At 72.7% G+C, this 57213-nt stretch carries 50 protein-coding genes (1 of these 50 only partly in view); 24 read left to right on the top strand and 26 right to left on the bottom strand.

Features of this window, described 5'->3' with window-relative positions:
- The 4 genes from Cba03nite_RS32945 to Cba03nite_RS32930 form a co-directional block, all read right to left on the bottom strand.
- Positions 1-458, bottom strand: the 5' end (the start) of a protein-coding gene (locus Cba03nite_RS32945) for a glycosyltransferase family 4 protein (protein ID WP_203754887.1). 730 nt of this gene lie to the left of the window's left edge; the window shows 458 of its 1188 coding nt (coding positions 1-458); the start codon lies at positions 456-458; its stop codon lies beyond the left edge, outside the window.
- Positions 459-470: 12 nt separating this feature from the next.
- Positions 471-920 (bottom strand): acyltransferase, encoded by a 450-nt coding sequence (locus Cba03nite_RS32940; RefSeq protein WP_239126191.1) that lies wholly within the window; start codon positions 918-920, stop codon positions 471-473.
- Complete coding sequence (locus Cba03nite_RS32935) at positions 917-1849, bottom strand: NAD-dependent epimerase/dehydratase family protein (protein WP_203754885.1); 933 nt, start codon at positions 1847-1849, stop codon at positions 917-919. The genes Cba03nite_RS32940 and Cba03nite_RS32935 overlap by 4 nt, the downstream gene beginning before the upstream one ends.
- An 80-nt stretch (positions 1850-1929) precedes the next feature.
- Entirely contained in the window at positions 1930-3075 is a 1146-nt protein-coding gene (locus Cba03nite_RS32930; RefSeq protein WP_203754882.1) for a DegT/DnrJ/EryC1/StrS family aminotransferase, read from the bottom strand.
- A 121-nt stretch (positions 3076-3196) separates the two neighbouring features.
- On the opposite strand from Cba03nite_RS32930, the gene lhgD reads away from it, so the two are divergent.
- A complete protein-coding gene (gene lhgD / locus Cba03nite_RS32925; protein WP_203754879.1) occupies positions 3197-4393 on the top strand; it encodes an L-2-hydroxyglutarate dehydrogenase in 1197 nt (398 codons plus the stop codon).
- 57 nt (positions 4394-4450) lie between these two features.
- On the opposite strand, the gene arc is transcribed toward lhgD, so the two are convergent.
- On the bottom strand, positions 4451-6217 hold the full coding sequence (gene arc / locus Cba03nite_RS32920; protein ID WP_203754876.1) for a proteasome ATPase: 1767 nt from the start codon (positions 6215-6217) through the stop codon (positions 4451-4453).
- Positions 6218-6412: 195 nt separating this feature from the next.
- Between arc and Cba03nite_RS32915 the strand changes: the two genes are divergently transcribed.
- Positions 6413-6697 carry a ferredoxin gene (locus Cba03nite_RS32915; RefSeq protein WP_203754873.1) on the top strand — a complete coding sequence of 95 codons (285 nt, stop codon included), beginning with the start codon at positions 6413-6415 and terminating at the stop codon, positions 6695-6697.
- 248 nt (positions 6698-6945) lie between these two features.
- On the opposite strand, the gene Cba03nite_RS32910 is transcribed toward Cba03nite_RS32915, so the two are convergent.
- Genes Cba03nite_RS32910 through Cba03nite_RS32900 form a run of 3 tightly spaced genes read right to left on the bottom strand, consistent with a single transcriptional unit; the run spans position 6946 to position 9648 of the window.
- Entirely contained in the window at positions 6946-7500 is a 555-nt protein-coding gene (locus tag Cba03nite_RS32910) for a hypothetical protein (RefSeq protein WP_239126200.1), read from the bottom strand.
- 14 nt (positions 7501-7514) lie between these two features.
- Positions 7515-8462, bottom strand: a complete 948-nt coding sequence (locus Cba03nite_RS32905; protein WP_203754870.1) for a tRNA (adenine-N1)-methyltransferase — start codon at positions 8460-8462, stop codon at positions 7515-7517.
- 25 nt (positions 8463-8487) lie between these two features.
- On the bottom strand, positions 8488-9648 hold the full coding sequence (locus tag Cba03nite_RS32900; RefSeq protein ID WP_239126190.1) for a M50 family metallopeptidase: 1161 nt from the start codon (positions 9646-9648) through the stop codon (positions 8488-8490).
- Between the two features lie 78 nt (positions 9649-9726).
- On the opposite strand from Cba03nite_RS32900, the gene Cba03nite_RS32895 reads away from it, so the two are divergent.
- From Cba03nite_RS32895 to Cba03nite_RS32845, 11 genes are all read left to right on the top strand, one after another.
- Entirely contained in the window at positions 9727-10665 is a 939-nt protein-coding gene (locus Cba03nite_RS32895) for a RecB family exonuclease (protein ID WP_203754868.1), read from the top strand.
- A 22-nt stretch (positions 10666-10687) separates the two neighbouring features.
- A complete protein-coding gene (locus Cba03nite_RS32890; protein WP_239126189.1) occupies positions 10688-11980 on the top strand; it encodes a sensor histidine kinase in 1293 nt (430 codons plus the stop codon).
- A gap of 3 nt (positions 11981-11983) precedes the next feature.
- Positions 11984-12655, top strand: coding sequence for a response regulator (locus Cba03nite_RS32885; RefSeq protein ID WP_275411634.1), 672 nt, complete (start codon positions 11984-11986; stop codon positions 12653-12655).
- A 74-nt stretch (positions 12656-12729) separates the two neighbouring features.
- Positions 12730-13515, top strand: a complete 786-nt coding sequence (locus Cba03nite_RS32880) for an ABC transporter ATP-binding protein (RefSeq protein WP_203754866.1) — start codon at positions 12730-12732, stop codon at positions 13513-13515.
- A complete protein-coding gene (locus Cba03nite_RS32875; RefSeq protein WP_203754864.1) occupies positions 13512-16064 on the top strand; it encodes an ABC transporter permease in 2553 nt (850 codons plus the stop codon). Before Cba03nite_RS32880 ends, Cba03nite_RS32875 begins: the two co-directional genes overlap by 4 nt.
- A 196-nt stretch (positions 16065-16260) precedes the next feature.
- Positions 16261-17052, top strand: a complete 792-nt coding sequence (locus Cba03nite_RS32870; protein WP_203754862.1) for an ABC transporter ATP-binding protein — start codon at positions 16261-16263, stop codon at positions 17050-17052.
- On the top strand, positions 17052-19595 hold the full coding sequence (locus Cba03nite_RS32865; protein WP_203754860.1) for an ABC transporter permease: 2544 nt from the start codon (positions 17052-17054) through the stop codon (positions 19593-19595). The genes Cba03nite_RS32870 and Cba03nite_RS32865 overlap by 1 nt, the downstream gene beginning before the upstream one ends.
- A 211-nt stretch (positions 19596-19806) precedes the next feature.
- Positions 19807-20382: a helix-turn-helix domain-containing protein gene (locus tag Cba03nite_RS32860; RefSeq protein ID WP_203754858.1), complete on the top strand. Its 576-nt coding sequence runs from the start codon at positions 19807-19809 to the stop codon at positions 20380-20382.
- Entirely contained in the window at positions 20379-21653 is a 1275-nt protein-coding gene (locus Cba03nite_RS32855) for an MFS transporter (protein WP_203754855.1), read from the top strand. The genes Cba03nite_RS32860 and Cba03nite_RS32855 overlap by 4 nt, the downstream gene beginning before the upstream one ends.
- Before the next feature lie 156 nt (positions 21654-21809).
- Positions 21810-22985, top strand: coding sequence for a cytochrome P450 (locus Cba03nite_RS32850; RefSeq protein ID WP_203754852.1), 1176 nt, complete (start codon positions 21810-21812; stop codon positions 22983-22985).
- Positions 22986-23165: 180 nt separating this feature from the next.
- Positions 23166-24752 (top strand): FAD-dependent monooxygenase, encoded by a 1587-nt coding sequence (locus Cba03nite_RS32845; RefSeq protein WP_203754849.1) that lies wholly within the window; start codon positions 23166-23168, stop codon positions 24750-24752.
- Positions 24753-24887: 135 nt separating this feature from the next.
- Here Cba03nite_RS32845 and Cba03nite_RS32840 read toward each other — a convergent pair whose 3' ends face one another.
- On the bottom strand, positions 24888-25862 hold the full coding sequence (locus tag Cba03nite_RS32840) for an ABC transporter ATP-binding protein (RefSeq protein WP_203754846.1): 975 nt from the start codon (positions 25860-25862) through the stop codon (positions 24888-24890).
- A 2-nt stretch (positions 25863-25864) separates the two neighbouring features.
- Here Cba03nite_RS32840 and Cba03nite_RS32835 point away from each other — a divergent pair, with 2 nt between their 5' ends.
- The 3 genes from Cba03nite_RS32835 (at position 25865) to Cba03nite_RS32825 (ending at position 28610) form a co-directional block, all read left to right on the top strand.
- Complete coding sequence (locus tag Cba03nite_RS32835; RefSeq protein ID WP_203754836.1) at positions 25865-26575, top strand: ABC transporter permease; 711 nt, start codon at positions 25865-25867, stop codon at positions 26573-26575.
- Between the two features lie 100 nt (positions 26576-26675).
- Entirely contained in the window at positions 26676-27401 is a 726-nt protein-coding gene (locus Cba03nite_RS32830) for an ABC transporter permease (protein WP_203754834.1), read from the top strand.
- Between the two features lie 201 nt (positions 27402-27602).
- On the top strand, positions 27603-28610 hold the full coding sequence (locus Cba03nite_RS32825) for a glycine betaine ABC transporter substrate-binding protein (protein WP_203754832.1): 1008 nt from the start codon (positions 27603-27605) through the stop codon (positions 28608-28610).
- A gap of 120 nt (positions 28611-28730) precedes the next feature.
- Here the strand turns inward: Cba03nite_RS32825 and Cba03nite_RS32820 are convergent, their stop codons facing one another.
- Complete coding sequence (locus tag Cba03nite_RS32820) at positions 28731-29435, bottom strand: SAM-dependent methyltransferase (RefSeq protein WP_239126188.1); 705 nt, start codon at positions 29433-29435, stop codon at positions 28731-28733.
- Positions 29436-29471: 36 nt separating this feature from the next.
- Between Cba03nite_RS32820 and Cba03nite_RS32815 the strand changes: the two genes are divergently transcribed.
- A complete protein-coding gene (locus Cba03nite_RS32815) occupies positions 29472-30179 on the top strand; it encodes a GNAT family N-acetyltransferase (protein ID WP_203754829.1) in 708 nt (235 codons plus the stop codon).
- Positions 30180-30297: 118 nt separating this feature from the next.
- Here the strand turns inward: Cba03nite_RS32815 and Cba03nite_RS32810 are convergent, their stop codons facing one another.
- The gene (locus Cba03nite_RS32810; protein ID WP_203755002.1) at positions 30298-30939 is read right to left on the bottom strand and encodes an HAD family hydrolase; all 642 of its coding nucleotides are present in this window, start codon (positions 30937-30939) and stop codon (positions 30298-30300) included.
- A 129-nt stretch (positions 30940-31068) separates the two neighbouring features.
- Here Cba03nite_RS32810 and Cba03nite_RS32805 point away from each other — a divergent pair, with 129 nt between their 5' ends.
- The 3 genes from Cba03nite_RS32805 (at position 31069) to Cba03nite_RS32795 (ending at position 33820) form a co-directional block, all read left to right on the top strand.
- Positions 31069-31785, top strand: a complete 717-nt coding sequence (locus Cba03nite_RS32805) for a hypothetical protein (protein WP_203754826.1) — start codon at positions 31069-31071, stop codon at positions 31783-31785.
- Between the two features lie 63 nt (positions 31786-31848).
- A complete protein-coding gene (locus tag Cba03nite_RS32800) occupies positions 31849-33270 on the top strand; it encodes a WGR domain-containing protein (RefSeq protein ID WP_203754823.1) in 1422 nt (473 codons plus the stop codon).
- A 130-nt stretch (positions 33271-33400) separates the two neighbouring features.
- A complete protein-coding gene (locus Cba03nite_RS32795; protein WP_203754820.1) occupies positions 33401-33820 on the top strand; it encodes a ribosomal maturation YjgA family protein in 420 nt (139 codons plus the stop codon).
- A gap of 103 nt (positions 33821-33923) precedes the next feature.
- Here Cba03nite_RS32795 and Cba03nite_RS32790 read toward each other — a convergent pair whose 3' ends face one another.
- The 7 genes from Cba03nite_RS32790 to Cba03nite_RS32760 form a co-directional block, all read right to left on the bottom strand.
- Entirely contained in the window at positions 33924-34886 is a 963-nt protein-coding gene (locus tag Cba03nite_RS32790) for a golvesin C-terminal-like domain-containing protein (RefSeq protein ID WP_203754817.1), read from the bottom strand.
- Positions 34886-35038 carry a hypothetical protein gene (locus tag Cba03nite_RS32785; protein WP_203754814.1) on the bottom strand — a complete coding sequence of 51 codons (153 nt, stop codon included), beginning with the start codon at positions 35036-35038 and terminating at the stop codon, positions 34886-34888. Before Cba03nite_RS32785 ends, Cba03nite_RS32790 begins: the two co-directional genes overlap by 1 nt.
- Positions 35039-35501: 463 nt before the next feature.
- Entirely contained in the window at positions 35502-36380 is an 879-nt protein-coding gene (locus Cba03nite_RS32780; RefSeq protein ID WP_203754811.1) for a hypothetical protein, read from the bottom strand.
- A 5-nt stretch (positions 36381-36385) separates the two neighbouring features.
- Positions 36386-36763, bottom strand: coding sequence for a hypothetical protein (locus tag Cba03nite_RS32775; protein WP_203754809.1), 378 nt, complete (start codon positions 36761-36763; stop codon positions 36386-36388).
- Between the two features lie 4 nt (positions 36764-36767).
- A complete protein-coding gene (locus Cba03nite_RS32770) occupies positions 36768-39344 on the bottom strand; it encodes a CHAT domain-containing protein (RefSeq protein ID WP_203754806.1) in 2577 nt (858 codons plus the stop codon).
- The gene (locus Cba03nite_RS32765) at positions 39341-40129 is read right to left on the bottom strand and encodes a tetratricopeptide repeat protein (protein WP_203754803.1); all 789 of its coding nucleotides are present in this window, start codon (positions 40127-40129) and stop codon (positions 39341-39343) included. Before Cba03nite_RS32765 ends, Cba03nite_RS32770 begins: the two co-directional genes overlap by 4 nt.
- A 121-nt stretch (positions 40130-40250) precedes the next feature.
- Positions 40251-41696: an RICIN domain-containing protein gene (locus tag Cba03nite_RS32760; RefSeq protein WP_203754800.1), complete on the bottom strand. Its 1446-nt coding sequence runs from the start codon at positions 41694-41696 to the stop codon at positions 40251-40253.
- A gap of 293 nt (positions 41697-41989) precedes the next feature.
- Here Cba03nite_RS32760 and Cba03nite_RS32755 point away from each other — a divergent pair, with 293 nt between their 5' ends.
- Positions 41990-43075, top strand: coding sequence for an S-(hydroxymethyl)mycothiol dehydrogenase (locus Cba03nite_RS32755; RefSeq protein WP_203754798.1), 1086 nt, complete (start codon positions 41990-41992; stop codon positions 43073-43075).
- Positions 43072-43707, top strand: coding sequence for an MBL fold metallo-hydrolase (locus tag Cba03nite_RS32750; RefSeq protein ID WP_203754796.1), 636 nt, complete (start codon positions 43072-43074; stop codon positions 43705-43707). Before Cba03nite_RS32755 ends, Cba03nite_RS32750 begins: the two co-directional genes overlap by 4 nt.
- A gap of 48 nt (positions 43708-43755) precedes the next feature.
- On the opposite strand, the gene Cba03nite_RS32745 is transcribed toward Cba03nite_RS32750, so the two are convergent.
- From Cba03nite_RS32745 to Cba03nite_RS32730, 4 genes are all read right to left on the bottom strand, one after another.
- Positions 43756-45024, bottom strand: coding sequence for a cellulose-binding domain-containing protein (locus Cba03nite_RS32745; RefSeq protein ID WP_203754794.1), 1269 nt, complete (start codon positions 45022-45024; stop codon positions 43756-43758).
- Between the two features lie 273 nt (positions 45025-45297).
- Positions 45298-46935: an ABC-F family ATP-binding cassette domain-containing protein gene (locus Cba03nite_RS32740; RefSeq protein ID WP_203754792.1), complete on the bottom strand. Its 1638-nt coding sequence runs from the start codon at positions 46933-46935 to the stop codon at positions 45298-45300.
- A 69-nt stretch (positions 46936-47004) separates the two neighbouring features.
- A complete protein-coding gene (locus Cba03nite_RS32735) occupies positions 47005-47259 on the bottom strand; it encodes a UBP-type zinc finger domain-containing protein (RefSeq protein WP_203754790.1) in 255 nt (84 codons plus the stop codon).
- Between the two features lie 2 nt (positions 47260-47261).
- Positions 47262-48827 (bottom strand): Na+/H+ antiporter, encoded by a 1566-nt coding sequence (locus tag Cba03nite_RS32730; protein ID WP_203754788.1) that lies wholly within the window; start codon positions 48825-48827, stop codon positions 47262-47264.
- Positions 48828-49247: 420 nt separating this feature from the next.
- Between Cba03nite_RS32730 and Cba03nite_RS32725 the strand changes: the two genes are divergently transcribed.
- Both Cba03nite_RS32725 and Cba03nite_RS32720 read left to right on the top strand, forming a co-directional pair.
- On the top strand, positions 49248-49589 hold the full coding sequence (locus tag Cba03nite_RS32725) for a hypothetical protein (protein ID WP_203754786.1): 342 nt from the start codon (positions 49248-49250) through the stop codon (positions 49587-49589).
- An 87-nt stretch (positions 49590-49676) separates the two neighbouring features.
- Positions 49677-51059, top strand: coding sequence for a serine hydrolase domain-containing protein (locus Cba03nite_RS32720; protein WP_203754783.1), 1383 nt, complete (start codon positions 49677-49679; stop codon positions 51057-51059).
- Between the two features lie 51 nt (positions 51060-51110).
- On the opposite strand, the gene Cba03nite_RS40440 is transcribed toward Cba03nite_RS32720, so the two are convergent.
- From Cba03nite_RS40440 to Cba03nite_RS32700, 4 genes are all read right to left on the bottom strand, one after another.
- Positions 51111-53915 carry an ATP-binding protein gene (locus Cba03nite_RS40440; protein ID WP_203754780.1) on the bottom strand — a complete coding sequence of 935 codons (2805 nt, stop codon included), beginning with the start codon at positions 53913-53915 and terminating at the stop codon, positions 51111-51113.
- Between the two features lie 38 nt (positions 53916-53953).
- Positions 53954-54754, bottom strand: coding sequence for a DUF8692 domain-containing protein (locus tag Cba03nite_RS32710; RefSeq protein ID WP_203754777.1), 801 nt, complete (start codon positions 54752-54754; stop codon positions 53954-53956).
- A 170-nt stretch (positions 54755-54924) separates the two neighbouring features.
- A complete protein-coding gene (locus Cba03nite_RS32705; RefSeq protein WP_444542259.1) occupies positions 54925-56316 on the bottom strand; it encodes a GH1 family beta-glucosidase in 1392 nt (463 codons plus the stop codon).
- Positions 56317-56318: 2 nt separating this feature from the next.
- Positions 56319-57146 carry a carbohydrate ABC transporter permease gene (locus tag Cba03nite_RS32700; RefSeq protein ID WP_203755000.1) on the bottom strand — a complete coding sequence of 276 codons (828 nt, stop codon included), beginning with the start codon at positions 57144-57146 and terminating at the stop codon, positions 56319-56321.
- Positions 57147-57213: the final 67 nt, after the last annotated feature.

Below are 57213 nucleotides of genomic sequence, written 5' to 3'. Positions count from 1 at the left end.
AACGGCTTGACCATCAGCGCGTCGAGGCCGCGGAACACCTTGGCGTAGCTCGCCGAGGGGTTCTCCAGCCGGGTGTGGATGGACAGCAGCACCGGCACCCGGCGCTTGCGCGCGTAGAGCGCGGTCGCCCAGGTCAGGTCGAAGAACTGGCCGTGCTGGTGGATGGCGTCCGGCTTGAACTCGTCCAGCAGCTTGCGCACGGCGCGCAGCAGGGTGGGCCGGCTGGTGAACGAGATGTCGAAGCTGACCGCGAGCCTGGTCTGCGGGAGCATCCAGGCGGGCAGGCGCACGATGCGCATGCCGTCGCGCTCCTCCACCGCGGGGGCGTTCTGGTACGCCGCCGTGAGGACGAGGACCTCGTGGCCCTGCTCGGCGTAGCCCTTGGCGAGGGACTCCGACAGGTGCGAGCTGCCGCCCGCGCGAGGGGGGAAGAAGTTGTTGACTACCGCGATACGCACCGGCGCTGGCTCCTAGCTGTGTGCCGCGAGGGGGGTGAAGCGTACGTCCGTGCCGTCGACCTCCACCGCGGCCACCGGGCGGGCCGGCACGCCGGCCACCACGGTGCCCGCGGGGACGTCCTTGGTGACCACCGCGCCGGCGCCGATCACGACGCCGTCGCCGATGGTCACGCCCATCATGATCGTCGCGTTCGCGCCGATGAAGACGCGGTCGCCGATGGTCACCGGCGCGCGGTCGACCTGGGGGTAGGCGCGGCCGGACACGCAGCGGCGTGCAGACGAGTGGGTGTAGATCTGCACGCCGCAGCTGATGTCACAGCCGGAGCCGATCGTCAGCCCGCCGGACCCGTCGATCACCGTGAACGCGCCGATCCAGGTGCCCGGCCCGATGACCGGCTCCCCGATGATCCACGCGTGCGGGTTGTACGGGTTCTCCGGCAGGCCGGGATGCGGCTGGGTCACCCGATCTCCGACTTGATCAGGTCGGTCATGCCGTCGCCCACGGTGATCGTCGGCTCCCAGCCGAGGACCTCCTTGGCCCGGGTGATGTCGGCCGCGCGGCGGCTGACCAGCACCTCGCGCGGGTTGAACTGCGGCTCCACGTCCACGCCCACGGCCTTGATCAGGATCTCGGCCAGCGACGCCACCGTGGTGTCGATGCCGGTGCCGATGTTGACCGGCACGTTGCCCTGCTCCGACTCCAGCGCCGCGACGACCGAGCGCGCGATGTCGTGCACGTGGATGAAGTCCATCGACTGCTCGCCCTTGCCGTCGATGATCGGCGGCTGGCCGGTCTTGAGGCGCTTGACGAAGTGGTTGATGACCGAGGTGTAGTACGCGGTCGGCTTCTGGCCGGGGCCGTACACGTTGAAGAAGCGCAGGGCGACCCAGTTCAGGCCCTTGCTGCGCTGGTAGAAGCCGAGCAGGTCCTCGCCGGTGCGCTTGGCGATGCAGTACGGGGTGAGCGGGCTGAGCTCGTCGTCCTCGTGCATCGGCAGCTTCTTCGGGTCGCCGTAGACCGACGCCGAGGAGGCGAACACGATGCGGCGCACGCCGTGGTCGGCGGCGGCGGCGAAGACGTTGTTGTTGCCGACGACGTTGATGTCGATCGACTCGTACGGGTCCGCCTGGCTCTTGTTGATCGACACCGCGGCCAGGTGGATGACCGACTCGCAGCCCTTCATGGCCGCGTGCACGGCGCCGCCGTAGCGCACGTCCTGCTCCACCAGCTCGACGTTGCCGGTCTTGACCAGCTCGTCGATGCGCTCGCGGTCGCCGCGCGACATGTTGTCAAAGATCCGGACCTGGTAGTCCTTCTCCAGCAGCAGCCGGACCACGTGCAGGCCGATGAAACCGGCGCCTCCGGTGATGAAGACGGTCTTCTTTGACATTGCGGACCTTTCTGGGAGGGAGGAGCACGGCCTGCGGCCGCGGTGTTACGAGGGGAACGGCCTGGGCCGCAGAAGTGATCTTAGTTGGCGCGGCCGGCGGCGAGGGAGTCGACGACCTGGATCAGGGTGGCCGCGACCGTCTCGACCTGCGCGTCGGTCAGGTTCGCGTGCATCGGGATGGCCAGGTGCCGGTCGAACAGGTCCGCCGAGACCGGGCAGGGGTTGGTCTCACCGTACAGCGGCTGCAGGTGCGAGGCGTAGGTGCCGAAGGTGCACTGCACGCCGCGCTCGCGCAGCGCCATGGCGACCTCGGCGCGGCTGACCGCCGGGTCCAGCGTCACCACGTACGACTGCCAGGGGTGCTCGCGGTCGGGCGCCTCGAACGGGACGGTGATCAGCTCGTGGTCCTTGAACAGCTCGCCGTAGCGGGCCGCGATGCGGCGCTTGACGGCGAGCAGCTCGGGCAGCCGGTCCAGCTGGGCCAGCATGATCGCGGCCTGGATGTCGGAGAGCCGGTAGTTGTAGCCCAGCTCGTCGAAGGTCGGGATGGGCAGCTTGGACAGCTCGGCGCGGGTCAGCGCGCCCTCGACGCCGTAGGTGTGCAGCTTGCGGGCCTTGGCGGCCAGGTCGGCGCGGTCGGTGACCAGCGCGCCGCCCTCGCCCGAGGTGATGCCCTTGCGGCCGTGGAAGCTGAACGTGGCGATGTCGGCCAGGCTGCCCGCCGGGCGGCCCTTGTACGTCGCACCGGCCGAGCAGGCCGCGTCCTCGATGACGAACAGGCCGTGCTTGTCGGCGATGGCGCGCAGCTCGTCGTAGTCGGCCGGCTGGCCGAACGCGTCGACCGCGATGATGCCCACGGTGCGCGGGGTGATCAGGGACTCGACCACGGCCGGGTCGATGGTCCAGGTGTCGGGGCGCACGTCGGCGAAGACGGGGCGGGCCCCGGTCCACATCACCGAGTGGCCGGTCGCCGGGAAGGTGTAGTCGCCCACGATCACCTCGTCGCCCGGCTTCACGCCCAGCACCAGCTGCGCCAGGTGCAGCGCCGAGCCGCAGTTGCTCGTGGTCAGCGCGTGCTGCACGCCCATCGCGGCGGCGAAGCGCTCCTCGAACTTCTTGCAGGTGGGACCGGCCCCCGACAGCCAGCCTGACGCGAACACCTCGGCGATGGCGGCGAGCTCCGGCTCGCCGACCGTGGGCTGGCCGAGCGCGATGACGTCAGACATGTGGGACCTCCCCTTGTGAGCGACCCGAGAAGTGTAGGCCACCGGACCAGGGCGGTCGCCAGTCGGCCGGAGGTCCGAATGGCCTAAGCTCGACGCCGTTGCGGCCGGGCGGAGGAGTGAAATGACTAGGTTTGTGGTGGTCGGTGGCGGAATCGTGGGTCTTGCCGTCGCGCATCGCCTGCTCACGGACCGTCCTGAGGACTCCGTCACGGTGGTCGAGAAGGAGGCGGGCTGGGCCGCGCACCAGACCGGCCACAACTCCGGCGTGATCCACGCGGGCGTCTACTACAAGCCCGGCAGCCTCAAGGCCACCCTGTGCAAGGCCGGCAGCGCGTCGATGGTCGAGTTCTGCAAGGAGCAGGGCCTGGCGTACGACATCTGCGGCAAGCTGATCGTGGCGACGGACGAGTCCGAGCTGCCCCGCCTGCAGGACCTGCACCAGCGCTCGGTCGCCAACGGGCTGCCCGTGAAGCTCATCGGCCAGGCCGAGGCCGCCGAGTACGAGCCGCACGTGGCCGCCGTCGCCGCGCTGCACGTCGCCTCCACCGGCATCGTTGACTTCGGCGCGGTGTGCCGCCGCATCGCCGAGCTGCTCGCCGAGGGCGGCGCGGACCTGCGTACCGAGACCGAGGTCACCGCGATCCGGCAGCGCGCGGGCGGCGTGGTGGTGACCACCACCAAGGGCGAGATCATCGCCGACGTGCTGATCAACTGCGCGGGCCTGCACGCCGACCGGATCTCCCGGATGGCCGGGGTCGACACCCCGGTGCGCATCGTCCCGTTCCGCGGGGAGTACTACGAGCTGACCCCGCAGCGCCGCGACCTGGTCAAGGGCCTGATCTACCCGGTGCCGGACCCGCAGTTCCCGTTCCTGGGCGTGCACCTGACCAAGATGATCGACGGCACCGTGCACGCGGGCCCGAACGCGGTGCTGGCCACCGCCCGCGAGGGCTACTCGTGGGGGAAGATCAGCCCGCGGGACGTCTGGGACGAGGTGACCTACTCCGGGCTCTGGGCGCTGGCCCGCAAGCACTACCGGTACGGCCTGACCGAGGTGCACCGCTCGCTGTCGCGCAAGAAGTTCGCGGCCAGCCTGGCCCGGCTGGTGCCCGTGCTGACCGGCGAGGACATCGTGCCGGCCGGTGCCGGGGTGCGCGCCCAGGCGATCCGCCCCGACGGCGGCCTGGTCGACGACTTCCTGATCGTGGAGGCGGAGCGGCAGGTGCACGTGCTCAACGCGCCCTCCCCCGCGGCGACCAGCTCGTTCGAGATCGCCAAGCACATCGTGTCGCGGCTGCCCGCCGACCTGGCGGCCTGACCTCACGCAGCGGAAAGGGGCGCCCGGCGGACCGGGCGCCCCTTTCGCGTGCTCGTGTTACAGGTACTGGCCGGTGTTGCTGGCCGTCTCGATGGACCGGCCCGACTCGGTGCCCTTGCCGCCGGAGACGAGCGTGCGGATGTAGACGATCCGCTCGCCCTTCTTGCCGGAGATCCGTGCCCAGTCGTCCGGGTTCGTGGTGTTCGGCAGGTCCTCGTTCTCGCGGAACTCGTCCAGGCAGGCGTCCAGCAGGTGCTGCAGGCGCAGGCCCTTCTTGCCCGAGGACAGGAACTCCTTGATCGCCATCTTCTTGCCGCGGTCCACGATGTTCTGGATCATGGCGCCGGAGTTGAAGTCCTTGAAGTACAGGACCTCCTTGTCACCGTTGGCGTAGGTGACCTCGAGGAAGCGGTTCTCCTCGGTCTCCGAGTACATCCGGAGCACCACCGAATTGATCATCGCGTGCACGCACGCGTCGGTGGAGCCGCCGTGCTCTGCCAGGTCGTCCGGGGACAGCGGCAGGGTCGGCAGGATGTACTTGCTGAAGATGTCCTTGGCCGCCTCGGCGTCCGGGCGCTCGATCTTGATCTTGACGTCGAGCCGCCCCGGGCGCAGGATGGCCGGGTCGATCATGTCCTCGCGGTTCGAGGCGCCGATGATGATGACGTTCTCCAGGCCCTCCACACCGTCGATCTCGCTGAGGAGCTGGGGAACGATGGTGTTCTCCACGTCCGAGGAGACACCCGAGCCGCGGGTCCGGAAGATCGAGTCCATCTCGTCGAAGAACACGATCACCGGGGTGCCTTCCGAGGCCTTCTCACGGGCCCGCTGGAAGATCAGCCGGATGTGCCGCTCCGTCTCGCCGACGTACTTGTTGAGCAGCTCCGGACCCTTGATGTTCAGGAAGTAGCTGGTCTTCTTCTCCTCGCCGCGCTGCTCGGCGATCTTCTTGGCCAGCGAGTTCGCCACCGCCTTGGCGATGAGCGTCTTGCCGCAGCCGGGAGGACCGTAGAGCAGCACGCCCTTCGGCGGGCGCAGGTGGTGCTCGCGGAACAGGTCCGCGTGCAGGAAGGGCAGCTCCACCGCGTCGCGGATCTGCTCGATCTGGTGCACCAGGCCACCGATGTCGTGGTAGTCGACGTCCGGCACCTCTTCGAGGACCAGCTCCTCGACCTCGCTCTTGGGGATGCGCTCGTAGGCGTACGCGGAGCGCGGCTCGATCATGAGGGAGTCGCCGGAACGCAGCGTCCCGCCGATCAGGCCCTCCGCCAGGAACACGATCCGCTCCTCGTCGGCGTGCGAGACCACGAGTGCGCGGTCCCCGCCGTCGAGGATCTCCTTGAGCAGGACCACCTCGCCGGCCCGCTCGAAGCCGAGCGCGTCGACGATGTTGAGGGCGTCGTTGAGCAGGACCTCCTGCCCACGCTGCAGCGCGTCGACGTCCAGCGACGGCGACACCGCCACCCGCAGCTTCCGTCCACCCGTGAAGACGTCCACCGTGCCGTCTTCATGCCGCGCCAGGAAGACGCCGTACCCGCTGGGCGGTTGCGCCAGCCGGTCGATCTCCTCCTTGAGCGTCACGATCTGGGCGCGCGCCTCCTTCAGCGTGGCCACCAGCCGCTCGTTGTTCTCCGTGAGCCGCGACAGCTGGGCCTGAGTGGCGGCGAGCCGCTCCTCAAGCTGCCGTACGTGCCGCGGGCTCTCGCTCAACTTGCGCCGCAACAGGGCGAGCTCCTCTTGCAGGAACGCGACCTGAGTGGAGAGATCGTTGGCTTCCTTCTCCCACCGCGCGGCGCGCGCATCCGCGTCGTCGCTCTTTGCCACGTCCCACCTCCCCGGGGGTGTCCTCCCGTCGGTCCTACCTCGTTCGGCCGACGTTTAGGGTGCTCCTAACACTAGCGGCTGATCGCCTCAGTTGAACCCTCCCGACACCCCCGTACCCAAGAACTGGATCGAGAATCTGGCCGTGCGGCCGACCTCCCCCGCATTCACGCGCGCCGGGGCGCTAGGGTCGAGTCCGTGAGTGAGCTCAGGGTGCGAGTAGATCAGGACCTCTGCACGGGCGACGGCCTGTGCGTGCAGTACGCCCCCGAGGTGTTCGAGTTCGACGTAGACGGCCTCGCCTACGTCAAGGACGACTCCGGCGAACTGCTGATGACCCCGGGTGCGACCGTCGAGATCCCGCCCCACCTCCGACTAGAGGTCATCGACGCCGCCCAGGAATGCCCCGGCGAGTGCATCCACATCCAGCGCACCCACGACGGAGAACCCCTGTCCGAGGAAGAACGCACCGCCCTCCGCTGACCTTCCCGCCCGCCCCCTCCCGCGGCGATCTTGCATGAACTGTGGGGACGACACGCCCAAACCGGGACAGAACACCCCCGCCGAGTGCAAGATCGACGCGATCTTGGCCGTTGGGACCGCGATGATCGGGGTTTCGTGTCACAAGGTGCGGTAGGGCCGCAGATCTTGACACGAAACCGCGATCATGGCGGGGCAGGCGTCGCGGAGCTGGGGCCCCGACCGGGCGGACCGGCCCCAGAGCGCGGGCGTCAGAGCATGGGGCGGCCGGCCAGGGAGGCGACGAGCTGGGCGAACTCCTCCAGCCTGGCGATCTGGCCGGTGCCGCCGTCCTCCAGGGTCTTGCCGAAGCGCAGGGCGTCCTGGCGGACCACGTGGTGCGGGTCGTCCAGGGGGTGGCCGTTGTTCGACTCGTCCAGCGAGCTGAGCAGCAGGTAGACGTCGACGCTGTCGACCCGCAGGTGGTTGGCGGGGGTGCGGCTCAGGCGGCGGCGGCAGCCGACCTCCGTGATCACCGAGAGCGGCACCACCCGCAACGACGAGATCATCGAGCCCGCCGGGCCCTCCCCGGGCGGAACGTCCTCGCCGTGCCACAGCAGCAGCCGGGAGCCGTCGCAGACGACGACCTCCTGCCACACGCCGTTGTACTCGTTGACGAAGCGCTCCAGCGTGAACCCGAGCACCTGGGTGCCGCGCAGCACGCCCTCCAGGGCGTCCAGGGCGACCTCGGGATCGCGCAGGTAGGCCCGCGCCGCCGAGTCGAGGTCCGGGTACGGCGACCAGTCGGGGAACACGGCCGGGGGCACGTTCACGGCGTCTCCTACTCCCAGACCTCGTCGGCGACCGCGTCCGGCTCGGGGGCCGGGGCCGCCTTCTTGCGCAGCTCGTACGCCTCGCGGCCCTTGCTCGGCTTGCGCCGGCGGGGCGGCGCGGTGACGCCGGGGGCCAGCTTGCGGGCCCGCACCAGGAACGCGGTGTGCGCGATCATCCGGTGGTCGGGGCGCACGGCCAGGCCGTCGGCGTGCCAGTCGCGCACCAGCGACTCCCAGGCCAGCGGCTCGGTGAAGCCGCGCTCGCGCAGCGCCTCGACCAGCTCGGAGAGCTGCGGCGTGGTCGCCACGTAGCCGATGAACACCCCGCCCGGCAGCAGCGCCCGCTCGACCATGTCCAGGGCGTCCCAGGGGGACAGCATGTCCAGGATGATCCGGTCGAAGCCGGTCTCGGCGTTGTCGGCGACGTCGCCCACGTGCAGGTGCCAGGACGGCATCATCGGGTCGGACGGCTTGCCGTCGGCGGCCCAGCTGGTGCCGAACCAGTTCTGCACGTTCTTGCGGGCCACGGCGGCGAAGTCGTCACGCAGCTCGTACGACCACAGCTGCCCCTCCGGCCCCACCGCGCGCAGCAGCGAGCAGCTCAGCGCGCCGGAGCCGACGCCGGCCTCCAGCACCTTGGCGCCGGGGAAGACGTCGCCCATGGCCACGATCTGCGCCGCGTCCTTGGGGTAGATCACCTGGGCGCCACGCGGCATGGAGAGCACGTAGTCGGCCAGCAGCGGGCGCAGCGCCAGGTAGGCGGTGCCGCCGGAGGAGGTGACCACGCTGCCGTCGGGCAGGCCGATGAGGTCGTCGTGGGCGAGGATGCCGCGGTGGGTGTGGAACGCCTTGCCCGGCTCCAGCACGATCGTGTGCATCCGGTTCTTCGGGTCGGTCAGCTGCACCCGGTCACCCGCGGCGAAGTCGCCACGACGCTGCGGCGTCGGATCGGTCATCTGCTTAAGGTTCCTGTCTCGAAGTTCAGCGGGCGGCCTTCAGCGCCGCCGGGTCGAGCACCTGCACCACGTCCATGATGGTGAGCACGCCCACCACATCTTCCCCGTTGACCACGAGGTAAGGAGTGGCCGGGTCCCCACGGAGGAGCTTGATCACCTCAGCGCCGCGCGCCTCGGACGGGATGGTCGCCACCGCGTCGATGCCACGGGCCACCGTCTCCACGGTCACCCAGGGCCGCCGCTGCTCGGGCACGGCGGCCGCGGCGGCGGGCACGACCAGCGCGATCAGCCGGCCGTCCGGGTCGGCGACGCCCAGCACGGGCGCGGTGTGCCCGGCCTCGGCGGCACGGCGGGCCGCCTCGGCCAGCGAGGTGCCGGTGGGCACCACGAACAGCGGGCGGGCCAGGCGCACCGGGTCGACCAGCGGATAGCGGCGGCGCACCCGGGCCGTCATCACCGCCCCGGCGGCGCCCTGCCAGATGCTGAACGCCACGAACAGGCCGAAGATCAGGCCGAACCACTCGTACCAGCCGGTCATGTAGAGCACGGCGGCGAGCAGCGCGGTGAGCACGGCGACCACCCGCCCGGACCAGCCCGCCACCAGCAGGCCCGCGTCCCGGTCGCCCTTGGCGCCCCAGACCACCGCGCGCAGCGCCCGGCCGCCGTCCAGCGGCCAGCCCGGCAGCGCGTTGTACACCGCCACGATGATGTTGCACAGCGCGAGCTGGAACGCGATCTGGTGGGGCACGGTGCCGCTCGGCAGCAGCACGGCCGCGATCACCGAGGCGACGCCGACCAGCGCGGACACGACCGGTCCGGCCAGCGCGGTGGCCAGCTCGACCCCGGGGCGCGGCGAGTCGTGGTCGAACTCGGTGTACCCGCCGAGCAGGTCCAGGGTGATGCCCTTCACGCCGATGCCGTAGTGGCGGGCGGTGAGCGCGTGGCCGAGCTCGTGTAGCAGAACCGACAGCAACAGGCACGCGACGAAGCCGAGCCCGGCCAGATAACGGGCGGGGCCGCTCAGCTCCAGGGCCCGGCCCAGGCCCTCGCCGTACCACCAGGTGATGAACAGGGCCATGAACACCCAGGACGCGCTCAGCCGCAGCGGGAAACCGAAGATGCGGCCGACCTGAAAGCCTGATCGCCGCTCGCCTCGCGAAGCGGACTTGGGTGTCGAATCGGTCACAGCGTCCTCTCCATCGTGACCATGCTACGGCCGAGCGGCACGCGTACCGAGTCGTACGGCTCCCCTACTGTGTGGGTCATGACAGAGCAGGTGCCCACCGAACACGTTTCGTCACCGAGCGCCGCGGCCGCGCCCGGCGCGGACGGCGTTCGCCCCCTCCCCTCGCTGTCGCCCTCGCGGGCGGCGGACTTCAAGACCTGTCCCCTGCTCTACCGTTTCCGCAGCATCGACCGCATTCCGGAGCAGCCCACCGCCGAGCAGGTACGCGGCACCCTGGTGCACGCCGTGCTGGAGAAGCTGTTCGACTCCCCGGCCACGGCCCGCACCCGTCCGCTGGCGGAGGAGATGGTCGAGCCGCAGTGGGACCGGCTGGTCGAGGAGCAGCCCGAGTTCGGCACGATCTTCGAGGCCGAGGGCGCGATGACCCGCGAGCAGTTCCTCAGCTCCGCGCAGGATCTGCTCGGCGGCTACTTCGCGGTCGAGGACCCGCGCCGGCTGGAGCCCGCCGAGCGCGAGCAGCTGATCGAGGCGGTGCTGGGCGCCGAGGGGGGCGAGCAGCTGCTGATCCGCGGCTACATCGACCGGCTGGACGTGTCGCCGGGCGGCGACCTGCGGGTGGTCGACTACAAGACCGGCGGGGCGCCGCGGGAGGCGTTCGAGGCGCGGGCGCTGTTCCAGCTGAAGTTCTACGCCCTGGTCCTGTGGCGCACCCGGGGCGTGGTGCCGCGGGTGCTCCGGCTGCTCTACCTCAAGGACGCCGAGATCTGCGACTACACGCCCGACGCCGAGGAGCTGACGCGTTTCGAGAAGACGCTGTTCGCGCTGTGGCGGGCGATCGAGAACGCGATCGAGACGCAGGACTTCCGGCCCAAGCCGAGCAAGCTCTGCGGCTGGTGCAGCCACCAGCAGCGCTGCCCCGAGTTCGGTGGCACGCTGCCGCCGTTCCCGGTGCAGGTCACCGCGCAGACGGTGGACAGCAGGCAGGCCCGGCTGCTGGCGGCCCAGCCGGAGGGGTGACCCGATCCGGTAGCCTCGCCGCGTGCCCCTGACCCCCGCGCCGTCGCGTTTCCGCTGGTGGAAGCCCACCTGGTGGACGCCGCTGCGCGCCGACGCGGCGCTGGCGGCGGGGCTGTTCGTGGTGCAGGTGCTGCTGGCGTACGCCCAGCCGTCCTGGCTGATGCAGACGACGCTGGTCACGTTCCTGTGGAGCGCGGTCAGCCTGGCGCCGATCGTGCTGCGCCGCACCCACCTGTGGTTCGCCATCGGGCTGACGGCGTTCCTCACCGCCGTCGGCACGGTGTGGCCGGACGCGCTGCTGGGCGGGCAGGGCGTGGCGCTGTGGGTGCTGGCGTACACGGTGGCGGCGTACGAGCCGTGGTGGCGCGCGGTGCTCGGCACCGCCGTGCTGTGGCTGGTCAACGACCTGATCTGGGTATGGGCGTTCCAGCACGGCCTGATGCGCGACGCCGACGGCCGCCAGCTCATCTCCCTGTCGGCCGGGATCATCGTCAACCTCGCGGTGATGGTGATCACGTTCCTGGCCGGCCGCACCGTGCGGGCGCGCCGGGAGGCGTCCGCCGCGCTGGCCGAGCGGGCGCTCGCGGCCGAGGCCAACCAGCAGGCGCACGCCGAGCAGGCGGTGGCCGAGGAGCGCCGCCGCATCGCCCGCGAGCTGCACGACGTGGTCGCCCACCACGTCAGCGTGATCGGCGTGATGTCCACCGGCGCGCGCCGCATGCTGCACCGCGACCCGGCCGCCGCCGACGAGGCGCTGGCCACCATCGAGCAGACCAGCCGCACCACGCTGCGCGAGCTGCGGCGGCTGCTGTTCGTGCTGCGCTCGGAGAGCGCGCAGGCCGACGACGCGGACGGGCTGAGCCCCACCCCGGGCCTGTCCGGTCTGCGCACGCTGGTGGACCAGGTCTGCGAGGCGGGGCTGTCCACCTCGCTGCGGGTGGACGGGGAGGTGGACGTGGTGGATCCGGGGGTGGCGCTGACGGCGTACCGGATCGTGCAGGAGGCGCTCACCAACTCGCTCAAGCACGCCGGGCCGGCGCGCGCCGAGGTGCGGCTGAGCGCCGACGGGCGGGAGCTGACCATCGAGGTGTTCGACACCGGGCGCGGACCGCACACGCGTACCCTCACCGCAGACGGGGTCACGCCGGGCACCAGCGGCCACGGCCTGCTCGGCATGCGCGAGCGCGTCGCCGTGTACGGCGGCACGCTGCGCACCGGCCCCCGTCCGGGCGGCGGTTTCCGGGTGCACGCGCGGATCCCCATGGAGCAGGCAGGCCACGCCGGGGTGGTCGCCGAGACGCAGGCGGAGGTCTGAACGTTGAAGCCGATCCGGGTGCTGCTCGCCGACGACCAGCCCCTGCTGCGCAGCGGGTTCCGCATGGTGCTCGGCGCCGAGCCCGACCTGGACATCGTGGGCGAGGCGGCCGACGGCGCGGAGGCGGTGGACCTGGCCCGGCGCCTGCTGCCCGACGTGGTGCTGATGGACGTGCGCATGCCGCGCCGCGACGGGGTGGCCGCGACCCGCGACATCACCGTGGCGAAGCTACCCGTGCGGGTGCTCATCCTGACCACGTTCGACCTGGACGACTACGTGGTGGGCGCGCTGCGCGCCGGGGCCAGCGGCTTCCTGGCCAAGGACGTGCCCGCCGACGAGCTGGTGGCGGCGATCCGCACGGTGGCCGCGGGCGAGGCCGTGGTCGCGCCGCGCATCCTGCGAAGGCTGCTGGACCGCTTCGCCGGGCTGCTGCCCGACCCGGAGGCGACGGTGCCGCACTCGCTGAGCACGCTGACCGAGCGCGAGCGCGAGGTGCTGGTGCACGTGGCCCGGGGCCTGTCCAATGCGGAGATCGCGCGGGCGCTGACGGTGAGCGAGACCACGGTCAAGACGCACGTCGGGCACGTGCTGACCAAGCTGGGCCTGCGCGACCGGGTGCAGGCGGTGGTGCTGGCGTACGAGACGGGCCTGGTACGACCCGGCTCTCCTACCTGAGGAGGAGAGCGGCGCGGGCAAGACCGTCCCAGGGTCTGAGGGAGGGCTGGACACGCGCTGACAGCCTGTGGGGCATGACTTCTCAGGTTTCCGACGCGCCCGCCGCGGGCGCCGGCGCCGCCGCCCGCGCCGCCGATCTCTGGAAGGTGTACGGCTCGGGCGAGGCACAGGTGATCGCGCTGCGCGGCGTGAACGTCGAGCTCGAACGCGGCCGCTTCACCGCCATCATGGGCCCCTCCGGCAGCGGCAAGTCCACCCTCATGCACTGCCTGGCCGGGCTGGACACGGCCACCCGGGGCCAGATCTCCGTCGGCGACACGGCGCTGACCGGCCTGGACGACGGCGGGCTCACCCGGCTGCGCCGGGAGAAGGTCGGCTTCATCTTCCAGCAGTTCAACCTGCTGCCGACGCTGACCGCCGAGGAGAACATCCTGCTGCCGCTGGCCATCGCCGGGCGCAAACCGGACCCGGAGTGGTACCGGACGGTCATCACCACGGTCGGGCTCGCCGACCGGCTGACCCACCGCCCCAGCCAGCTCTCCGGCGGCCAGCAGCAGCGTGTCGCCTGCGCCCGCGCGCTGGTGTCCCGCCCCGAGGTGATCTTCGCCGACGAGCCGACCGGCAACCTGGACAGCCGCTCCGGCGCGGAGATCCTGAACTTCCTGCGCCGCAGCGTCACCGAGCACGGCCAGACCATCGTCATGGTCACCCACGACGCCAACGCCGCCAGCCACGCCGACCGGGTCATCTTCCTGGCCGACGGGCAGATCGTCGACGAGCTGACCGCCCCCACGGCGGACGCGGTGCTGGACCGGATCAAGCGCCTGGACGCCGCCCCGGTCGCGGGGGCCGCCGAATGATCAAGGCCAGCCTGCGCGGGCTGCTGCAGCGCAAGCTGCGGCTGTCGCTCGCGCTCATCGCCATCGTGCTGTCGGTGGGCTTCCTCGCCGGCAGCCTGGTGCTCTCCGACACCCTCAACGCCCGGTTCGGGTCGCTGTTCAGCACCATCAACGCCAACGTCGCAGTGGTGGTGCAGCCCAAGGACCCGCAGGCGGTGGACCCCGTCCGGCTGACCGACGACCAGCTGCGCACCCTGTCCGAGGTCGACGGCGTACGGGCGGTGTCGCCCGACGTCAGCGCGCAGGGCGTGATCCCGTTCCGGTCCGACGACGGCGAGCCGGTCAGCGCCGACGCCATGCTGGGCTTCGGCGTGGACGGCAAGGACGACCCGCTGGGCCTGGTCGAGCTGCGGGAGGGCAGCTGGCCGCAGGCCGCCGACGAGGTCACCGTCACCGCGTACACGGCCGAGCTGGCCCGGGTGAAGCGCGGCGACTCGCTGAAGGTGTACGTGCCCGTGCTCAACGAGCCGCGCACGTTCAAGGTGGTCGGCGTGGCCGGCTACTCCGGCGGCCGGGACAGCCTGGCCGGCGAGTCGGTGGTCATGTTCCAGCAGGCGTACGCGCAGGAGACGTTCTACGGCGCGACCGGCCGCTACGCCGGGGCGTCGTTCGCCGCCGACGAGGGCGTCAGCGACACCGTGCTCAAGCAGCGCATCGCCGAGAAGCTGCCGTCCGGGTTCAAGGCGCTGACCGGCGAGGAGAGCAGCGAGGAGCAGTCGGCCCAGATCGGGGTCGTGTTCGACTTCATCAAGTACATCCTGATCGGGTTCGCGGTGCTCGCGGCCGTGGTGGGCGTGTTCCTGATCTTCAACACGTTCAACATCATCGTCGCGCAGCGCACCCGTGAGCTGGCGCTGCTGCGCGCGCTGGGCGCGAGCTGGGGCCAGGTCGCCGGGTCCGTGCTGCTGGAGGCGCTGGTGGTCAGCGTGCTCGGCGCCACGCTGGGCCTGGCCATCGGCGCCGGGCTCGGCGCGTGGGTGGAGCACATGCTGATCGGCGAGTTCGAGCTGCCCAGCGCGGGCATCATCGTCAAGCCGATCACGGTGGTGCTGGCGTACGCGCTGGGTGTGCTGGTGACGCTGATCGCGGCGTTCGTGCCCGCCGTACGCGCCTCGTCGGTGCCGCCGGTGGCCGCGATGCGCGACGTGGTGCGCCCGGACAAGTCGCTGGTCGCGCTGTCGGTCGTGGGCGCGGTGCTGGCCGTGCCCGGCCTGGCGCTGGTGCTGACCGGCGCGCTGGCCGACATGGGCGGCACCGCGTTCCTGGTGCTGCTGGCGGGGGCGGTGCTGCTGTTCGTGGGCACCCTGCTGCTGTCGCCGCTGCTGGCCCGCCCGCTGGTGCGCGGGCTGGGCGCGCTGATCGGCCGCGGCTCGGCCGGGAAGCTGGGCGTACGCAACGCGGTGCGCAACCCGCGCCGCACCGCCGTCACCGCCGCCGCGATCATCATCGGCGTCACCGTGATCGGCACCGCCGCGACCGTGGTCCAGTCCTTCAAGACCAGCCTGGAGGACATCATGGGCGACAGCATCGGGGTCGAGGTGATGATCCAGGCGAGCGTCACCGCGGCGCCCGACGGCCGCCAGGGCTTCAACCCGAAGGCGCTGGACCAGGTGCGCGCCATCCCCGGCGTCAAGGAGGCCGCGGCGTGGCACTTCGACGCGCTCAACGTGAGCGTGGCGAACCAGCCGTCCGCTTTCGGCATCTTCGCCACCGACGTCGGCCAGGCCTCGCGGATGTTCCCGATGGACGCCGTCGACGGCTCGATCCGCACCCTGGCCGCGCAGGAGCTGGTGGTCGACGACAACACCGCCGAAACGCTCAAGCTCAAGGCCGGTGACCGCACGCCGGTGGTGATCGGCGGGGTGACCCGCGACTACACCGTGGTCGGGGTCTACAAGACCACGCCGATCATCCTGGGCATCCTGGTCGGCCTGCCCGCGGTCGAGGACTTCCCCGGCCCGCTGGCGTTCCAGGGTTTCGTGTCGCTGAACGAGGGCGTGGACGCGGCGCCGGTGGTGGCCCAGATCGAGAAGATCATGAAGGACTACCCGGGGGTCCAGGTCGGCGACCGGCAGTCCTACGTGGAGCAGGCCACGGCCTCCTACGACCTGCTGCTGACGGCGGTCGAGTGGCTGCTGATCGTGGCGCTGGTCATCGCGGTGCTGGGCATCCTCAACACGCTGCTGCTCAGCATCGTGGAGCGGACCCGCGAGCTGGGCCTGGTGCGCGCGGTCGGGCTCAGCCGGGGCGGGCTGGTCTGGATGGTGACCGTCGAGTCGGTGCTGATCACCGTCTTCGGCGTCGCCCTCGGGCTGGCTCTCGGGGTCGGTCTCGGGGCCGCGTTCACCAAGGCGCTGATCACCATCGAGTTCGCCTCCGTGATCGCGATCCCGTGGCTGGACCTGCTGCAGTACCTCGCGATCGCGGTCGTGGCCGGCATCGCCGCGGCGGTGCTCCCGGCCCGCATCGCGGCCCGGCTCAACGTGCTGGAGGCCATCTCGTACGAGTGAGCGCCCGTCCGGGTCAGGGGCGACCCTGACCCGGACGTGGGGCCTTTCCCCGCGTCGTGAACCGGGGAGGGTTCACCCCACGGGTCGAGGGATGCGGCTCTTTCCGCCGCGACGATGAGTACACCGGCCGGTCCGGACGCCCCCGCCTTGGCGTCCAGGCCGGCCGGTCCATGTCATCCGGCCGAGGAAGGACCCCATGACTCCAGCAGCAGCCCCGCCCCTGACCCGCCAGCGGGTGGAGACCGCCGCCGCCCGCGCCACCGGCCTGTGGAAGGTGTACGGCACCGGCGAGGCGCAGGTCATCGCGCTGCGCGGCGTCGACGTCGAGCTCGAACGTGGCCGCTTCACCGCCATCATGGGCCCGTCCGGCTCGGGCAAGTCCACCCTGATGCACTGCCTGGCCGGGCTCGACGCGGTCAGCCGCGGGCAGGTGCACGTCGGTGACACCGAGCTGACCGGCCTGAACGACGCCGGCCTGACCCGGCTGCGCCGCGAGAAGATCGGCTTCATCTTCCAGCAGTTCAACCTGCTGCCGACGCTCACCGCGGAGGAGAACATCCTGCTGCCGCTGGCGATCGCCGGGCGCAAGCCGGATCAGCAGTGGTTCCGCACCGTGATCGACACCGTGGGCCTCGGCGACCGGCTCGGGCACCGCCCCAGCCAGCTCTCCGGCGGCCAGCAGCAGCGCGTCGCCTGCGCCCGCGCGCTGGTGTCGCGCCCCGAGGTCATCTTCGCCGACGAGCCGACCGGCAACCTGGACAGCCGCTCCGGCGCCGAGGTGCTCGGCTTCCTGCGGCGCAGCGTGACGGAGTACGGCCAGACCATCGTCATGGTCACCCACGACGCCAACGCGGCCGCGTACGCCGACCGGGTCGTCTTCCTCGCCGACGGGCAGCTCGTCGCCGAGCTGACCCAGCCCACCCCGGAGTCGGTGCTGGACACCCTCAAGAGCCTGGACCGCGTCGCGCCCGCCGGGGCGGAGCACTGATGCTGCGCGCCACCGTGAAGAGCCTGCTCGCCCGCAAGCTGCGCCTGGTCCTGTCGGGCCTGGCCGTGCTGCTGGGCGTGATGTTCGTGTCCGGCTCGTTCGTGCTGACCGACGCGCTGGGCCGCTCGTTCGACAACATGTTCTCCTCGGCGATGGCCGAGACCGACGTGCTGGTCGCCGCCGACCCGGCGATCGACGTGTCGGAGCTGGAGGGCGAGGCCGTGCCGGGCCTGCTGCGCAGCGCCGACCGCGACACCGTCGCCGCCGTGCCGGGCGTGGCCGGGGTCGTCGGCGAGGTGCAGGCCGACGGCGCCCGCGTCATCGGCGCCGACGGCAAGGTCGTCACCTCGTTCGGCCCGCCGCGCTTCGGCGCCAACTGGACCGGCGAGACCGGCGGCCTGGAACTGCGCGAGGGCCGCGGCCCGAGCGCCGACGACGAGATCGCCATCAACGTGACCCTGGCCGAGCTGTCCAAGCTCAAGGTCGGCGACCGAGTAGGCGTGCTCACCACCAAGCCCAAGCAGATGTTCACCCTGGTCGGCGTCTTCGGCTACGAGGGCGGCCTGCCCGGCCGCGGCCCGGTGCACGAGGTCCGGTTCACCGAGCCCGTCGCGCAGGAGCTGATGCTCGGCACGCCCGGGGCGTACACCAGCCTCAGCGTCACCGCCGCGCCCGGCACCGACCCCGCCGCCCTGCGCGACGCGATCCGCGGCGCGCTCGGCGACGGCTACCAGGTGCAGACCGGCGCGGAGGCCGCCGCGGCGATCGCGGACGGGTTCAAGGAGGCGCTGTCCTTCTTCAACAACATCCTGCTCGGCTTCGCCGGGGTGGCGCTGTTCGTCGGCACGTTCCTCATCCTGAACACCTTCTCGATCATCGTGGCGCAGCGGACCAAGGAGCTGGCGCTGAGCCGGGCCCTGGGCGCGAGCCGCCGCCAGGTCATCGGCTCGGTCATGGTGGAGGCGCTGGTCATCGGCCTCGTCGCCGCCGTGCTGGGCCTGGCCGCGGGCGTCGGCGTCGGCGCGCTGCTGGCCGAGGTCGCGGCGAGCTTCAGCAGCCTGGTGCTGGCCGGCATCGGCCTGCCGCTCGCCGCCGTGATCAGCGCGTTCGTGGTCGGTATCGGCGTCACGATGATCGCCGCGCTGCTGCCCGCGGTGCGGGCGTCCCGGGTGCCCCCGGTCGCCGCGCTGCAGGAGGTGGCCACCCCGGACCGGCCGCTCACCAAGCTCACCGTCAGCGGCACCGTGCTCGGCGCGCTGGGCACCGGCGCGATCGCGTACGGCCTGGCCACCGACGGCGACGCGGTGCTGTGGCTGCTGCTGGGCGGGGTGCTGGCCGCGTTCGTCGGGGTGGCGCTGCTCAGCCCGGCGCTGGCCCGCCCCGCGGTGTCCGTGCTCGGGCGGCTGTTCTCCTGGTCGGTGCCGGGCAAGCTGGGGCGGCTCAACTCCGGCCGCAACCCGCGCCGCACCGCGATCACCGCCGCCGCGCTGATGGTCGGCGTCGCGCTGATCACCGGCGTGAACACCATCATCACCTCGGCCGACCGCAGCCTGCGCGGCGACGCCACGGACGCCTTCCAGGCCGACCTGATCATCTCGGGGCAGGGCTCGCCGGGCATGCTGCCCACCTTCGACGAGGCGCTGCTGCCCAAGATGCGCGAGCTGGCCGGGGTGCGCTCGGTCGCGGCCGAGTACAACGAGCAGGCCGTCATCGACGGGGAGCCGCGGATGGCCACGGCGGTCACCGACCTGCCCACCGTCGTGCAGGACTTCTCGCTGGTCGCCGCGGCCGGGGTGCTGTCCCAGCCGGCGCCGGGCGAGGTCGTGGTCGGCGAGTCGTACGCGGCCGACTCCGGGCTCGCCGTCGGCGACACCGTCACCGCACGGCTGCCCCGGGGCGAGCCCACCACGTTCCGGATCATCGGCATGTACCAGGCGACCCCGTTCTACGGCGGGTTCATCTTCGGGCCCGACATCGTGCCCGGGATGCGCACCCCGGCGCCGTCCTTCGCGTACGTCCGGCTCGCCGACGGCGCGGACGCGGCGGCCGCCCGCAAGGGCCTGGAGGCGCTGCTGGTGGACAGCCCCGAGATGCTGGTCGAGGACACCGGCCAGTTCCTGGACCGTGAGCTGGGCGAGAGCGCCCAGCTGCTGCTGATGATCCAGGTGCTGCTGGGTCTGGCCATCCTCATCGCGGTGCTGGGCGTCATCAACACCCTGGCCCTGTCGGTCCTGGAGCGCACCCGCGAGCTGGGCCTGCTCCGCGCCATCGGCCTCAGCCGCGCCGCGACCATGCGCATGGTCACCGTGGAGGCCGTGGTGATCACGGTCTTCGGCGCACTGCTCGGCGTCGCCGTCGGCATCGGCCTCGGCGCCGCCGTGGTCCAGGGCCTGGCCGACGAGGGCCTCAAGGAACTCGCCATCCCGTGGTCCCAGGTAGGCGTCTACCTCGTCCTCGGCGCCCTGGTCGGCGTCCTCGCCGCGGTCCTCCCCGCCACCCGAGCCGCCCGCATCAACGTCCTGTCCGCCATCGCCCACGACTAAGGAAGGGCACCTTCTTAACGCTCTGCGTAGAGGAAGGTGCCCTTCTTAACGCCTCCCCGTCCTAAGTGCCCGACGCCCTGGTGCGGCGTCGGGCACTGGCGTGCGGCGCGGGCGTGCCGGTGGCTGCGGAGGGCCGATGCGTGTGCCCCGTGTCGTCTCCGGCAGCCGACCCGGATTGCCAACAAGTCTTTGCAAAGATATGTTGGCGGTCATGAAGGACGACGCCTCCTCCTCCATCTCCCTCGATCCCCGCACCCTGCGCGGCCTCGCCCACCCCGTACGCGTGCAGATGCTCGGCCTGCTCCGCGAGCGCGGCCCGTCCACGGCCACCCTGCTCGCCGCGCAACTGGGCCTGTCCAGCGCCGCGACCAGCTACCACCTGCGCCAGCTCGCGCAGCACGGCTTCATCGTCGAGGACACCGAGCGCGGCAACGCCCGCGAGCGCTGGTGGCGCGCGGCGCACCGGCGCACCACGGTCAGCGACGTCGCACCGGAGTCCTACGGCGACTTCGAGATCTACCTGCGCGCCGTGACGACCCAGTACGCCGCCCGCGTCGACCGTGCCATCAGCGAGTACGCCACCCGCCCCGAGCCGTGGGTCCACGTCGGCACGTTCAGCGACTGGTCGCGGCGGCTCACGCCGGAGGAGACGACCGCGATGCAGGACGAGCTGATCGAGGTGATCAACCGCTACCGCCGGGACGAGCCGGAGGTCCCCGCCCCCGGCGGCGCCGCCCGGGTCGTGGTGCAGCTGCAGGTCATGCCGTTCCCGCAGGATGCGTCGTGAAGGCGCTGGCCGGGCTGCTGACCGCGGGCACGATCTCGGTCATCGGCAGCCGGATGACGTTCCTGGCCATCCCGTGGCTGGTGCTGGTCACCACGGGCAGCCCGACGAAGATGGGCGTCGCGGCGGCGGCGGAGATGCTGCCGTACGTGCTCGCCGGTCCGCTCGGCGCGCCGCTGGTGGACCGGATCGGCCCGCGCCGGGTGTCGATCGCCGCCGACCTCGCGAGCGTCGCGGTCATGGCGGCCGTCGCGTTCGGCCAGGCGGGCGGCTTCGCCCTGCTGGTCGCGCTGCTGGTGCTCGCCGGGGTGCTGCGCGGGCTCGGCGACTGCGCCAAGCGCGTGCTGCTCCCGGCCACGATCCGCGCGTCCGGCGTGGACATGACCCGCGCGACCTCGGTGTACGACGGCCTGAACCGGCTCGCCAGCCTGCTCGCCGCCGGCCTGGGCGGCATCCTCATCGCCTGGCTGGGCGCCCGCCAGGCGGTCCTGCTGGACGCGGCGACCTTCGCCGTGTGCGCCGCACTAGTGGCCGCACTCGTCCCCGCGAACCGGGCCGCGAGCACGACGCAGGCCGGCGCAGACGAGGCGACAGCGCCGGCAACGGTACGGGAGCCGTACTGGCAGGCGCTCCGCGGCGGGTTCGCCTACCTGCGCGGCGACCGGCTGCTGATCGGCATCCTGTCGCTGCTGTTCGTGACGAACCTGGTGGACCAGGCCAACGCGGTGGTCTTCATCCCGCTGTGGGTGAACGACGTGCTGCACTCGCCGGTGGCGCTGGGCTGGGTGCACGCCGCGTTCTCGCTCGGCGCGGTGCTCGGCAACATCGTCTTCACCACGCTGGCGCCGCGGGCGCCCCGCTACGCCGTGTTCACGCTCGGCTTCCTCATCGGCGGCGCGCCCCGGATGGCCGTGATGGCGCTCGCCGGTGACCTGGTGCCGGTGCTCGCGGCGGTGTTCGCGGCGGGCCTGGCGATGGCGGCGGTCAACCCGATCCTGTCGGCGGTCATGTTCGAGCGGGTGCCCACCGCGCTCCAGGCCCGCGTCGTGAGCCTGTCCGGCGCGGTCGGCTACGCGGGCATCCCACTGGGCGGCCTGCTCGGCGGCTGGGCCGTACAGGGCCTGGACCTGACCGCCACACTACTGATCTTCGGCGCGTTCTACCTGGCCGCGACCCTGCTGCCGGTCCTCTTCCGCCGCACCTGGTGCGAGATGGACCGCCGCCCCGCCCCGGACCCGGTCCGCGAGCCCGAACCGGCCGCGGCCGCCGCCTGATCCCGCCCTGCCTCCGGCCGTTAAGAAGGGCACCTTCTACTACGGAAAGCGTTAAGAAGGTGCCCTTCCTTGCGTCGGTGCATCGTTGGGGTGACTTGGGTGTCAGACATCCGTCGGTGTGGCCGGGACGCCGGAGACAGTGGCTGTAATCGATGTATGATCCCCGCTGCGGAAAGCGCCTTCGCGCGACGGTCCCCCTCGCCCGCCACCCTGGGCAGCACGCTCGCGGCGCTCGGCCGGCGACAGCCGGTCGTGTTCGACGAGCTGATGAACGCGCCCCTGATCCTGCGGCACCGGGACGTGTCAGCCGCGCTGCGCGACACGGCCACGTTCAGCACCGCGTTCTACGGCATGGGCCCGATGAGCGAGGCGATGATCGCGCTCGACGGCGCGCCGCACCACCGGCTGCGCCGCGTGCACAACCGCTTCTTCAGCGCCGCCGCCAGCGCGAAGTACGCCGCGGCGGTGGTGCCGATCGCCCGGCGCACGTTCGGCCCGCTCGCGGCGAGCGCCGAGGTGGAGCTGGTCGAGGCGAGCATCGCCCGCTACCCGATGGAGGTGTTCCTGGCGCTGCTCGGCATCCCGGACGAGCTGGGCGATCAGGGGCTGGCGTGGGTACGCGCGATCATCACCTGGCTCGGCTCGCCGATGGACGAGGCCGCGGCCGCACCGGGCCTGGCGGCGTACGCGCAGCTGAGCGAGTACACCGCCGCGCTGGTGCGGCAGGAGCACGACCAGCACCGCGACAACATGCTGGGCGAGATCATCCGGGCGTTCGAGGCCGAGGGGGCGTACTCGGCCGAGGCGGTGACCACCGCGGTGGTGAGCCTGCTGCTGGGCGGCTTCGAGACCACCATCCAGATGATGTCGGCGACGGTGTCCGCGCTGCTGCTCAACCCGGACGCGCTCGCGCGGGTGCGGACGGACGGCGGCCTGGCCGAGGCCGCGATCGAGGAGGCGTTCCGCTGGGCCAACCCGACTGCCGGGCTCTACCGCCTGGTCACCCGGGACACCGAGGTCGCCGGGCACGCCCTGCCGGCCGGGAGCCTGGCCTACGTCTGCATCGCGGCGGCGCACTTCGACGCGGACGCCTACCCCGAGCCGGAGTCCTTCCGGCTGGACCGGCGCGAGCGTACCCACCTGGGCTTCGGGCTGGGGCCGCACTACTGCGTCGGCGCGCCGCTGGCCCGCATCGAGGTCGCCGCGGCGCTGACCGCCCTGCTCGACGCCTGCCCCGGCCTGCGCCTGGACCCGGACGCGCAGCTCAGCTTCCACTACGGCGCCCGCGGCTTCGTCCAGCACGGCACCGAGGCCCTGCCGATCCTGACCTGACCCGGCCCGACCACTCATGAGCGGGCCGACCGCGTGACCGCGTGCCTGTCAACCCAGGTTGACGCCGCCCCCGTTTGTCAACTACGGTTGACAACACGGTGGGCGTGATCCGTTTTTGTGGACGCCTGCTGCTGCCAGGACGACACCGCGCGTCCACAAAAACAGATCTTGGAGGGGGCCGTGCACGACGTCGACGTGGTGGTGGCCGGGGGTGGGCCGACCGGACTGCTGCTCGCCGCAGAGCTGCGGCTGGCCGGGGTGGACGTGCTGGTCCTGGAGCAGCGGGCCGAGCCCGATCCGGTGCCGCGCGCCAACGGCCTGGTCGGCCAGGTGGTCGAGGTGATGTACCACCGGGGCCTCTACCGCGCCCTGGCCCGCCACGACCGCGGACCGGCCGCGGCGCTGCGGCGCCGGCTCACCGGCGCGTACGGCAGCCGCCCCCGCCCGATCCGCGCGTTCTCGTACGCCGGGTTCCGGCTGGACCTGCGCCGGGTCCGCCCCAACCCGCTGCAGGTGCTCGCCGTGCCGCAGCTGCACATGGAGCACGTGTTCGCCCGGCACGCGAGCGGGCTCGGCGCCGACATCCGCCGCGGGCACACGCTGACCGGTCTGGCCCAGGACACCGCGGGCGTGACCGTCGACGTCACCGGTCCGGACGGGTCCTACCGGATCCGGGCGCGCTACCTCGTCGGCTGCGACGGGTCGCACAGCACGGTCCGCAAGGCCGCCGGGATCGGCTTCCCCGGCGAGACCAGCCGCGACCTGGTGATCCGGATGGCGCACGTGGTGCTGCCCCGGTCCGCGCGCACGGCCGGCGGCGCGCTGCGTGCGGGCGGTGCCGTGTACCGGCCCTACCAGCTGCACCGCACGCCGCGCGGAGCGTTCACGTTGGCCTCGTTCATCCCCGGGGTGCACGTGGTCAGCACGCACGAGTGGGACGCCGCGGTGCCGAGCGGGGACAGCCCGGTCACCCTCGCGGAGGTGCGGGAGAGCCTGTGGCGGGTGGCCGGTGCCGACATCCCCGTGCTGGCGCCGCCCGAGGGACGGCCGTGGATCCTGCGCAGGCTGACCGGCCGCAACAGCCGCGTCGCCGAGCCGTACCGGGCGGGCCGGGTGTTCGTCGCGGGCGACGCCGCGCACGTGTTCGCCGGGTTCGGCGGGTCCAATCTCAACCTCGGCCTGCAGGACGCGGTGAACCTGGCCTGGGAGCTCGCCGCGGTGCTGCGCGGCGACGTGCCCCCCGCCCTGCTCGACACCTACCAGGCCGAACGGGCTCCGCTGGCCCGTCGGGCGCTGGCCCGCACGGCCGAGCAGGCCGCCCTGATGGCACCCGGCGCCGAGGTGACCGCGCGGCGGGAGGCGCTGGCCGTGCGCCTGCGCGAGCCGGAGTTCCGGCGGGAGATCGCCGCGGGCCTTGCCGGTGCCGACACGGCGTACGACCTGGGCGGCGGCCACCCGCTCGTGGGGCGGCTGGTCCCCGATCTGCGTCTGGTCGTCGGCGGCCGGCGCACCCGCCTGGCCGCCCTGCTGCGCGATGCCCGCCCCCTGCTGCTCGACCTCACCGGGGAGGCCGCCGCACCTCACGCCGGGGCCGCCGCGCCGTGGCGGGACCGGGTGACCGTCGTCGCGGCCCGGTCGCACGACCGGAACGCTCCCCCGGCGCTCCTGATCCGCCCCGACGGCTACGTCGCCTGGGCCGCCTCCGCCCCCGGCGACCCCGCCGGCCTCCCGGAGGCCCTCACCCGCTGGTTCGGCGCACCCCGCTGACCGCCCATCCGAAATCGTCCCCCACGCCCCACAAGATCGCTCAACCTGCCTGGCACATGGGCGTATGCGCGCTCAAGATACGCCCATGTGCCAGGCAAGTCGGACGATCAAGCCGGATGATCCCGGCGGGCCGGGTCAGCGGCGCAGCACGGAGTAGACGTCCTCCGGGGTGAGGATGCCGAGCGCGGTGCCGCCGTCGTGCACGGCGACCCAGCCTGTGTCGCCCTCCAGCAGCGCGGCGAGCGCGTCCCGCAGCGAGCCCCCGAGCGGCACCGACGGCGCCTGCGCGGCCGAGACGTGGCCGTCCGGCAGCGGGCGCAGGCCCTCGCGCGGGATCGGGGTCACCGCGAGCAGCTTGATGCCGCGGTCGGACCCGACGAACTCGGCCACGAAGTCGTTGGCCGGGCGCGACAGCAGCACCGCGGGCGGGGCGAACTGCTCCAGCCTCCCGCCCTCGGACAGCACCACGATCCGGTCGCCGAGGCGCACCGCCTCGTCCACGTCGTGCGTCACGAACACGATCGTCTTGCGCACCGTCTGCTGCAGCCGCAGGAACTCGTCCTGCAGCCGCCCGCGCACGATCGGGTCCACCGCGGAGAACGGCTCGTCCATCAGCAGCACCACCGGGTCGGCGGCCAGCGCGCGGGCCACCCCGACCCGCTGGCGCTGCCCGCCGGACAGCTCGTGCGGGTAGCGGGCCGCGTACCGCGCCGGGTCCAGCCCGACCAGGTCGAGCAGCTCGGCGGTGCGCTCGGCGACGCGCTGCTTCGGCCAGCCGAGCAGCTTCGGCACGGTGGCCACGTTGTCGCGCACGGTCTGGTGCGGGAACAGGCCGACGTTCTGGATGACGTACCCGATGCGGCGGCGCAGCCCGATCGGGTCCACCGCGGTGATCTCGTCATCGCCGAGCCACATCCGGCCCGCGGACGGCTCGATCAGCCGGTTGATCATGCGCAGGATGGTGGACTTGCCGCAGCCGGACGGGCCGACCAGCACTGTCAGCTCCCCGGCGGGCAGCTCCAGGCTCAGCTCACGGACGGCGACGGTGCCGTCGTCGTACTGCTTGCGGACACCCTCCAGCCGGATCGACACCGCGGCGGTACGGTTCACCTATGCCCTCCAAGGTCAGCTACGCCGTGTCCGGCTGGGCCGTCGCGGGCGACGATCCACGTAATCCCTGGTTCTCCTGGAGCTACGTCAGCCAGAACACCGACACCCTGCTCGCCGCGCTGCGCGAACACCTGCTGTTGACCTTAGCCGCCGTCGTGGTGGCCACGGTGCTCGCGATCCCGCTGGCCGTGCTGGCGTACCGGTTCGGCACGCTGACCGGGCCGATCCTGGGCTTCACCGGTGTGCTCTACACCATCCCGTCGCTGGCCCTGTTCGCGTTCCTCGCCCCGTTCACCGGCATCACCCCGGTGACGGTGCTGATCGGACTCATCCTGTACGCGCTGCTCACCATCGTGCGCAACACGCTGACCGGCCTGCGCCAGGTGCCCGCCGAGGTGCTGGACGCGGCCCGGGGCATGGGCTACGGCCGCGGCGCCCTGCTGTGGCGCATCGAGCTGCCGCTGGCCATGCCCGGCATCATGACCGGCCTGCGCATCGCGACGGTCTCCACCGTGGCGCTGGTCACCGTCGGCGAGATCGTCGGCTTCGGCGGCCTCGGCAACCTGATCATCGGCGGCTTCAACACCAACTTCTACCGCCCCCAGATCATGACCGCCACCCTCCTCTGCGTAGCCCTCGCCCTGGTCCTCGACCTCGCCCTCCTCCTCCTCACCCGCCTCGTCACCCCCTGGACCCGCCGGAGGACCGCATGACCCCGACCGTGGCGCAGTTTCGGGGAAACTGCACGAAAGAGCGGCCGCCATCCCGCGGTTTCCCCGAAACTGCAACCACGCGGCGGGCGGGGGGCGCGGCATGAGCGGGATCGACGACGCGGTGGTATGGCTGAACGACCCGCTGAACTGGACCAATCCGGATGGGATCCTCGCGCGGACCGGGGAGCATCTGTGGATCTCGGCGGCGGCGGTGGCGCTCGGGTGCGCGGTGGCCTGGCCGCTGGGCATCTGGCTGGGGCACGCCGGGCGGGGCGGGCCGGCCGTGGTGACGGTGACCAACCTGAGCCGGGCGATCCCGACGGTGGCGCTGCTGACCATCTTCCCGCTGACCGCGATCGGCTTCGGCCAGCCCGCGATCATCCTGGCCCTGGCCCTGTTCGCGATCCCGCCGCTGCTGGCCAACGCGTACCTGGGCCTGCGTGAGGTGGACCCCGAGGTGCGCGACGCGGGCCGGGGCATGGGCCTGTCCGGCGGTCAGCTGCTGCGCAAGGTGGAGCTGCCGCTGGCGGTGCCGTACCTGGCCAACGGGTTCCGGATCGCGGCGGTGCAGGTGATCGCCACCGCGACGCTGGCCGCGTTCGTCAACGGCGGCGGCCTCGGCATGATCATCAGTCGCGGTTTCGGGCTGGGCATGAACGCGGGCGGCGGGCAGGTGCTGGCCGGCGGGCTGCTGGTCGCGGTGCTCTGCCTGGGTATGGAGGGGCTGCTCGCGCTCGCCGAGAAGGCGCTGCTGCCCAGGGCGCTGCGCCGGGGCGCGCACCGGCCGCCGGCCTCGGTCGCCGACGCGCTGCCGGGCGAGGCCTAGCCGTACCCCCTGGCAGCAGGCATGACCTCGATCACTTCGCGCCGGGCACGGGAACGCGTTGACCTGCGGATGTGAACAGTTTGCGAAATATCGGGCCGGGGTAGGTCGAGCACGGTTCACGAAATTTCACAAGGATGTCCCAGGTACCCGTTAAGAAGGCTGTTGAGCATTCTTCTGCCCGACGGAAGGCGAGACATAAAGATGGCAACGCACACCCGGAGGGCGTCCGTCCTCCTCCTGGCCGCTGTCAGCACGGCGGCGCTCGCGCTGGCCGGCTGCGGCCAGGCGGGCTCCTCCGGCACCGAGGCCCCGGCCACCGTTTCCGGCGCGGGCTGCGCGCCCGTGGCCGGCGACCAGCTGGTGGTCCTCGAGGACGACAAGCACCTGCAGAACGCCGACAACGTCATCGCGGTCGCCAACGCCAAGGCCGCCTCCCCCGCGCTGCTGGCCGCGGTCGACAAGGTCGCCGCCGCCCTGGACACCCCGAAGCTGGTCGCGCTGAACAAGGCCGTCGAGGTGGACCGCAAGACCTCGCAGGTCGCGGCACAGGACTTCGCCGCGCAGGCGGGCCTGACCAGCGGCCTGTCCGGCGGCAACGGGCCGGTCACGGTCGGCGCGGCCAACTTCCCGGAGAGCCGCACCCTGGCCGAGCTCTACAAGATCGCGCTGAACGCCGCGGGCTTCAAGGCCACCGTGCAGACCACCGGCAACCGCGAGCTGTACGAGGCGGCCCTGGAGCGCGGCGAGCTGACCGTGTTCCCCGAGTACGCCGCGACGCTCACCGAGTTCCTCAACCAGAAGCAGAACGGCAAGGACGCCGCGCCGAAGGCGACCGGTGACATCGACGCGACCGTCACCGCCCTGAAGGAGCTGGCGGCCAAGGCGGGCCTGACCGTCGGCACCCCGTCCAAGGCCGCCGACCAGAACGCGTACGCGGTGACCAAGGCGTTCGCGGACCAGCACCAGCTCAAGACGCTGTCGGACTTCGCCGCGAAGTGCTCCGGCACCGCCTCGATCCTGGCCGGCCCCGCCGAGTGCCCCGAGCGCCCGTTCTGCCAGCCCGGCCTGGACAAGACCTACGGCATCAAGTTCGGCAACTTCCTGCAGGCCGACGCCGGCGGCGCCCAGACCAAGACCGCGCTGACCACCGGCAAGGCCACCCTGGGCACCGTCTTCTCCTCCGACGGCACCCTCGTCCCCAACCCCTGACCCACCCACCGGCCCCGGGCCCGGCGCACCCGCGCCGGGCCCCTCTTTCCTGTGTCGATCATGAACTTATGGGCGTGTTCGACGGCGTGTCGGCACCCCTAACTTCATGATCGATCTGGGTCAGGTGAACCGGAACAGGCGCAGGGACGGATCCAGGCGCCGGGGTGGAGCAGTGAGCCGGTGCACCCCGACCGAGAAGAGCACATCGTCCGGGGCATGGAAGGCCCGCTCCGCGAAGCCGGCCTCGGCGAACCAGGATCGGATCGCCGGAGTCAGGTCGGGGGCACGCCGGGTGCGGGTCCAGACGACCGTCGCGTTCGGGGCGCACAGCTGCGGCAGCGCGGTGACGGTGCCGCGTACGTCGTCGTCGCTGATGTTGCCCAGCACGCCCGCGAGCAGCACCAGGTCGGCGGGGACCGCGTCGGCGTACGCCGCCGTGGCTCCCGCGTCGCCGCACACCACCGTCACGTCCGCGCCGGTGCCGGCCGCCAGCTCCCGGGCCACGGCGGCGTTACGCGGATCGAACTCGATCAGCGTGGCCCGCACCCGCCCCGCGTCGGCCCGCCCGGCGAGCACGCCGAGCAGGTCCCGCCCCTGACCGGCACACGCGCTGACCACCGTGAGGGTGGGCTCCGGGTGCTCGTCGAGCCACGCCGCGACGTGCCGCTGGACCAGGCGCAGCCGTTGCGACAGGGGCGACTCCGGGTCCGCGTACGGCTGATGCCAGTCGTGCCAGTCCTTGATCCCCGCCATCGGCTCAGGCTGCCAGAACGGGACGCGCAGCGGGGGCATGCCCGAGTCGTCCCGGCCGTACCGATCAGGCATGATCAGCGTTCCCCCGCCGCCGTGAGGAGCCACCCGGTGTTCGACCGCCTGACTTCCCGATGCCGCCGCACCGGCCTGCACGTCGTGACGACCCGCCGGCTGTGGGTGATCAGCGCACGCCTGGCCGACCTGGCCCAGCACGGCGCGATCGGCGGCGACGACGAGGCGCTTCACTGGCAGGGCTGGACCCCGGAGGACGTCGGCCCGCTGCCGGACGGCCCGGCCGTCGCGCCGCCGTCGGACCATACCGACGTGGTGACGCCCCTGCTCGACCTGCTGCTCTTCACCGCCGTCGAGCGCCGCACCCGGATCGCGGTCGCGTCGGTCAACATCAGCCGCAACCCCGAGGGCCATCACCTCGTCGGCGGCAACGTCCGCGCCGGCTTCCGCAACAGGGGGTACGGGCGGGAGGCGCTGACCGCCGCGTGCGAGCTGGCCCACCGCCATTTCGGCATCACCACGCTGTACGCCGGCTGCGAGGTGAGCAACGTGGCCAGCCGCGGCTGGCTCGCCGCCTGCGGGTTCACCACGGACGGGCAGGCGGGCGCGCTGACGCTGCCGAACGGCCGCGAGATCGAGTCCCTGTGGTGGTGGCGCACCGACCGCCGGGCCCGGGTGCGCTGCCCGCACCTGCACACCACCCGCCTGCCCGCCGACAGCGGCCTCCCCCGGCCCCTCTCCCCCACCGGCGGCTTCCCCACCCTCGGTCCACCGTCCCCGCGCACCGAGGCCCAGACTCGTTGATCATGAAGTTGTGGTCGCGACACACCGTCGAACACGGCCATAAGTTCATGATCAACGCAGTGCCGGCGGGCAGGCGGGCGGGCAGCGGCGGCGGCGGGGGCGGGGGCGGGGGTGGTGGTCAGTGGGGGAAGGCGGCGGTGGTGAGGGTGGCGAGGGTGGCGCCGGTGAGGGTGGTGAGGAGGGTCAGGCCGGTCATCGGGGAGAGCTTGACGGCGTGGGGGATGCCGATGACGCGGGCGCCGGCGGCGAGGGCGCTGGCGACGCCGGTCGGTGAGTCCTCGATGGCGATGCAGTCGGTGGGGTCGACGCCGAGCAGCTTGGCGGCGCGCTGGTACGGGTCGGGGTGCGGCTTGGTGAAGGCGACCTCGTCGCCGCAGACGACGGCGTCGAAGTTGTGCCGGCCGAGGGTGTCCAGGGCGACGTCCACGCACTGCCGGCTGGTGGAGGTGACCAGCGCCGTGGGCAGGCCCGCGGCGCGCACCTCGTGCAGCAGCTCACGGGCGCCGGGGCGCCAGACCAGGTCGGTGGCGAACAGCCCGGTAACCCGGTCGGTGATCCAGCGGGCGCTGGCGGCGGCCTCCCGCCAGGGCTGGCCGATGCTGTCGTGGAACAGCACCATCGACTCGTCGACCGAGCGCCCGACCATGGCCAGCCGGGCCTCGACGGAGATCGCTGAACCGTACGCGTGGGCCAGCTCCTCGATCGCGATGTCCCACAGCGGCTCGCTGTCGAAGAGGGTCCCGTCCATGTCGAAGAGCACTGCCGCTGGAGTCACTTCAGAATGATCCCGCGCGGGCGGCCCCGTCGCAGGTCACCGTGGCTGACATCACGTCGCGCGCCGGTGGTCTCGCCGATGCGGCAGCGGAGGCTCGCGGCGAATACTGCGGCCATGACGGTCCAGATCTACGACATCATGGCCTGCAACGTGTACTGGGACTTCGACGACTCCCTCGGCCTGCCCCGTGAGCAGCACAAGTTCCTGGTCTCGTTCCACCCGTCCGAGACGCCCGTGCCCGATCTGGTGGACCGGATCGTCGCGCGCGGGCCGGGCGGCTACGAGGCCGTGTTCACCAATCAGATGTTCACCAACGCCAACCGCGACGGCTGGATCTACGACCCGTCGCTGAACTACCACTGGTACATGCTCAACGTGCCGACCGGCTTCCTGCCCGAGGGCACGTACACCATCGAGGTCGTCACCAAGGACGGGCAGGTGCTCAGCCGCTCGCGGGAGCAGCGCGACGCGCCGTCGCGGGCGATCGTGGACAGCTACCTGGCGCTCAAGGACCGGCTGGCGTACACCCTGACCAGCTGGACCACCCTCGCGGAGCTGGGCGGCCCGGACGCGTACTACGTGTACCGGCTGGCGAAGGCGCGCTCGCTGCGCGAGTTCGACACGCAGCGGCTGCTGTGGTGGGACAACATCTACATCCGGCGCGCCCGCGGCGTCGAGCCGCAGGCGGGGCTGAACAAGGGCGCGGTGGACCTGCCGATCGAGCTGACGCCTGGTGAGGGCTATGGCGTGTTCGTCGAGATCACCGACGGAAATGTGCAGAGCGAGGCGAACATCTGCATCTTCCAGCCACATAGGTTCCTGGTCGCGTGAGTGTCGGGGGCGGTGACTAACGTGTCGTCGTCCCCTCCACCGCGAGAGCGAGGCCCTTCCCCCATGGCCGTTGAGACCACCTACCTCGAGCTGTCCGAAACAGACGGCGGCGCGCACAAGTTCTACGAGGTCATCGTCGACGACACCGAGATGACCATCCGGTATGGGCGCATCGGCGACGCCGGTGCCACGACGAAGACCACGTTCGCCGACCACGACAAGGCGCGCGCCGCCGCGGCCAAGAAGATCGGCGAGAAGGTGCGCAAGGGGTATGCGCCCGCCGTGCAGGGCCAGCGGGCGAAGCGCGCGGTGTCGCGCCGTGCCATCGTCAGCACCCGGTCCACCGCGAAGACCGCGCCGGTGCTGTGGCGCTACCGCTCGGGCACGTCCGCGTTCGGCATCTTCGTCGACAGCAAGGTGTGCATGGTCGGCAACGAGGCCGGTGTGATCACCACGCTGTCCCACAACGCCGAGGTGCAGCAGCAGTTCAAGCTGCCCGACGGCGTCAAGTGCATCGTCGCCGACGACGCCTGGCTCTACGCCGGCTGCGACGACGGCAACGTGTACGACCTGTCCGGCAAGGTGCCCCGCCTGGCGTACCGGATCGCGCCCGACATCGACATCTACTGGCTGGACATCCACGACGGCATCCTCGGCGTGTCCGACGCGGGCGGGGGCGTCGCCGCGATCGACCACGAGGACGAGTTCCTGTGGCGGCGCAAGAGCGCCGGCTCGTCCGGCTGGATGGTCCGCTGCGACGCCGACGCCGTGCACCACGGCCACTCCGGCGGCGTGACCAGCTACGACTGGCGCACCGGCGAGCAGCGCTGGCACCAGAAGACCGGCGCGGTGCTGTTCGGCTGGCAGGAGAGCACCACGCTGTACGCGGGCACCGCGACCCGCGAGGTCGTCGAGTTCGGCAAGGACGGCTCGGCCCGGCGCACCTATCGCGCCGACGCGGCCGTGTTCTCCTGCGCGACCAGCCCCGACGGGCAGTACGTGTTCGCCGGTGACAACAGCTCCTCGGTGTACTGCTTCGACAGCTCCGGCAACCGGCTGTGGAAGCTCGGCACCGGCTGCGGCTCGGCGTACTCGATGCAGTACCACGATGAGCGCCTCTACATCGTGACCACGGACGGCTCGCTGGCCTGCATCGACGCCACCGAGGCCGCGATCCGCGCCGCCGAGCAGGGCACCGTGCCCGAGGTCGTCGACGTGAAGGCCCCGCGGATGGAGGCCGTGGCCGCGTCCACCACCGTCGAGATCGTCACCGCCGACGCGGGCGACGGCATCATCCTGGAGTGCTACGAGGACGGCGGCCGCCTGCGCGTACGCGTCGTCTCCGAGGGCTACCAGCGCTCCTGGCAGGTCCAGTTCCCGAAGAACATCCGCGAGTCGGGCGCCCGCTACGTCGTCTCCGAGGTCCGCGAGTCCGCCCGCGGCGGCTTCTACCGCGCCTTCGGCGAAATCCGCCGCCTCGCCTGAAAGGAAGGGCACCTTCTTAACGCTATGCGTAAAAGAAGGTGCCCTTCTTAACGCCTCCCTGGTCACGGGGCACACCGGATCTCCACGGTTCCGCCACCGGTGCCGCGCCGAGCCCGCCTAGGCTCGCGGGATGCCGCTCTCCACCCGCACCACCCGCGTGATCGCCCTGGCCTCGGCCGCCGTGATCCTGGCGATCGCGCTCGCGCTGCGGGCGGCGTTCGACGGGCCGGTGGAGCAGCACTCCGGCACGGCCCTGTACGCGTCGATGGTGTACGCGGGCGGGTACGTCCTCTGGCCGCGGCTCAGCCCCCTGGCGGCGGGCGCGGTAGCGGTGGCGTTCTGCTGGCTGGTGGAGTGTTCCCAGCTCACCGGCGTGCCCGCGTACCTCTCCGGCCGCAGCCTGCTCGGCCGGCTCGCCCTCGGCGTCCAGTTCGACCCGCTCGACCTGCTCTGGTACCCCGTCGGCGTCCTGCCCCTGGCCGCCGCCCACTGGCTGCTGCGCCGCCGGGCGTACCCCCGCTCGGCAGTTTCGGGGAAAGTGCAGGCATGAAGCCGTCCCCGGCTGCGGTTTCCCTGAAACTGCGGCGCGGCACGCGCCGGAGACGGCGATGCCGGTGGCGGAACACCCTCCGCCACCGGCACCCGTCAGCAGGTCAGACCCGGCTGATCCGGACCGCGTCGGCGATGACGAGGCCCGTGCCGTTGGTCCACCGGCTCACGCCCACCTTGTTGGCGTCGCCCGCGGTGAGGTTGAAGGTGCCGAGCACCCGCCACTGCCCGCCGGTGGCCCGCTGGTCCACGTTCACGGACTGGTTGCCGCTGCTGGTCACGATGACGTACGGCGCGGAGCTGTTGTATCCCGGATCCGCCGGCCACCACGCCTCGACGCGGTAGTTGCCGGTCTCCGGGATGGCGAACTTGTACCAGGCGGCGTCGCTGGCCGCGACCGGCTCGGCGAACCGGTAGTTCTCGCCGAACCGCTGCCCCGAGTACGCCGAGCTGCCCCAGTTGGTGCTCGCCGTGAACCGCCCGGCCGTGGTGTTGTCCACCGTGGACGTCCAGCCCGGCGTCGGGTTCATGAGCCGCGCGACGTCCGCCCGCATCACGTTCAGGTCGATGAAGGAAGGGTCGATCTTGCCGGTGGTGCTGGTCTCGCGGTGCCCGCGGGCATAGCTGGAGTCGCGGCCGAGCTGTTTGAGCACGGCGGCGGTCGCCTTGAGCGAGGCGTTGTACTGCGCCGCCGTCATCTCCTGGTTGACGCCGTTGTAGTCGATCTCCCAGCCGATGAGCATCGTGTTGCCGTCACCGGCCGGGATGGGGCCGCTGGCGCGGGCGGTGCCCGCGTGGTTGCACCGGCCGGCCGAGATGACGTGGAAGACGCCGTTGTAGTCCACCAGCGCCTGGCACAGGGGACCAGCCAGGTCGGACCGGCCGTTGATGCACACGTTGAGCGCGGGGTGCGGGTTGCTGGCGCTGGAGGTGGCCGCGGTGTGGTGCCAGAGCACGCCGATCGGGCTGAAGGAGCCCGGACGGTACCGGTTGCGCCAGTCGCCGTGCTCGACGACGGAGACGCCGGCCGCCCGGAGAACGTCGGCCAGCCAGGGGATGTTCGCCATCACGCCTCCTGGATGACGTCGGCCGCGCACTCGGGCTCGGCGGCGGTCGCGGCGTGGGCGGGGCGGGCCACGAGGGCGACGGCGGCGGCGACCAGAGCCGGCACGCCGAGCAGCCTTCGGCGGCGGGCCTTGATCGAGCGGATTTTGGACACGGGACTCCCTGGGGGTGCGGAGGGACACGCTCGCGCACGCCCGGACCTGCGTGTTTGTCGTCGGCCGGGGCGCGTGACGGCACCATATATCGGCACACGCGTCTATGTCGATAGCTTGCGGCATGCCAGATACTTGCGAAGATTTCCTTCACAATCGGCCGCACGGACCCCTCCACCCCATATGGACGGAGGATCCCTGGTCACGGGTCCGCGGACAGCCGCCGACGACCGGCCGCGACGGTGACGACCGCGGCGCGACGGCACGGTGACGCATCGCCGCGATGGGACGGTGACGGCATGGCCGCAACGGGACGGTGACGGCATCGCCCCAACGGCACCGTTGCGCGGCGGATGAGGAGCGGGCGGCCGCACGCCGAGGAGCACCGAGACGGCCGGTCACACCGGCGAGCAGTTAAGAAGGGCACCTTCTTCTACGCATAGCGTTAAGAAGGTGCCCTTCCTTTCAGGCGCCCTTGCGGAGGCGGGCGGTGATGCGGCGGCCGGTCTCGGGGGTGACGGCGCGGTCGGTGGCTTCGCCGAGGGCGCGGGCGAGGTCGGCGAGGTGCAGGTCCACGGTGGACTCGACGAGTTCGGCGAGGCGGGCGGCGGTGCGGCGGGCACCGGCCCAGGCCACGAGCAGGGCGACGATGCCGGCGAGGGCGGCGGGCCACCAGAGGATGCCCAGGGCCAGGTAGAGCAGGCCCCAGCCGGCGAGCACGGCGGAGGAGTCCAGCTCGGCGCGGGCGGTGCGGACCTCGTGGCGGGCGTCGGCGGCGAGCAGCAGCCACAGCCGGGGCCAGGCCGCGCCCAGGTCGACGCCGTACTCGGCGTGCACGCGGGTGGCGACGGCGGCGAGCTGGTCGCCGAGCCAGGTGGGCCGCTGGGGTTCGGCGAGCGCGATGGCATTGCGGCGGCGGCCGAGCCGTTCGGCGGTGGGGGGAGCGGCCCCTGCGGCGAGGGCCTGCTCGAACCGCGCCTGCAGCGCGTTCCACCGGCGCCGGCGGCGCTCGGTGGCCAGCCGCACCGCACCGGGCAGGGGCCAGCGGCCCTCCCACCCGGCCAGCACCAGCACGGAGAGCAGGTGCGCGAGCACCCCGGCGGCCAGCGCCGCCAGCAGCACCAGGGCGATCGCCAGCGCGACGCCGGACGGGGTGGCGGCGAGTTCGTCCAGCGGGTTGGCGGCGAGGCCGCGCGCCAGACCGCCGACGTCGTCCCAGTCCCGCTGGCCCAGCACGGCCGCCACCACGGCGAGCCCGGTGAACAGCAGGCCGGGCAGGGCGAGCGCGGTGACCCAGCGCTCCCCCGCGCGGGCGCCGAGCAGGTTGAGCAGGCTGTCGGTCATCCGGGTCACCCTTCCGGCGGCAGGTCGGCGTCGAAGATCGCGCAGTGCGGGCGGGCCGCGCCGGGGCGGCGCGGCTCGCGGCGCTCGCAGGCCGCGCTCGGGCAGCGGAACAGGGTGGTGCCCGCCGTGCCCTGGCCGACGCCGGGCAGCGCGCCGTCGCCGCCGGGCGTGAACGGCCAGCCCCGCTCGCCGACGACGAGCGGGATGCCGAGGACGCGCAGCAGGTGTACGGCGTCGGCGAGCCAGGCCGCGTCGGCCCGCCCGGCGCGCACGGCATCGGTGAGCGCGCGCAGCGGGGCCGGATCATCCGCGGTGCGGGTGGTCAGGAAGCCGAGGTCGCGGCAGATCTTGGCGATCATCCGGGGCACGTCCTGGTCGGTCACCGGTTCATCGTCCTACATGGACGTGGGCCGCCCATAGAGCCGCCGCGGCCGGATATCGGTCACGCAGCCGCCGTACGGCGCCGTGCAGCGCGGTCGCGGCGTCCAGGGGCCGGTACGCGGCCGCGTCGGCAGCGAGCCGCTCGTGCACGTACGCGGTGACGTCGGCGGCGACGTCGTCGGCGACCCGCCACAGTGTCCCGACGACCTGGCCGTATCCGGCGAGGTGGAAGGCGCCGGTCAGGTGCACCGCCTCGTCGGGCAGGGTCCGGGCGGGGTGGCTCGTCGCGCAGGCGGACAGGTAGGCCAGCTCGGCGTGCGGCAGGTGGGCGCGGGACAGCTCCCGCACGGTCAGCGGGCGCCGGTCGTGGTCGTACAGCAGCAGGCGGCTCAGGCCCGGCTGGTCGGCACGCCCGGCGGCGTGGCAGGCGAAGTGCGCCCAGCGCCGCCGGGCCAGCTCGGCCAGCACCTGCTCGCCGGTCGCCGCCGCTCCGCTCAGCAGGTGCGCGCCCGGGTAGAGCGCGGCCACGGTCTCGGCCTCCCGTACGGCGTGCGGCAGCGGCGGCGCGGCGGGCGTGTGCGGCATCGCGACGACCAGCGGCCCGTCCACCGCGCCCGGCGGCACCGCCCGGTCGCGGTGGTGGCACAGGCTGCGCAGGGTCGGCGTGTACGACGACACGACCGCGTCGAGCGCGCTCCACCCGTCCTCGGCGGCGTGCAGGGGCAGGAACGCCAGCGGCCCGCACGGCATCCACCACATCCGGGCGGGGGTGCCGCCCGGCCCGGTGACGCCGAGCGCGGCCAGCACCGGGCCGGTGACCGTGCGCCACAGCCAGCCCAGGATCTCGCGTACGGTCTCCCCCGCCGCGGCGACCTCGGCCAGCGAGCCGGTGGCCGTGACCGCGGCGAGGAAGCGGCGGGCCGCCGCCTCCGCACCGTCCAGCGTCAGCTCCGGCAGGGGCAGGACCTCGACGCGGCCGTCGCGGACGAGCAGCGCGTCGCAGCGCAGGCCGCTGACGTTCACCACCGCGACCGGCCCGTCCCGCCCGGCCGCCAGCAGCTCGGGCAGCGACGGCGGCGCGAGGAAGCCCTCGTGCCCCGGGACGGCGCGGATCCGGTCCACCAGCGCCGACCAGCGGCGTGCCAGGTGGGCGCGCTCCTCGGCGGCGGCGACGCCCGCCGCGACCCCCTCGGCGGGCGTGGGCTCGGCCCGGGTCAGGCCGCGCAGCTCGGTGAACTCGGCCGCGAGCGCGGGGTGCCGGGCGGCCAGGTCGGTGACGTCGGCCCAGGTGTCGAGGGTCTGCGACAGCAGCACGCCGCGCCCCTGCTCCAGCAGCCGCAGCGCCAGGCCCGGGTCACCGGCGGTCAGGGCGCACGCGGCGGCGTCGGCGGCCAGGTGGCGGTGCTCACCGAGCAGCCGCTCGGCGTCCACGGCGGCCCGCTCCCGGCCCGCGGTCTGCGGCAGCAGCGCCACCGCCAGCCCGAACGCGCGCACGGCCTCGGCGAGGCGGCCGGGGTCCAGGAACGCCAGCAGCGACCAGTGGCGTGCCGCGACGGCCCGCACGCCGGGCGGGAGTGCGAGGTCCTGCGCGGTGTCGCGGAACAGCTCGCGGGCCGCGGTGGGCTCCTGGCCGGACCGGTCGGCGTGGGCGTACTCGGCGCGGCCCAGCAGCAGCCGGGCCCAGCCCGCGTTCGGGTGGGCCGCCGGGGTGGCCCGGACCGCGCCCCGGGCGGCCCGGCGGAACTGGTTGAGCAGCACCGGGTCCGGATCGGACGCGTACGTCGCACGCAGGATGCCCGCGTACACGGTGTGCCGCTCGGGCTCGTTGGGGTGCCCGCCGGGCGTGGCCGCCAAGGCGGCTCGAGCCGCGGCGGCCGCCTCGGCGAGCACCTCCGGCTGCCCGGCATGCGCGGCACTGACCAGGGCCAGCGCGAGGTTCGACTGCATCCGCGCGTACAGCGGGTGCCCCGTGGGCAGCGCCCCGGCCGCCGCGCGGGCCAGCGCCACGGCCCGGTCCAGGGTCTGCGCCTCCCCGGTGACCGTGTGCACCAGGCGCAGGCACTCGCCGAGGTTGCTGCGCGTGGCGACCCAGTGCTCGCGTCGCTCGGGGGTGTCCGGCTCGGGCGCGGCGTCGTGCGCGGCCTGGAACGCCGAGCACGCCTCGTGCAGCACCGCCGAGTCACCGGTGGCATGGTGGTATCCGAGCAGCACGCCGCCCAGGTTGAGCAGCCGGCCGCCGTGCCGGGCGTCCGCGGCGGGCGTGCCCGCCACCACGGTGCGCAGCAGCTCGACGGCCTCGCGCAGGTCCGCCGGGCCGCCGCCCGCCTTCGCGCGCAGGGTCAGCGCACCGGCGAGGTTCGACATGGTCGGCAGCGCCGCGGACCCGGTGAGCACCCCGGCGGTGAGCACCGCCCGGAACTCCGCGATGGTGTGCTCCAGATCGGGCAGCCGCCCGGCCTCCTCGTAGCGGGTCCAGTACAGCGTCGCGCGGTCGTTGCGCAGGCCCCAGTGCTCCTCGGGGGTGCCCGCCGCGGCGAGCAGCCGGTCCAGCTCGGCGATCCGGCGGTCGAGGGGCTGGGTCACAGCAGGTTCGCGCCCCGTTCCAGCTGGGCGGCGAACGCCTCCACGGTGGCCCGGTGCGGGTGGCCGGGAGGCAGCGCGGCCAGCGCCGTGCGCAGGTGCCCGCGCGCCTCGTCGAGCAGCGCGCGGGACGGGGTGCGGCTCAGCTGCACGGCGATGGCGCTCGCCAGGTTGACCCGTACGTTGGCGTAGTGCGGGCTGTCGGGCCGGACCAGCTCGACCGCCTCGCGCGCGGTGACCACCGCCTCCTCGATCAGCGCCGGGTCGCGGGTGACGCCGTAGAGCAGCTTGAGGGCGTTGGTCAGGTTGCCGAGCGCGCCGGGGTACTCCGGGCTGTCGAGGTCAAGCTCGGCCACGATCCGGCGGTTCAGCTCGACCGCCTCGGGCAGCGCGGTGCTGTCGCCGAGCCGCAGGTGGCGTTCCAGCAGCACGGTGGCCAGCGCCGACGCACACCGGAACCACTCCTGCGAGCCGTCCGGCGCGAGGTCGAGCCCGCGCCGCCCGGCCTGCTCGGCGGTGTCGAGCCGGCTCTGCAACGCACCCTGCCCGCCACCGCGGGTCGCCGCCTCCCGGTGCAGCACGCACAGCATCGACCAGGCGACGGCCTGGTCGGCGGGGTCGGGGCACTCCTTGGTGGCCAGGTCGGCGGCGACGATCGCGAGCTGCAGCGACTGCGGATCGGCGCTGCGCGTCGCGACCAGGCGCAGGGTGTCGGCGTTGGCGAGCAGCCGGGCGGGGTCGGTGGCGCCGGGCCGGGCGGCCCGCCCGCGACGCAGCCACTTGAACACGGCAATCCCCCTGCCCGCCGGTACGCCTGGGACCTCACGGTAGCCCGCGGACAGACGTCTGTCGATTCTGGACGGACCCGGGCGGGTCGCAGGTGGGGACACGGCCCGCCCGGGGTGTTCGTCAGACGGTGATCCGGCCCGCGCCCGCGCCCGCGGACACGCTCGCCTTCACCGAGCCGGCGCTGTCCAGCGTGTACGAGTACGGGATGCTCGACACGCTGCCGCCGCCGCTCTCCGGGGAGCCGGAGCCGGTGAAGTAGTTGTTGCGCTGCACGACGGCGCCGTCGGCGGAGTCGGCGTACCCGACCAGGGTCGGCTCGTCGACGCTCTCGAAGTAGTTGCCCTCGACGAGCACGCCGGCGCCCATGGTCGACGCCACGCCGTACTCGTTGCCGCGGTAGTAGTTGTTGTACACGTGCACGGGGTTGCCGAAGCGCACCCGCGGGTGCCGCGTGCCCGAGCCGTCGAACCAGTTGTGGTGGTAGGTCACCCGCAGGTGGCCGCGGTCCTCGCTGCCGTTGTCGTCGCTGTGGCCGAGCAGCATGGACTTGTCGTGGCCGTAGACGCGGTTCCACGACACCGTCACGTAGTCCGAGGCGCGCTTGACGTCGACCGCGCCGTCGTACCCGTTGGTGAAGCTGTTGTGGTCGATCCAGACCCGGGTGGAGTACTGGACGTTGACCGCGTCGTCGTTCCAGTCGCGGAACGAGATGTTGCGGACGATCACGTTGCTGGCGTTGGAGATGTTCAGCCCGCAGCCCGCGATCACCGCGCCGGAGTTGCCGAGGATGGTCTTGTTGGAGCCGACGGTGATCATGCCGGAGCAGGAGATCGTGCCGGAGATCCGGACCACCCGCGCGGTGCTGCCGGAGACGGCGCTGGACAGGGCCGACGAGCTGTTCACCGTGGTGGCCGAGGCGCTGCCGCCGCCGGTCGTGCCGCCGCCCTGGGTGGCCCAGCCGACGAGGCCGGTCTGCGAACCGCCGCCCCCGCCCCCGCCGCCGCCCGAGCCGACCGGGACCAGCTGCCAGTGCTGGTTCCAGCCGTTGAGGTCGGCGTACTGGCTGATGATGCCGCCGTCGGCGGTGGACCACTCCCACACGTCGAGGGCCTTGCCGCTGTGCCGGTTGAGGAACTTGACGTACCCGCTGTCGGTGTCGCGCACCGCGAAGTGCTGGCGGGTGGTGCCGTTGTCGGGGTTCTGCACCAGCCCCGTCCCGTCGCTGGCGTTGGGCAGTTCGAGGAACTTGCCGCTCAGCCGCGAGCGCAGCTTGTAGTAGCCGCTGCCCGCGTCGACGAACTGCCACTGCTGCTGGTTGCCGTCGTTGCGGGCCCACTGCACGATCGGCGCGCCGTCGGCGGTGCTGAAGTTGTACAGGTCGACCGCCTTGCCGCTGTGCCGCGACACGATGACGTACCAGGCGCCGGTGTCGATGGTGACGGCCTGCGCGGCGGGGGCGGCGACGACCGCGCCGGCCGCGGCGAGCGCGAAGGTGAGCGCGCCGATCGCGGCGGCACGCCAGCGCCGCCGTCGTCCGGCGCCGGTCCGTGGAGTGCTTTCTGACATCGGATGTCCTCCGAGGGTCGGACCGCGGAAGGTATGGGCGTACCTGCTCCGCGGTGGAAGGTGAGCGGGTTCGGAAAGCGCTTTCCAATCCCAAAGGCTACGTAGCACGTAGACACCTGTCAATGAAACGTGCATGCCAGATGTGCGCGGTCACATCCGCCGCCCCTGTCGGCGGGGCAGCTCTTACGGACTTGCGTCCTCCCGCGCGCATCTGGCCGCGAGTCTTTGAGAGTGGCGGCAAGGGGTGGACGGGTAGCATCGACGGATCCGTCCAACGTGTGCAAGGAGGCCGCGTGGTGCACGAGGTTCGCGGAGTCGTAGCGCTGAAGAAGAACGCGCCGGTGAGCATCGAGACGGTGCTGGTCCCCGACCCCGGTCCCGGTGAGGCACTGGTGAAGGTGCAGGCATGCGGGGTGTGCCACACCGATCTGCACTACCGCGAGGGCGGCATCAACGACGACTTCCCGTTCCTGCTCGGACACGAGGCCGCGGGCGTGGTCGAGGCCGTCGGCGAAGGCGTGACCGAGGTGGCGCCCGGCGACTACGTCGTGCTCAACTGGCGCGCCGTCTGCGGCCACTGCCGCGCCTGCCTGCGCGGCCGTCCCTGGTACTGCTTCGCCACGCACAACGCCAAGCAGAAGATGACCCTGGCCGACGGCACGCCGCTGTCCCCCGCCCTCGGCATCGGCGCGTTCGCCGAGAAGACGCTGGTCGCCGCCGGGCAGTGCACCAAGGTGGACCGGTCCGCTCCGCCGGAGGTGGCCGGGCTGCTCGGCTGCGGCGTGATGGCGGGCCTCGGCGCGGCTATCAACACCGGCGGGGTGACCCGCGGCGACACCGTCGCGGTGATCGGCTGCGGCGGCGTCGGCAACGCCGCGATCGCCGGAGCGCGGCTGGCCGGCGCGACCACCATCATCGGCGTGGACCTGGACGACAACAAGCTCGCCTGGGCGCGCCAGCTCGGCGCGACGCACACCGTGAACGGCGCGCAGGCCGATGTGGTCGAGTCCATCCGCGAGCTGACCGGCGGCTTCGGCGCCGATGTGGTGATCGAGGCGGTGGGCCGCCCGGAGACGTACGAGCAGGCGTTCTACGCGCGGGACCTGGCCGGGACCGTGGTGCTGGTCGGCGTGCCCACCCCGCAGATGCGCCTGGAGCTGCCGCTGCTGGACGTGTTCGGCCGCGGCGGCGCGCTCAAGTCGTCCTGGTACGGCGACTGCCTGCCCAGCCGCGACTTCCCCGTGATGATCTCGCTCTACCTGCAGCGCCGGCTGCCGCTGGAGGCGTTCGTGTCCGAGCGCATCGAGCTGGGCGACGTCGAGGAGGCGTTCGCGAAGATGGGCCGCGGCGAGGTGCTGCGCTCGGTGGTGATGCTGTGAGCGGCGGGGCGCGGATCGAGCGCGTGGTCACCTCGGGCACGTTCAGCCTGGACGGCGGCACCTGGGAGGTCGACAACAACGTCTGGCTGATCGGCAACGACAGCGATGTGCTGGTCGTCGACGCGGCGCACGACGCCGACGCGATCCTGGCCGCGGCCGGGCGGCGGCGGGTCGTCGCGATCGTGTGCACGCACGGCCACAACGATCACATCGACGCGGCCCCGGAGCTGGCCCGGCGGACCGGCGCGCCGATCATGCTGCACCCCGCGGACCGGATGCTGTGGGACGCGATCCACCCCGACCGGGCGCCCGACCGCGAGCTGGAGGACGGCGACTGCCTGACCGTGGCGGGCGCCGAGCTGTGGGTCAACCACACGCCGGGGCACTCGCCGGGCGCGGTGTGCCTGCACGCACCGCAGCTGACCGCGCTGTTCTCCGGGGACACCCTGTTCCAGGGCGGGCCGGGGGCGACCGGGCGGTCCTACAGCGACTTCGGCACCATCATCGGCTCGATCCGCGACCGCCTGCTGATCCTGCCGCCGGAGACGGTCGTGTACACCGGCCACGGCGACACCACCACCGTCGGCGCGGAGGCCCCGCACCTCGACGAGTGGATCGCCCGCGGCCACTGACCCCGGCCCGGCCGGAGGCCCGCCACGGGACCTCCGGCCGGTGCGGGGCTAGTAGCCCCAGCGGCTCTTCAGCAGCCGCCAGAAGTCGCGCAGCATCCACTTGTCGAACTCGGTGATGCTGCTGGCGCTGCCCGCCTTCATCAGGAAGCAGCACTGGCCCGTCGGCGTCCAGTCGTAGAAGTCGTCAAGGCCGAACGTGTGTCCTACCTCGTGCAGGTAGATGTGCATGTTCTCCGCGTTGAGCGCGCCGGTGAAGTACTCGCTGCCCACGCGCTGGCCCCAGTCGCCGCCCGCGCCGCCGCCGAAGCCGGAGGTCAGCCACAGTGACATGTCGTAGTGGTGCGACGCGCCGCCGGGGCAGCCGGAGTAGTTGCCGTCCTGGTGGAAGAAGCGCCCGCACGGCTCGCTGCACTGCGGCGCGTTCTCCCGGATGTCGTTGACGTAGACGTCCACTGAGCTGTCGGTCCACTCCAGCGTGGCCCGGTCCCGGACGGCCCAGCCCACCACCTTGATCGGGACCTCGGCGTATGGCCAGCCGTTGTGCCCGGCCATCACGTCCATCCACTTCTTCCACTGCCGGGCCAGCGCGGCGTGGATCTGGTCGCGCAGCGCGGCCGAGACGCGGGCGCTGGAGTCCCAGCGCACGCAGTAGTTGATCCGGCCGCCGCCCGCCATCACCTGGTCCCAGCCGTAGTTGCGGAAGGTCAGCAGGTTCGGGTACGTCGACTGGTAGTGCGCCCGGACCTCGTTGAGCGGCGTGACCAGGTTGGACGGCGGGTTCCAGCCGCTGGTGGGCGGCGGGGACGCCGACGGGGACGACGACGGCGACACCGAGGCGGAGGGCCGTGGCGAGGCCGAGGCGGAGGCGGACGGCCCGCCGGTCGGCGTGGTGGTGCCGGTGCAGGCGACGCCGTTCAGGGTGAACGCGGTGGGCACGGGGTTGCTCGTGGTCCACGCCCCGTTGAAGCCGATCGAGGTGGTGGCCGAGGTGCCGAGGCTGCCGTTGTAGCTCATGCTGGCGGCGGTGACCTGGCTGCCGCTCTGCGTGTAGGTGGCGCTCCAGCCCTGGGTGACCGCCTGGCCGGCGGCCGGGAACGTCCACTTCAGCGTCCACGCGGTGAGCGGGTCGCCGAGGTTGGTGATGGCGACGTTGGCGGTGAACCCGCCGCCCCACTGGGACGCGACGGTGTAGGCGACGCGGCAGCCGCTGGCTGCGGCGCCGGCCGGGGTGGCGACCAGGCTCCAGGCCGCCACGGCGGCCGCCGCCGTGGCGGCGAGCAGCGAGGTAAGGGCAGCACGCTTTCTCGTTCGAAGCATGAAGGACTCCGGGGGTACGGGCGCAGAAATGCGCGCGGACAGGTGCGGACGCGTGACGCGAGTGCCCGGTGTGACGTCACGTGCAGATGCGGACGAGTCCATCCAATGCGGACGAGTCCGGTAAGGCTCCCGGACACACCATGAACTCCGAAAAGGTTTTCGGCAACCCGAAGCGCCTCAATGATCGCGACTTCGTGTCATGATCTGCGCTCCAGCCGCAGATCATGACACGAGACACCGATCATCACGGCCGCCCGCGACCGGGCCGGCCGGTCAGCTCGCGGTGACCCGGCCCGCGTCCACGGTGATGGACCGGTTGGTGTGGACCGCGTCGAGCATCTGGCGGTCGTGGGTGACCAGCAGCAGCGTGCCGGTGTACGAGTCCAGCGCCTGCTCCAGCTGCTCGATCGCGGGCAGGTCGAGATGGTTGGTGGGCTCGTCGAGCACCAGCAGGTTCACGCCGCTCGCCTGGAGCAGCGCCAGCGCGGCCCGGGTCCGCTCGCCCGGCGACAGCGTCGCGGCGGGCCGCAGCACGTGCGCCGCGCGCAGCCCGAACTTGGCCAGCAGCGTGCGCACGTCGCCGGGCGCCATCGCGGGCACCGCCGCCGCGAACGCGTCCACCAGCGGCTGGTGGCCGAGGAACCGGCCGCGGGCCTGGTCGATCTCGCCGACGACCACGCCGGGGCCGAGCGCGGCGCTGCCCCCGGCCAGCGCGGTCCGGCCGAGCATCGCGCGCAGCAGGGTGGACTTGCCCGAGCCGTTGGGCCCGGTGATGGCGACCCGGTCCGCCCAGTCGATGCGCAGGTCCACCGGCCCGAGGGTGAAGCCGCCCTGGCGCACCACGGCGCCGTTGAGAGTGGCCACCACCGCGCCCGCGCGCGGGGCGGCGGCGATGTGCATCCGCAGCTCCCACTCCTTGCGCGGCTCCTCGACCTCCTCCATCCGCTCGATCAGGCGCTCGGTCTGCCGGGCCTTGGCGGCCTGCTTCTCGGTGGACTCGGTGCGGAACGCCTTGCCGATCTTGTCATTGTCGGGGGATTTGCGGCGGGCGTTCTTGACGCCCTTCTCCATCCAGGCGCGCTGCATGCGGGCGCGGGCGAGCAGCTCGTCCTTCTTGTCGGCGTACTCGTCGTAGGCCTCTCGGGCGTGCCGCCGGGCGGTCTCGCGCTCCTGCAGGTAGGACAGGTAACCGCCGCCGTACTGGCGGATCTGCTGCTGGGCCAGGTCCAGCTCGACCACGCGGGTGACGGTCCGGGTCAGGAACTCGCGGTCGTGGCTGACCAGCACGGTGCCGGCCCGCAGCTCGCCGACGAAGCGCTCCAGCCGGTCCAGCCCCGCCAGGTCGAGGTCGTTGGTGGGCTCGTCCAGCAGGAAGATGTCGTACCGGCTGAGCAGCAGCGACGCCATGCCCGCGCGGGCGGCCTGGCCCCCGGACAGGGCCGTCATCGGGTGGTCGAGGTCCACGTCGAGGCCCAGCTCGGCAGCCACCGCCTCGGCACGCTCGGGCAGGTCCGCGCCGCCCAGGGCGAGCCAGCGCTCCAGCGCCTCGCCGTACTGGTCGTCGGCGCCCGCGGCGCCGACGGCGAGCTGCTCGGCGGCCAGGTCCATCGCCTGCTGGGCGCGGGCCACGCCGGTGCGCCGGGCCAGGAAGTCGCGCACGGTCTCGGCCGGGCGGCGTTCGGGCTCCTGGGGCAGCAGCCCGACGTTGGCCGTGGGCGGGTTCAGCGTGATCGTGCCCTGCTCCGCCGGGACCAGCCCGGCGAGCAGGCGCAGCAGGGTCGACTTGCCGGCGCCGTTGACGCCGACCAGGCCGACCACGTCGCCCGGCGCGACGACCAGGTCCAGGTCACTGAACAGGACCCGCTCACCGTGCCCGGCGGTCAGTCCCCGGGCCACCAGGGTCGCGCTCACCGCCGCACCTGCCCACGCTCGTCGGAAGTCACCCGGGAAGACTATCGGCCGCGCCGGCCACCGGGCCGGTCAGCCGACCATCTCGTGCAGGTAGCACCAGCGCCAGTTCTCGCCCGGCTCGAACGACTGGATGACCGGATGGCCCACCGCGTGGAAGTGTGCGGTGGCGTGCTTGTTCGGCGACGAGTCGCAGCAGCCGATGTGCCCGCAGCTCAGGCAGCGGCGCAGGTGCACCCAGCTGGTCCCGTTGGCCAGGCACTCCTCGCAGCCCTCGGCGCGCGGCGCCGGGTCGTCGGCCTTCTTGAGATCCTCACACGCGGTCATGCTCACTCCATCCGTTCCAGCATCGATTCCTCCAGGTCCATGTCGCGCTGCGCTCGGACCAGCACGTCCTCAGGGATCCGGCCGGCGTCGCGGGCGCTGCGGAACACGTCCCGCTCGGCCTCCAGCATCTCCCGGCGCAGCCGGACGTACGCGGCGGATGGGGTTTCCCGTTCCCCGCCCAGCCGCTCCCAGATCGTGTTGGCGCGCAGCTCGGTAAGGCTGCGCAGCTTGTCGACGACGTCCGGGGGCGCCGCGCCCGCCCGCTCCTCCAGCCGCTCGCGGGCGGCCCGGCTGGCGTGCTGCTGCGTCTGCGCCTCGGCCAGGATGTCGGCGGTCTTGTCGTCGCCCTGCACCCGCAGCATGCGGGCCACCAGGGGCAGGGTCATGCCCTGCAGCACCAGCGTGCCGACGATGACCGCGAAAGCGAGCCAGACGAACAGCGCCCGGGGGTAGGTCTCGCCCCCGGCCAGGGTCGCGGGCAGCGCCAGCGCGGTGGCCAGGGTGACCACGCCCCGCATGCCCGCCCAGGCCAGCACCGTCGCGCCGGGGAAGTCCAGCCCGGTGCCGCGGCGGCGCACCCGGGGCAGCAGCCGGACCAGGAACGTCGCCGGGTACATCCAGGCGAACCGGGTCGCCACCACGGTCGCCAGCACGGCGATGGTCAGCCCCACGACCTGCGCCACAGGTGTGTCCAGGGCCGCCAGCACCTCCCGCAGGTTCAGCCCGACCAGCAGGAAGACCAGGCCCTCCAGCATGAAGGTGACCATGCGCCAGAACGCGCCCATCTGCAGCCGGGACGCGGCCGACATCAGCGTCGGCATCCGGTGCCCGAGGTAGAGGCCCGCGACGACGACGGCCACCACGGCCGAGGCGTGGATCGACTCGGCGACCACGGTCACCGCGAACGGGGTGAGCAGCGAGATCGAGTTGTCCAGCAGCGGGTCGGTGGTGCGCCGGTGCAGGAACGCCGCGGTGACCGCGCCGAGCGCGCCGACCGCGATGCCGCCGCCCGCGGCGACCAGCACCTGCTGCCCGATGGCCACCGGGCCGACCGCGAGCCCGAGGGCCACCGCCACCGCCACCCGGAACAGCACCAGGGCCGTCGCGTCGTTGAGCAGGCTCTCCCCCTCCAGGATGGTCACCAGCCGCCGGGGCAGCCCGATCCGCCTGGCCACGGCGGTCGCGGCGACGGCGTCGGGCGGGGCCACCACCGCGCCGAACGCGAGGCAGATGGCCAGCGGCACGGAGGGCAGCAGCGCGTGCACCACCAGCCCGACCGCGACCGCGGTGAACAGGACCAGACCGACGGCGAGCAGCAGGATGGGGCGCAGGTTGAGCCGGAACGCGGGCACCGAGGTCTCCAGCGCGGCCACGTACAGCAGCGGGGGCAGCACGCCGATGAGCACCAGTTCCGGTTCGAGCACGATGACCGGGAAGCCCGGCACCAGGGCCAGCACCAGCCCGACGACGACCAGCGCGATCGGCGCCTGCAGGCCGTACTTGCGCGACAGTCCGGAGACCGCGACCACCACCACGGTCAGCACGACCGCCACCACGAGGGCTTCCACGGTCAGAGCCTATGGCGCGGGTGGGCCGGGGAGGCATATGTCACCGGTCACCAGGTCCGTTACGGCGCGCACGGGCATGAATCCTCGCTGACCACGGCGATCAGCGCAGTGACGGGCGACCGGAGCGCAGGATTACCGTCTCACATCGCAGGAAATATGCGCACGCACGCATGGGTTAACCCGATGTTCATCATTGCCTGCCGCCCGGTCAGTAGCGGCGGACCGCCGCCCGGTTCTCGCCCGCATTGGGCGTTCTACCTGCCGGTCGGTAGGGAGGCTAAATGAACTCATCGTGAAAGGTAGCCTGACCGGCCGCCCGGCAAGGAGTTTCCGCAGGTCACGGCGTTGACCAGGTAGCCGCGGCGGATGTTTGATCAGCAGGATCTCACACCACGGCCAGCAATGGGAGGAGGGGTTCCGATGGAGGAGACGGCTCGGGCCATCGGCCACCGGCTGTGGGTGGTGACCGCGATGACCAGCCTGATGCTGTTCCTGATCGCGGGTCTCACCGTCATGGCACAACCGCTGCGGGCGTCGGCCGCGCCGCTCACCGACCAGGTGTCGGTGTCCACGCAGGACGCGACGGCAACCGCGCTCGACGGCAACCGGCGCTGCTACAAGCAGGTCTACCGCTGGAAGCACCGGTGGCACAAGAAGTGGGTCTGCAAGCACTACTACCACAAGCACCACAAGAAGAATTACCACCACAAGAACAACTGGCACTACAACAACTACGACCACCACGGCGGCTACCACCGCTGAGGTCGGCTGGAACCGGACCGGCGGCCCCGACCGCCGGCCCGGCCGTGCCCGGCGTGTCACCGCGGCGGAACTGGCACGATGATCGCCATGCCTGAGATGGACCTGCTGCCGGCCACCCGCCGCGCCCTGCTGCACCGCCTCGCCACCGCCCAGGCCGAGGGCCGGGCACCGTCCCTGGTCGGCGCCGTCCTGCGCGACGGCGCTCCGGTATGGACCGAGGGCCGCGGCCTCGTCGACGGCGCACCCCCCACCGCCGACACGCAGTACCGCATCGGCTCGCTGACCAAGACCTTCGTCGCCGTGCTGGTGCTGCGGCTGCGCGACGAGGGCCGCCTCGACCTCGCCGACACCCTCGGCGCCCACCTCCCGCAGGCCCCGGCCGCCACCGCCGGGCTCACCCTCGCCCAGCTGCTCGCGCACACCGGCGGCATCGCCGCGGAGACCCCGCCGCCGTGGTGGGAGCGCACCGACGGCGGCGTACGCCCCGAACCGGCCGACATCCTCGAACCGGAGCCGGTCAAGCACCCCGCCGGGCGGCGCTTCCACTACTCCAACCCCGGCTACGCGCTGCTCGGCGCCCTCGTGGAGCAGCTGCGCGGCGCGCCGCTCGGGCAGGTGCTCCACGAGGAGATCCTGGCGCCGCTCGGCATGACGCGCACCTCCCTGCTGCCGCAGGCGCCGCACGCCCACGGCTGGGCGGTGCACCCGTGGGCCGACGTGCTGCTGCCCGAGCCCGCCACGGACACCGGGCGGATGGCCCCGGCCGGGCAGCTCTGGTCGACCGTGCAGGACCTGAGCCGCTTCGGCGCGTTCCTGGCCGCGGGCGACCCCGCCGTGCTGGCCGAGGCCACCCTGACCGAGATGCGCACACCGGTCGCGCCGCCCGACGGCCCGGCCTGGGACGCCGGATACGGCCTCGGCCTGATGCTGAAGCAGGACGGCGGGCGGCAGCTCGCGGGCCACACCGGCTCGATGCCCGGCTTCCTGTGCACGCTGTGGGTCTCCCCCGCCGACCGGCTCGGCGCGATCGCGCTGGCCAACACCACCACCGGCCTCGCCGTGGGCGGGCTCGCGGCGGACCTGCTGCGCATCACCGCCGAGCACGAGCCGCGCATCCCCGACCCGTGGCGGCCGCTGGACACCTACGACCCGGCCCTGCTCGAGCTGACCGGCCCCTGGTACTGGGGACCCGGCGCGGTCGCCGTCCGGCTGCGCCCCGGCGGCGACCTCGAACTCGGCCCGCTGACCGGCCCCGGCCGCGCCGCCCGCCTCAAGGCGCAGCCCGACGGCACCTGGCTCGGCCTGGACGGCTACTACGCCGGCGAGACCCTGCGCGTGATCCGCGACGCGTCCGGCACGGTCACCCACCTCGACCTGGGCAGCTTCGTCTTCACCCGGGAACCCTACGGCGACCCCGACGTAACCCCCGGCGGCCTGGACCCCCACGGCTGGCGCCCCGGCCCCGCCTGACCGAAAGGAAGGGCACCTTGTCATCGGATTCCGTAGTAGAAGGTGCCCTTCCTAACCCTGGGTGGAGCGCTGGGCGGCGGCCACCGCGAGTTCGACGCGGGAGGTCAGGGCCAGCTTGGCGAGGATGCTGGACACGTGGGACTGGACGGTGCGGCGGGACAGGTAGAGCTGCGCGGCCACGTCCGGGTTGGACATGCCCTGCGCGACCAGGTCGGCCACCACGCGCTCGGTGTCGGTGAGCGCCTCCCAGCCGTGCTTGGGCCGCCCGCGCGGGCCGCGCACCCCCGCGCGCACCCCCGCCTCGCGCAGCCGGGACCTGGCGCGGGCCGCGTCCCAGCCCGCATCCAGCCGCGCGTAGAGGTCCAGCGCCCGGGCCAGGCGCTCGCGGGCCGCCGCCGCGTCCCCGGCGGCCGCCGCTGCGAGCGCGGCCGCCTCGTGCGCGTACGCCTCGTACAGCGGCCACCCGGCCTCCTGGAACGCCGTCACCGCGGCCAGCGCGGGCTCGGCCGTGCCGTCGGCCGCCGCCCGGCACAGCGCCGCGCAGCCGGTGAGACCGGCCGTGCCGTGCGCCGCGGCCAGCGTGTCCAGATCGTCGGCGAGCGCCCGCAGGCGCCCGGTGTCGCCGGCCGCGGCCAGCACCCGGGCCAGGTCGGGGCCGACGCGATACATCCTCCGGCGCGCGGACGGCCCGGCTGCCCGCTCCCAGCGGGGGAACAGCAGCGCGGCGGCCTGCCCGGCGTCGCCCTGCGCCTCGGCGGCCAGGCAGCGCGCCCAGTCCACCAGGTACCGGTCGCCCTCGACCGCCGGGCCGGGGCCGGTGAACTCCCCGCCCGGCGTGTCGCCGCGGTGCACCGCGATCAGGTCGGCGAACGCCAGCAGGCGCGCGCCGTGCCCGACCGGGTCCGGGCCGTCCAGCCCGCTGCGCACCTCCGCCAGGGCGTCGTCCCACCTGCCCTGCAGGAAGCGCAGGTGCGCCCGCACCGCGTGCGCCGTGGTCAGGAACATGCCGCCGGTGCGCTGGTTGTGGCGCACCGCGATCGCCGTCGCCTCCTCGGCCTCGGCGAACCGGTCCAGCTCCAGCAGGCACACCCCGCGCATCACGTACGGATCGATCTGGAGGTCGGGCTGGATGCCGTGGCCCAGCTCGGCCAGCCCGCGATCGGTCAGCGCCAGCGAGCCGGCCATATCGTCCCCGATCAGGCCGAGCGCTCTGGCCAGGCAGCCGATGGCGACCGCCGCCCGGTCACCGGCGGCCTCGCCCTCGGCGACGGCCCGGTCCGCGGCAGCCTCCGCCTCCTCGGCCCGGCCCAGCAGGTGCAGGCACATCGCGGCGATGCCCCGGAACCGGGCCGCCTGGCCCGGTGAGGTGCACGGCGAGGCCACCGCCCGCTCCGTCTCGGCGACCGCCTCCGGCAGGCGGCCCTGGCGGTAGCAGGCCTGCACCAGCAGCCAGCGCAGGTCCGGTTCGGTGTCCGGCCCGGCGCCCCCGCCCAGCGCGGCGCGGGCGGTCTCCTCGGCCTGCGCCGGTTCGCCGTCCCACAGCAGCGCCCGCACCAGGTACGCGTACAGCGGCCCGCCCGCCCCCTCCCCCGTCTCGGCCACCGCGCGCCGGAGCAGCTTCACCGCCAGGTCGGGGGCGCGGCCGGTGAGCGCGTCGGCGTGGGCGGTCAGCCACTGCACGCCGTCGGGCCCGAGCTCACCACCGGCGAGCAGGTGCGCGCCGGTGCGCTCGGACAGGCCGGGGCCGCCGGACAGCGCCCGGCCGGCCCGCTGGTGCAGGGCGGTCTGGACCGCCCGGGGCACGCTGCGGGCCAGCAGTTCGCGTACGACGCCCTGCCGGAAGCGCAGCGTGCCGCCGTGGTCGGCCAGCATGCCGCTGTCGAGCGCGTCGACGAGGACCTCGGAGATCTCCATGACCGGCCGGTCGAGCACCTGCGCGAGCTGCCCGACGTCCACGGTCGAGCCGAACACCGCGGCCGTCTGCAGGACCTCCCGGTACGCCCGGGGCACCAGCTCGGCCTGGCGGCGGGTGAGGTCGACCAGCGGCTCGGGCACCGCATCGGGATCGGCGGCGGCGCCGCCGGACAGCTCGGCATGCCCACCCGCCACCGTGATCAGGCCGTCGCGCAGGTATGCCGTCAGCACCGTCTCCAGGTACATCGGGTTGCCGGTGGACCGGCGCAGCAGGCGGCGCAGCAGCGGACCGGGTGGTGCGCCCAGCTGCCGCTCCGCGAGCGCGACGGTCGCGGCCTCGGGCAGCGGCTCCAGCCGCAGCCGCAGGGCACCACCGGCCAGCAGGCTGCGTTCCAGGCCCTCCAGCGCGTCGCCCTGCGCGAGCGCCCGCGCGGCGGTGGCCAGCAGCAGCGGCACCTGCTCGATGCCGCGGGCGAGGCGGTGCAGCACCACGATGCTCGACGGGTCGGCCCATTGGGCGTCGTCGAGCAGGAGCGCGACCGGGCCCCGGCTCAGCCACCGGTCGGCGAGTTCAAGCAGCGCCTCGGTGACCGCCAGCTCGTGGTGGGCCGCGTTCATGCTGTATGCCAGCGCGTGCTCGCCCCGCAGCATCGCCGTCACGCGGGCCAGGTCCTCGTCGGTGCCCTGCAGCGGCCGGGCGCAGGCCGACAGCGCGGCGAACGGCAGCCGCTGCTCGACCTCCTCGGCGGTGCCGTGCAGCGTACGCATGCCGAGCGCCGCGCACTCGGCGGCCAGCTCGCCCAGCAGGGCGGTCTTGCCGAGGCCGATCCCGCCCTCGATCACGACGGCGCGGCCCCGCCCGGCCGCCGCGCGGCGCGCCGCCGTACGCAGCTGTTCGAGCTCGGCGCTCCTGCCCACCAGTGCCGGCCGCGCGGACCCCACGTGATCAGGGTAGGGGGCCGGGCAGGGCCGATCGGCGGTCAGCGGGCGACGCTGCCGCCGCGCCCGGCCGCGGTGGGCATCGGCTGGCGGCGCGAGCGCGCGGCGGCCAGCTGCACCGGCGCTTCCGGCGCGGCGAGCGAGGCCTGCTGCCGGCGCTCGTACAGGTGGGTGGAGACCGCGTAGCAGAACGTGATCACGCCGAGCATCTCGAACAGCTCCTCGACGGACGCCGCGAGCAGGTACTCGACGTACGCCGGGCCGGTGCCGACGTTGCCGCCCACGTCGCGGCCGACGAACGCGCCGATGATCTCCATGCCGACCGCGCCGAGGATGAACAGCACCCCGCCCCCGGCCACCAGCAGCCGCATGCGCAGCGGCAGCCGGAACAGGAAGCGCACGTACGACACGCAGAAGACGAGCACGAACGGCGCGGCGACCACGATCCAGGAGAGGTAGGACGCCTTGCCCAGCTCGACGAGGCCGGTCTTGCGGCTCATCTCGTGCATCTGGGCGACCTCGTCCATGGACAGGAATGCGAAGACGCCGGACAGCACGCGCCAGTGCAGCGCGTACTTCTCGCCGTTGTTCCGTACGTCGTTGGCGATCTCCCAGAGCACGTACGCGGCCAGCATCAGCAGCGCCGAGGAGAACCAGGTGGGGAGGTTCTTCTCCTTATCCACGTTGAAGAACGTGGTCCACCACGCGAAGGCGGGCACGACGTTGTGGTGCCCCAGCCCGTGGTAGACGAAGTTGCCGCCGAGGCTGAGCACGTGCAGGCCGGCCACGCAGCAGAGCAGGTAGCGCAGCAGCGTGCGGGGAAGCGGCAGGTTCATTCTCATCGCGGCCCTGTTTCGACTGGTCGGCCGCCCGGCTCCGAGCGGGCGGGTCGACGGTTATAACGGTCGAAACGCCCCAAACGATGCTTCCCCGCGGTCGTCCGGCCCGACACAGCGGGGCCCGCGACCTCGACGGACGTGCGAGATCACGGGCCCCGGGTGGAGTGGAGCGGTCAGTCCAGCCCGTTACGGCCGATCACCGCGGCGTACCAGTGCGCGCTGTCCTTCGGCACCCGCCGCTGCGTGTCGTAGTCGACGTGCACCAGGCCGAAGCGCTTGCCGTAGCCGTACCCCCACTCGAAGTTGTCCATCAGCGACCAGGCCAGGTAGCCGCGCAGGTCGGCACCCCCCTCGATGGCGGCGTGCGCGGCCCGCAGGTGGCCGTCGAGGTAGGCGACGCGGTCCGCGTCGGCCACCCGGCCGTCCTCCACCACGTCGGCATAGGCGGCGCCGTTCTCGGTGACCATCAGCGGCGTCTCCGGGTAGTCCGCCGCGAGCCGCAGCAGCAGCCCGGACAGGCCCGTCGGGTCCACCGGCCAGTCCATCGCCGTGACCGGCGCGTTCTGCCGCACGAACTCGGCGCCCTCGGTGCCCGGATTGGGCAGCCCGCAGGTCGCGCCGATCCGGGCCCGCACCAGCGCGGGCTGGTAGTAGTTCACGCCGAGCAGGTCGATCGGCGCGGCGATGACGTCCAGGTCGCCGGGGCGGATCACGTCCGCCGCGCCGAACCGCTCGAACAGCGCCAGCATGTCCTGCGGGTAGCGCCCGCGCAGCGCGGGCTCCAGGAACAGCCGGTTCTGCAGGCCGTCGATCTGCCGGGCCGCCGCCACGTCGTGCGGGTCGGCCGGGTTCGCCGGGCGGGAGTCGGTCAGGTTCAGCGTGAGCGACACCTCCCGCGCCCCGCCCGCCCGCAGCGCGCGTACGGCCAGGCCGTGCCCGAGCATCAGGTGGTGTACGGCCTCGAAAGCCGCCTTGGGGTCCTGCCGTCCGGGCGCGTGGTCGCCGCTGGCGTATCCGAGGAACGCCGAGCACCACGGCTCATTCAGCGTGGTCCAGGTCGCGACCCGGTCGCCCAGCCGGTCCACCGCCGCCGCGGCCAGGTCGGCCAGGTAGTGGGCGGTGTCGCGGTTGGTCCAGCCGCCCCGGTCCTCCAGCACCTGCGGCAGGTCCCAGTGGTAGAGCGTCACCATGGGGTCGATCCCGTGGGTCAGCAGCTCGTCGACGAGGCGGTCGTAGAAGTCCAGGCCGCGCGGGTTGACCGGCCCGGAGCCGTCGGGCTTGATGCGCGGCCAGGCCAGCGAGAACCGGTAGGTGCCCAGGCCCAGCTGGGCCATCAGCGCCACGTCGTCGCGGTAGCGGTGGTAATGGTCGCAGGCGACGTCACCGGAGTGGCCCTCGAACACCCTGCCCGGCGTGCGGGAGAAGGTGTCCCAGATCGACGGCATGCGCCCGTCCTCGGTCGCCGCCCCCTCGATCTGGTACGACGCGGTCGCCGCCCCCCACCGGAACCCGGCCGGGAAGCGGAGCGCGGCGGTGCCGGCCAGCTGCTCCTGCGTGCTGGTGATCGTCACGACTTCACCGCTCCCTGCATGATGCCTCCGATGATGTACTTGCCGAGCAGCGCGAAGACCACCAGCAGCGGCACCGTCGCGATCGCCGTGCCGGTCAGCGACAGCGAGTAGTCGGTGATGTAACCGCTGGCCAGGGTGGACAGCACGGTCTGCACGGTCGGGTCCTCGGGGGTGAGCACCACGAGTGGCCAGAAGAAGTCGTTCCACGCCCCCATGAAGGTGAGCATGCCCAGCACCGCCGCGGCCGGCTTGGCCGCCGGCATCACCACGTGCCAGAAGATGCGCAGCGTGTGGCAGCCGTCGACCCGGGCGGCCTCGATCAGCTCACTCGGCACGGCCTCGCGTAGGTACTGCGTCATGAAGAACACGCCGAACGCGGTGACCAGGCCGGGTGCGATGACCGCGTAGATGGTGCCGGTCCACTCGATCTTGGCCATCAGCATGTACAGCGGGATGATGCCCAGCTGCGTCGGGACCATCATCGTCGCGATGACGCTGACCAGCAGGAGGTTGCGGCCCTTGAAGGTCAGCTTGGCGAACGCGAAGCCGGCCAGCGTCGAGAACAGCACCACACTGATCGTGATGGACAGCGACACGACGATCGAGTTGACCACCGCCTTGCCGAACTCGACCGTGTCGAACGCCCGCTCGATGTTGGCGAACAGGTTCGGGCCCAGCCCGAACGGCGGCGGGACCTGCCCCAGGATGCCGTTGTCGTGGGAGGCGACGACCAGCGACCAGTAGAGCGGGAACCCGGAGAACAGGGCCAGCCCGGCCAGCGCGAGGTAGGCGAGCTTGCCCGGCCGGCGATCGGCGCGGAACACCCGGCGCCGGCGGTGGGTCGGGGCCTTCTCCTGCGTGGTGGCGGTGGGCCTGGTGATGGTGGTGGAC

This window comes from Catellatospora bangladeshensis (genome assembly GCF_016862575.1).
GTDB classification, from domain to species: Bacteria; Actinomycetota; Actinomycetes; order Mycobacteriales; family Micromonosporaceae; genus Catellatospora; species Catellatospora bangladeshensis.
Note: the sequence above shows the minus strand (reverse complement) of the source record. Positions and strands in the feature narration are given on the sequence as shown.

Excerpts from the sequence above, each read along its gene's own strand:
- Cba03nite_RS32935 (WP_203754885.1), bottom strand. The coding sequence starts at position 1,849 with ATGTCAAAGAAGACCGTCTTCATCACCGGAGGCGCCGGTTTCATCGGC.
- Cba03nite_RS32930 (WP_203754882.1), bottom strand. The coding sequence starts at position 3,075 with ATGTCTGACGTCATCGCGCTCGGCCAGCCCACGGTCGGCGAGCCGGAG.
- lhgD (WP_203754879.1), top strand. The coding sequence starts at position 3,197 with ATGACTAGGTTTGTGGTGGTCGGTGGCGGAATCGTGGGTCTTGCCGTC.
- Cba03nite_RS32905 (WP_203754870.1), bottom strand. The coding sequence starts at position 8,462 with ATGACCGATCCGACGCCGCAGCGTCGTGGCGACTTCGCCGCGGGTGAC.
- Cba03nite_RS32895 (WP_203754868.1), top strand. The coding sequence starts at position 9,727 with ATGACAGAGCAGGTGCCCACCGAACACGTTTCGTCACCGAGCGCCGCG.
- Cba03nite_RS32880 (WP_203754866.1), top strand. The coding sequence starts at position 12,730 with ATGACTTCTCAGGTTTCCGACGCGCCCGCCGCGGGCGCCGGCGCCGCC.
- Cba03nite_RS32875 (WP_203754864.1), top strand. The coding sequence starts at position 13,512 with ATGATCAAGGCCAGCCTGCGCGGGCTGCTGCAGCGCAAGCTGCGGCTG.
- Cba03nite_RS32870 (WP_203754862.1), top strand. The coding sequence starts at position 16,261 with ATGACTCCAGCAGCAGCCCCGCCCCTGACCCGCCAGCGGGTGGAGACC.
- Cba03nite_RS32865 (WP_203754860.1), top strand. The coding sequence starts at position 17,052 with ATGCTGCGCGCCACCGTGAAGAGCCTGCTCGCCCGCAAGCTGCGCCTG.
- Cba03nite_RS32860 (WP_203754858.1), top strand. The coding sequence starts at position 19,807 with ATGAAGGACGACGCCTCCTCCTCCATCTCCCTCGATCCCCGCACCCTG.
- Cba03nite_RS32850 (WP_203754852.1), top strand. The coding sequence starts at position 21,810 with ATGATCCCCGCTGCGGAAAGCGCCTTCGCGCGACGGTCCCCCTCGCCC.
- Cba03nite_RS32835 (WP_203754836.1), top strand. The coding sequence starts at position 25,865 with ATGCCCTCCAAGGTCAGCTACGCCGTGTCCGGCTGGGCCGTCGCGGGC.
- Cba03nite_RS32830 (WP_203754834.1), top strand. The coding sequence starts at position 26,676 with ATGAGCGGGATCGACGACGCGGTGGTATGGCTGAACGACCCGCTGAAC.
- Cba03nite_RS32825 (WP_203754832.1), top strand. The coding sequence starts at position 27,603 with ATGGCAACGCACACCCGGAGGGCGTCCGTCCTCCTCCTGGCCGCTGTC.
- Cba03nite_RS32820 (WP_239126188.1), bottom strand. The coding sequence starts at position 29,435 with ATGCCTGATCGGTACGGCCGGGACGACTCGGGCATGCCCCCGCTGCGC.
- Cba03nite_RS32805 (WP_203754826.1), top strand. The coding sequence starts at position 31,069 with ATGACGGTCCAGATCTACGACATCATGGCCTGCAACGTGTACTGGGAC.
- Cba03nite_RS32800 (WP_203754823.1), top strand. The coding sequence starts at position 31,849 with ATGGCCGTTGAGACCACCTACCTCGAGCTGTCCGAAACAGACGGCGGC.
- Cba03nite_RS32795 (WP_203754820.1), top strand. The coding sequence starts at position 33,401 with ATGCCGCTCTCCACCCGCACCACCCGCGTGATCGCCCTGGCCTCGGCC.
- Cba03nite_RS32790 (WP_203754817.1), bottom strand. The coding sequence starts at position 34,886 with ATGGCGAACATCCCCTGGCTGGCCGACGTTCTCCGGGCGGCCGGCGTC.
- Cba03nite_RS32780 (WP_203754811.1), bottom strand. The coding sequence starts at position 36,380 with ATGACCGACAGCCTGCTCAACCTGCTCGGCGCCCGCGCGGGGGAGCGC.
- Cba03nite_RS32760 (WP_203754800.1), bottom strand. The coding sequence starts at position 41,696 with ATGTCAGAAAGCACTCCACGGACCGGCGCCGGACGACGGCGGCGCTGG.
- Cba03nite_RS32745 (WP_203754794.1), bottom strand. The coding sequence starts at position 45,024 with ATGCTTCGAACGAGAAAGCGTGCTGCCCTTACCTCGCTGCTCGCCGCC.
- Cba03nite_RS32735 (WP_203754790.1), bottom strand. The coding sequence starts at position 47,259 with ATGACCGCGTGTGAGGATCTCAAGAAGGCCGACGACCCGGCGCCGCGC.
- Cba03nite_RS32725 (WP_203754786.1), top strand. The coding sequence starts at position 49,248 with ATGGAGGAGACGGCTCGGGCCATCGGCCACCGGCTGTGGGTGGTGACC.
- Cba03nite_RS32720 (WP_203754783.1), top strand. The coding sequence starts at position 49,677 with ATGCCTGAGATGGACCTGCTGCCGGCCACCCGCCGCGCCCTGCTGCAC.
- Cba03nite_RS32710 (WP_203754777.1), bottom strand. The coding sequence starts at position 54,754 with ATGAGAATGAACCTGCCGCTTCCCCGCACGCTGCTGCGCTACCTGCTC.